Annotated in this window: 54 protein-coding genes, 1 tRNA gene and 2 pseudogenes (1 of these 57 cut by a window edge); 30 read left to right on the top strand and 27 right to left on the bottom strand. The window is 65.1% G+C overall.

Features of this window, described 5'->3' with window-relative positions:
- The 4 genes from yghU to IEX50_RS14220 form a co-directional block, all read right to left on the bottom strand.
- Nucleotides 1-604, bottom strand: partial view of a glutathione-dependent disulfide-bond oxidoreductase gene (gene yghU, locus IEX50_RS14235; protein ID WP_157177082.1) — the 5' portion only. Its footprint begins 263 nt before the window's first position; only the first 604 of its 867 coding nucleotides appear in the window; the start codon lies at nt 602-604; its stop codon lies beyond the left edge, outside the window.
- Between the two features lie 94 nt (nt 605-698).
- The gene (locus tag IEX50_RS14230) at nt 699-1,037 is read right to left on the bottom strand and encodes a hypothetical protein (RefSeq protein ID WP_157177083.1); all 339 of its coding nucleotides are present in this window, start codon (nt 1,035-1,037) and stop codon (nt 699-701) included.
- 95 nt (nt 1,038-1,132) lie between these two features.
- Nucleotides 1,133-1,882: an ethanolamine ammonia-lyase subunit EutC gene (eutC, locus tag IEX50_RS14225; protein ID WP_157177084.1), complete on the bottom strand. Its 750-nt coding sequence runs from the start codon at nt 1,880-1,882 to the stop codon at nt 1,133-1,135.
- Complete coding sequence (locus IEX50_RS14220; protein ID WP_157177085.1) at nt 1,875-3,275, bottom strand: ethanolamine ammonia-lyase subunit EutB; 1,401 nt, start codon at nt 3,273-3,275, stop codon at nt 1,875-1,877. The genes eutC and IEX50_RS14220 overlap by 8 nt, the downstream gene beginning before the upstream one ends.
- Before the next feature lie 139 nt (nt 3,276-3,414).
- On the opposite strand from IEX50_RS14220, the gene IEX50_RS14215 reads away from it, so the two are divergent.
- Entirely contained in the window at nt 3,415-5,952 is a 2,538-nt protein-coding gene (locus tag IEX50_RS14215; protein WP_157177086.1) for a penicillin-binding protein 1A, read from the top strand.
- Nucleotides 5,953-6,285: 333 nt separating this feature from the next.
- On the opposite strand, the gene IEX50_RS14210 is transcribed toward IEX50_RS14215, so the two are convergent.
- Together IEX50_RS14210 and IEX50_RS14205 are read right to left on the bottom strand one after the other, a co-directional pair.
- Entirely contained in the window at nt 6,286-7,086 is an 801-nt protein-coding gene (locus IEX50_RS14210) for a hypothetical protein (protein WP_157177087.1), read from the bottom strand.
- Nucleotides 7,087-7,312: 226 nt separating this feature from the next.
- The gene (locus tag IEX50_RS14205; protein WP_157177088.1) at nt 7,313-8,779 is read right to left on the bottom strand and encodes a S41 family peptidase; all 1,467 of its coding nucleotides are present in this window, start codon (nt 8,777-8,779) and stop codon (nt 7,313-7,315) included.
- 170 nt (nt 8,780-8,949) lie between these two features.
- Between IEX50_RS14205 and prfB the strand changes: the two genes are divergently transcribed.
- Both prfB and IEX50_RS14195 read left to right on the top strand, forming a co-directional pair.
- Nucleotides 8,950-10,077, top strand: coding sequence for a peptide chain release factor 2 (prfB, locus tag IEX50_RS14200; RefSeq protein ID WP_157177089.1), 1,128 nt, complete (start codon nt 8,950-8,952; stop codon nt 10,075-10,077).
- Nucleotides 10,077-10,790 (top strand): class I SAM-dependent methyltransferase, encoded by a 714-nt coding sequence (locus IEX50_RS14195; RefSeq protein ID WP_157177090.1) that lies wholly within the window; start codon nt 10,077-10,079, stop codon nt 10,788-10,790. The genes prfB and IEX50_RS14195 overlap by 1 nt, the downstream gene beginning before the upstream one ends.
- Nucleotides 10,791-10,805: 15 nt before the next feature.
- Here the strand turns inward: IEX50_RS14195 and IEX50_RS17525 are convergent, their stop codons facing one another.
- The 4 genes from IEX50_RS17525 to IEX50_RS14175 form a co-directional block, all read right to left on the bottom strand.
- Nucleotides 10,806-11,135 (bottom strand): excalibur calcium-binding domain-containing protein, encoded by a 330-nt coding sequence (locus IEX50_RS17525; RefSeq protein ID WP_229674062.1) that lies wholly within the window; start codon nt 11,133-11,135, stop codon nt 10,806-10,808.
- 73 nt (nt 11,136-11,208) lie between these two features.
- Nucleotides 11,209-11,577 (bottom strand): hypothetical protein, encoded by a 369-nt coding sequence (locus tag IEX50_RS14185; RefSeq protein WP_229674060.1) that lies wholly within the window; start codon nt 11,575-11,577, stop codon nt 11,209-11,211.
- Nucleotides 11,578-11,864: 287 nt separating this feature from the next.
- A complete protein-coding gene (locus IEX50_RS14180) occupies nt 11,865-13,493 on the bottom strand; it encodes an alpha-D-glucose phosphate-specific phosphoglucomutase (protein ID WP_157177091.1) in 1,629 nt (542 codons plus the stop codon).
- 560 nt (nt 13,494-14,053) lie between these two features.
- Nucleotides 14,054-14,947, bottom strand: a complete 894-nt coding sequence (locus tag IEX50_RS14175) for a LysR family transcriptional regulator (protein ID WP_157177092.1) — start codon at nt 14,945-14,947, stop codon at nt 14,054-14,056.
- Between the two features lie 129 nt (nt 14,948-15,076).
- Here IEX50_RS14175 and IEX50_RS14170 point away from each other — a divergent pair, with 129 nt between their 5' ends.
- Together IEX50_RS14170 and IEX50_RS14165 are read left to right on the top strand one after the other, a co-directional pair.
- Nucleotides 15,077-15,820, top strand: a complete 744-nt coding sequence (locus IEX50_RS14170; RefSeq protein ID WP_157177093.1) for an SDR family oxidoreductase — start codon at nt 15,077-15,079, stop codon at nt 15,818-15,820.
- Between the two features lie 55 nt (nt 15,821-15,875).
- Complete coding sequence (locus tag IEX50_RS14165; RefSeq protein WP_157177094.1) at nt 15,876-16,775, top strand: SDR family oxidoreductase; 900 nt, start codon at nt 15,876-15,878, stop codon at nt 16,773-16,775.
- 77 nt (nt 16,776-16,852) lie between these two features.
- Here IEX50_RS14165 and IEX50_RS14160 read toward each other — a convergent pair whose 3' ends face one another.
- Complete coding sequence (locus IEX50_RS14160; protein ID WP_157177095.1) at nt 16,853-17,323, bottom strand: nuclear transport factor 2 family protein; 471 nt, start codon at nt 17,321-17,323, stop codon at nt 16,853-16,855.
- A gap of 109 nt (nt 17,324-17,432) precedes the next feature.
- Between IEX50_RS14160 and IEX50_RS14155 the strand changes: the two genes are divergently transcribed.
- A complete protein-coding gene (locus IEX50_RS14155; RefSeq protein ID WP_188699496.1) occupies nt 17,433-18,077 on the top strand; it encodes a TetR/AcrR family transcriptional regulator in 645 nt (214 codons plus the stop codon).
- A 16-nt stretch (nt 18,078-18,093) separates the two neighbouring features.
- On the opposite strand, the gene IEX50_RS14150 is transcribed toward IEX50_RS14155, so the two are convergent.
- A complete protein-coding gene (locus IEX50_RS14150) occupies nt 18,094-18,351 on the bottom strand; it encodes a helix-turn-helix domain-containing protein (protein ID WP_229674058.1) in 258 nt (85 codons plus the stop codon).
- Between the two features lie 64 nt (nt 18,352-18,415).
- Here IEX50_RS14150 and IEX50_RS17520 point away from each other — a divergent pair, with 64 nt between their 5' ends.
- From IEX50_RS17520 to IEX50_RS14130, 5 genes are all read left to right on the top strand, one after another.
- Nucleotides 18,416-18,877, top strand: coding sequence for an aldo/keto reductase (locus IEX50_RS17520; protein ID WP_198350687.1), 462 nt, complete (start codon nt 18,416-18,418; stop codon nt 18,875-18,877).
- Between the two features lie 188 nt (nt 18,878-19,065).
- Nucleotides 19,066-19,518, top strand: coding sequence for an aldo/keto reductase (locus IEX50_RS17515; protein WP_198350688.1), 453 nt, complete (start codon nt 19,066-19,068; stop codon nt 19,516-19,518).
- Between the two features lie 151 nt (nt 19,519-19,669).
- Nucleotides 19,670-21,010, top strand: coding sequence for a lactonase family protein (locus IEX50_RS14140; RefSeq protein ID WP_157177097.1), 1,341 nt, complete (start codon nt 19,670-19,672; stop codon nt 21,008-21,010).
- 545 nt (nt 21,011-21,555) lie between these two features.
- Nucleotides 21,556-22,347: a metallophosphoesterase gene (locus tag IEX50_RS14135; protein ID WP_188699493.1), complete on the top strand. Its 792-nt coding sequence runs from the start codon at nt 21,556-21,558 to the stop codon at nt 22,345-22,347.
- Between the two features lie 210 nt (nt 22,348-22,557).
- Complete coding sequence (locus IEX50_RS14130) at nt 22,558-22,893, top strand: hypothetical protein (RefSeq protein WP_188699491.1); 336 nt, start codon at nt 22,558-22,560, stop codon at nt 22,891-22,893.
- Nucleotides 22,894-23,017: 124 nt separating this feature from the next.
- Here the strand turns inward: IEX50_RS14130 and IEX50_RS14125 are convergent, their stop codons facing one another.
- A complete protein-coding gene (locus IEX50_RS14125) occupies nt 23,018-23,230 on the bottom strand; it encodes a helix-turn-helix transcriptional regulator (RefSeq protein ID WP_157177100.1) in 213 nt (70 codons plus the stop codon).
- Entirely contained in the window at nt 23,227-23,646 is a 420-nt protein-coding gene (locus IEX50_RS14120; protein WP_157177101.1) for a hypothetical protein, read from the bottom strand. The genes IEX50_RS14125 and IEX50_RS14120 overlap by 4 nt, the downstream gene beginning before the upstream one ends.
- Before the next feature lie 274 nt (nt 23,647-23,920).
- On the opposite strand from IEX50_RS14120, the gene IEX50_RS14115 reads away from it, so the two are divergent.
- On the top strand, nt 23,921-24,433 hold the full coding sequence (locus tag IEX50_RS14115) for a 2-thiouracil desulfurase family protein (RefSeq protein WP_157177102.1): 513 nt from the start codon (nt 23,921-23,923) through the stop codon (nt 24,431-24,433).
- 140 nt (nt 24,434-24,573) lie between these two features.
- On the opposite strand, the pseudogene IEX50_RS17805 reads toward IEX50_RS14115, so the two are convergent.
- Nucleotides 24,574-25,038 (bottom strand): annotated as a pseudogene (locus tag IEX50_RS17805) (P-loop nucleotide/nucleoside kinase family protein).
- A gap of 163 nt (nt 25,039-25,201) precedes the next feature.
- Between IEX50_RS17805 and IEX50_RS14100 the strand changes: the two are divergent.
- Entirely contained in the window at nt 25,202-26,116 is a 915-nt protein-coding gene (locus tag IEX50_RS14100; protein WP_157177105.1) for a bifunctional helix-turn-helix transcriptional regulator/GNAT family N-acetyltransferase, read from the top strand.
- A gap of 473 nt (nt 26,117-26,589) precedes the next feature.
- Here IEX50_RS14100 and IEX50_RS14095 read toward each other — a convergent pair whose 3' ends face one another.
- The gene (locus IEX50_RS14095) at nt 26,590-28,245 is read right to left on the bottom strand and encodes an OFA family MFS transporter (protein ID WP_229674056.1); all 1,656 of its coding nucleotides are present in this window, start codon (nt 28,243-28,245) and stop codon (nt 26,590-26,592) included.
- Between the two features lie 342 nt (nt 28,246-28,587).
- Nucleotides 28,588-28,923 (bottom strand): TfoX/Sxy family protein, encoded by a 336-nt coding sequence (locus IEX50_RS14090; RefSeq protein ID WP_157177106.1) that lies wholly within the window; start codon nt 28,921-28,923, stop codon nt 28,588-28,590.
- 460 nt (nt 28,924-29,383) lie between these two features.
- On the opposite strand from IEX50_RS14090, the gene IEX50_RS14085 reads away from it, so the two are divergent.
- The 3 genes and pseudogenes from IEX50_RS14085 to IEX50_RS14075 all read left to right on the top strand — a co-directional run bounded on the left by IEX50_RS14085 (nt 29,384) and on the right by IEX50_RS14075 (nt 33,412).
- Nucleotides 29,384-30,433, top strand: coding sequence for a hypothetical protein (locus IEX50_RS14085; protein ID WP_157177107.1), 1,050 nt, complete (start codon nt 29,384-29,386; stop codon nt 30,431-30,433).
- A 402-nt stretch (nt 30,434-30,835) separates the two neighbouring features.
- On the top strand, nt 30,836-32,332 hold the full coding sequence (locus IEX50_RS14080) for a radical SAM protein (RefSeq protein ID WP_184075307.1): 1,497 nt from the start codon (nt 30,836-30,838) through the stop codon (nt 32,330-32,332).
- A gap of 224 nt (nt 32,333-32,556) precedes the next feature.
- Nucleotides 32,557-33,412, top strand: a pseudogene (locus IEX50_RS14075) (IS30 family transposase).
- A gap of 162 nt (nt 33,413-33,574) precedes the next feature.
- On the opposite strand, the gene IEX50_RS14070 reads toward IEX50_RS14075, so the two are convergent.
- Nucleotides 33,575-34,240, bottom strand: a complete 666-nt coding sequence (locus IEX50_RS14070; protein ID WP_157177109.1) for an RlmE family RNA methyltransferase — start codon at nt 34,238-34,240, stop codon at nt 33,575-33,577.
- Nucleotides 34,237-35,436 carry a Ppx/GppA phosphatase family protein gene (locus tag IEX50_RS14065; RefSeq protein ID WP_157177110.1) on the bottom strand — a complete coding sequence of 400 codons (1,200 nt, stop codon included), beginning with the start codon at nt 35,434-35,436 and terminating at the stop codon, nt 34,237-34,239. The genes IEX50_RS14070 and IEX50_RS14065 overlap by 4 nt, the downstream gene beginning before the upstream one ends.
- Before the next feature lie 205 nt (nt 35,437-35,641).
- On the opposite strand from IEX50_RS14065, the gene IEX50_RS14060 reads away from it, so the two are divergent.
- The 3 genes from IEX50_RS14060 (at nt 35,642) to IEX50_RS14050 (ending at nt 38,041) form a co-directional block, all read left to right on the top strand.
- Nucleotides 35,642-35,715, top strand: a tRNA-Gln gene (locus IEX50_RS14060).
- A 337-nt stretch (nt 35,716-36,052) separates the two neighbouring features.
- The gene (locus IEX50_RS14055) at nt 36,053-37,114 is read left to right on the top strand and encodes an SDR family oxidoreductase (RefSeq protein ID WP_157177111.1); all 1,062 of its coding nucleotides are present in this window, start codon (nt 36,053-36,055) and stop codon (nt 37,112-37,114) included.
- Nucleotides 37,115-37,225: 111 nt separating this feature from the next.
- Nucleotides 37,226-38,041 (top strand): NYN domain-containing protein, encoded by an 816-nt coding sequence (locus IEX50_RS14050; RefSeq protein ID WP_229674054.1) that lies wholly within the window; start codon nt 37,226-37,228, stop codon nt 38,039-38,041.
- A gap of 207 nt (nt 38,042-38,248) precedes the next feature.
- On the opposite strand, the gene IEX50_RS14045 is transcribed toward IEX50_RS14050, so the two are convergent.
- The 3 genes from IEX50_RS14045 to IEX50_RS14035 all read right to left on the bottom strand — a co-directional run bounded on the left by IEX50_RS14045 (nt 38,249) and on the right by IEX50_RS14035 (nt 41,358).
- Nucleotides 38,249-39,355 carry a GGDEF domain-containing protein gene (locus IEX50_RS14045; protein ID WP_157177113.1) on the bottom strand — a complete coding sequence of 369 codons (1,107 nt, stop codon included), beginning with the start codon at nt 39,353-39,355 and terminating at the stop codon, nt 38,249-38,251.
- A gap of 82 nt (nt 39,356-39,437) precedes the next feature.
- On the bottom strand, nt 39,438-40,142 hold the full coding sequence (locus IEX50_RS14040) for a hypothetical protein (RefSeq protein WP_157177114.1): 705 nt from the start codon (nt 40,140-40,142) through the stop codon (nt 39,438-39,440).
- Nucleotide 40,143: 1 nt separating this feature from the next.
- Nucleotides 40,144-41,358 carry a toxic anion resistance protein gene (locus IEX50_RS14035; protein WP_157177115.1) on the bottom strand — a complete coding sequence of 405 codons (1,215 nt, stop codon included), beginning with the start codon at nt 41,356-41,358 and terminating at the stop codon, nt 40,144-40,146.
- Nucleotides 41,359-41,656: 298 nt separating this feature from the next.
- On the opposite strand from IEX50_RS14035, the gene typA reads away from it, so the two are divergent.
- Both typA and IEX50_RS14025 read left to right on the top strand, forming a co-directional pair.
- A complete protein-coding gene (typA, locus tag IEX50_RS14030; protein WP_157177116.1) occupies nt 41,657-43,498 on the top strand; it encodes a translational GTPase TypA in 1,842 nt (613 codons plus the stop codon).
- 76 nt (nt 43,499-43,574) lie between these two features.
- Nucleotides 43,575-44,084 (top strand): GNAT family N-acetyltransferase, encoded by a 510-nt coding sequence (locus IEX50_RS14025; protein WP_157177117.1) that lies wholly within the window; start codon nt 43,575-43,577, stop codon nt 44,082-44,084.
- 227 nt (nt 44,085-44,311) lie between these two features.
- On the opposite strand, the gene IEX50_RS14020 is transcribed toward IEX50_RS14025, so the two are convergent.
- Genes IEX50_RS14020 through IEX50_RS14010 form a run of 3 tightly spaced genes read right to left on the bottom strand, consistent with a single transcriptional unit; the run spans nt 44,312 to nt 45,451 of the window.
- A complete protein-coding gene (locus tag IEX50_RS14020) occupies nt 44,312-44,698 on the bottom strand; it encodes a PaaI family thioesterase (RefSeq protein WP_157177118.1) in 387 nt (128 codons plus the stop codon).
- Nucleotides 44,695-45,147 (bottom strand): PaaI family thioesterase, encoded by a 453-nt coding sequence (locus IEX50_RS14015; protein ID WP_229674052.1) that lies wholly within the window; start codon nt 45,145-45,147, stop codon nt 44,695-44,697. The genes IEX50_RS14020 and IEX50_RS14015 overlap by 4 nt, the downstream gene beginning before the upstream one ends.
- Before the next feature lie 4 nt (nt 45,148-45,151).
- Nucleotides 45,152-45,451, bottom strand: a complete 300-nt coding sequence (locus IEX50_RS14010) for an SCP2 sterol-binding domain-containing protein (protein ID WP_157177119.1) — start codon at nt 45,449-45,451, stop codon at nt 45,152-45,154.
- Nucleotides 45,452-45,580: 129 nt separating this feature from the next.
- On the opposite strand from IEX50_RS14010, the gene IEX50_RS14005 reads away from it, so the two are divergent.
- The 3 genes from IEX50_RS14005 (at nt 45,581) to IEX50_RS13995 (ending at nt 47,644) form a co-directional block, all read left to right on the top strand.
- On the top strand, nt 45,581-46,402 hold the full coding sequence (locus IEX50_RS14005; protein WP_157177120.1) for an ATP-binding protein: 822 nt from the start codon (nt 45,581-45,583) through the stop codon (nt 46,400-46,402).
- Between the two features lie 123 nt (nt 46,403-46,525).
- The gene (locus tag IEX50_RS14000; RefSeq protein WP_157177121.1) at nt 46,526-46,867 is read left to right on the top strand and encodes a hypothetical protein; all 342 of its coding nucleotides are present in this window, start codon (nt 46,526-46,528) and stop codon (nt 46,865-46,867) included.
- A 183-nt stretch (nt 46,868-47,050) separates the two neighbouring features.
- On the top strand, nt 47,051-47,644 hold the full coding sequence (locus tag IEX50_RS13995; protein ID WP_184075305.1) for a glutathione binding-like protein: 594 nt from the start codon (nt 47,051-47,053) through the stop codon (nt 47,642-47,644).
- Between the two features lie 182 nt (nt 47,645-47,826).
- On the opposite strand, the gene IEX50_RS13990 is transcribed toward IEX50_RS13995, so the two are convergent.
- The gene (locus IEX50_RS13990; protein WP_157177123.1) at nt 47,827-49,608 is read right to left on the bottom strand and encodes an ABC-F family ATP-binding cassette domain-containing protein; all 1,782 of its coding nucleotides are present in this window, start codon (nt 49,606-49,608) and stop codon (nt 47,827-47,829) included.
- An 85-nt stretch (nt 49,609-49,693) separates the two neighbouring features.
- Between IEX50_RS13990 and IEX50_RS13985 the strand changes: the two genes are divergently transcribed.
- From IEX50_RS13985 to IEX50_RS13965, 5 genes are all read left to right on the top strand, one after another.
- Nucleotides 49,694-49,993, top strand: a complete 300-nt coding sequence (locus tag IEX50_RS13985) for a hypothetical protein (RefSeq protein WP_157177154.1) — start codon at nt 49,694-49,696, stop codon at nt 49,991-49,993.
- A gap of 321 nt (nt 49,994-50,314) precedes the next feature.
- The gene (locus IEX50_RS13980; protein ID WP_157177124.1) at nt 50,315-50,980 is read left to right on the top strand and encodes a response regulator transcription factor; all 666 of its coding nucleotides are present in this window, start codon (nt 50,315-50,317) and stop codon (nt 50,978-50,980) included.
- A gap of 133 nt (nt 50,981-51,113) precedes the next feature.
- Complete coding sequence (locus tag IEX50_RS13975; protein WP_157177155.1) at nt 51,114-52,421, top strand: sensor histidine kinase; 1,308 nt, start codon at nt 51,114-51,116, stop codon at nt 52,419-52,421.
- A gap of 277 nt (nt 52,422-52,698) precedes the next feature.
- A complete protein-coding gene (locus tag IEX50_RS13970) occupies nt 52,699-53,760 on the top strand; it encodes an NAD(P)-dependent alcohol dehydrogenase (protein WP_157177125.1) in 1,062 nt (353 codons plus the stop codon).
- A gap of 281 nt (nt 53,761-54,041) precedes the next feature.
- Nucleotides 54,042-54,263 carry a response regulator transcription factor gene (locus tag IEX50_RS13965; protein ID WP_229674050.1) on the top strand — a complete coding sequence of 74 codons (222 nt, stop codon included), beginning with the start codon at nt 54,042-54,044 and terminating at the stop codon, nt 54,261-54,263.
- Nucleotides 54,264-54,336: 73 nt separating this feature from the next.
- On the opposite strand, the gene IEX50_RS13960 is transcribed toward IEX50_RS13965, so the two are convergent.
- The gene (locus IEX50_RS13960) at nt 54,337-54,864 is read right to left on the bottom strand and encodes an energy transducer TonB family protein (protein ID WP_157177127.1); all 528 of its coding nucleotides are present in this window, start codon (nt 54,862-54,864) and stop codon (nt 54,337-54,339) included.
- Nucleotides 54,865-55,095: 231 nt separating this feature from the next.
- On the opposite strand from IEX50_RS13960, the gene IEX50_RS13955 reads away from it, so the two are divergent.
- Nucleotides 55,096-55,384, top strand: a 289-nt coding sequence (locus IEX50_RS13955; protein ID WP_188699489.1) for a polyprenyl synthetase family protein, incomplete at its 3' end; no start/stop codon positions are given.

Genomic DNA, 55,384 nt, shown 5'->3' with positions numbered 1-55,384 from the left:
GGCCGGCGATGAATTCGGTGTCCGCCAGTCGGCGGTCGAGCACGTCGAGCTGGCGCTTGGTTTCCATGGCGTAGCGGTTGATCGCATATTCGATCTTCTCCGGCGCATAGGCGTAGAAATGGCCGAAGCCGCCGCCGACGAACGGGCCGCTGCCCATCTGCCAGAACAGCCAGGAGAGGCATTCGGCCCGCGCCGGACCCGCCGTGGGGAGAAACGCGCCGAACTTTTCCGCGAGATACAGCAGGATCGCGCCAGATTCGAAGACGCGCACGGGTTCCGCGCCGCTATGGTCGGCAAGCGCGGGGATCTTGGAATTCGGGTTGAGTTCGACGAAGCCGCTGCCGAACTGGTCGCCTTCGCTGATGCGGATCAGCCAGGCGTCATATTCGGCGCCCGCATGGCCGGCGGCGAGCAGCTCCTCGAGCATGATCGTGACCTTGACGCCGTTCGGCGTGCCCATCGAATAGAGCTGGAGCGGATGCTTGCCGATCGGCCGGGGCTGATCACGCGTGGCGCCGGCGATCGGGCGGTTGATGCTGGCGAAGCGGCCACCGCTTTCGGTGTCCCAGGTCCAGACGGCGGGGGGTGTGTAGGCGTTGGTCATGGTCGGTCTCCGGTGAAGGCAGAACGGGGAACGCGGGCGGCGACGTATGGGCACCAACGATGGTCCGATCGCGTCGGTGCGGACCGGGCGGTGGTCAGCGCTGTTTCTTCGATTGCGTCGCGGTGAAATCGGGGTCCTTCTTCGCCACCCAGTCGACGAACTTGCGCACCGCCGGGTCAGCCAGCAGGCCGTCCACATCCATGCCGTGCCGTTGCAGTTCGGTGTTGGTGAAGTTCGCGACGATCGTCTGCTGACAGATCGGGTGCATGGGCACGACGTCGCGCCCGCCCCGGCTTTTCGGGACGGGATGGTGCCAGACGACGATCTTGCCGGTGGGCCGGCCGCAGAGCCAGCAGGGCGGGACCGGTTCGGGCGCCGCGTCGTCCTGCGACAGGTCTTCGTTGGCGGAATGTCTCGTTTGCTTGCGGGCCATGCGTCTACCTGATTCCGTTCTGCATGCCGCCTAGCATGGCCGGGCGGCGGCATCACGCCCGTCGACGCCGCGTCGATAGCGGGCGGGCCTGCGGATCAGCGCGGCGGGGCGGCGTCCGGCAACCTGTCGCCGGCGAAATCCTTGAGCAGCACGCCGGTCCGGCCGGCATCGCGGGCGGCGCGGCAGAGCGTGGCGATCTCGTCCGCGGCATTGGCATAGTCGAGTCCGTTGGGCGGGTGGATGTTCGAGACGCAGTTGCGTTCGTTGTCGCGACGGCCACGCGCGGGGGCCCAGGTGATGTAGGCGCCGACGCTTTCGGCCGAACTGAGCCCCGGACGCTCGCCGATCAGCACGACGACGATCTTCGCGCGCAAGGCGGCGCCGATCTCGTCGCCGATCGCGACGCGCGCCTGACGCGCCACGACGATCGGCGCGACGGTCCAGTGGGGCAGCCGTTTGAGCAGCGCCGCGATCAGGGCGCAGGCGTGTCGTTCGACCGCGACCGCGGACAGGCCGTCCGCGACGACGATGGCGAGGTCGGGCTCGCCCGCGGGCAGCAGTGCTGCGTCGTCGGGGTGGAGCCGGCGGCCAAGGTCTGGGCGGTGGAGGTAGCAGGTGCGATCCACGGCGCGGCTGCGCACGTCGATGACGGCGTGGCCGGCGATGGCGATCGCACCGATCGGCAGCGCGGCGTGGACCGCGTCGCGCGCGCGGGCGTGGGCGAGCTGGAAATCGAGCATCGGCCGGGTCGGCAGCGCGGCGCCGACCCGGCCGAGACCGACGCGCGCGATCGTCAGCGAGCGGAGCCGGGCGGCAAGATCGAGCGGGGCGGGGGGATCAGCCAAGGAGCGCCGTCAGAGCGGGTATGCTTTGGCTTGCAAGCGCAGTGCCGCCTGTGTCGCTCAATCGGCCGGCCGGGTCGGTCAATCCGACCTTTGCCAGCCAGGCCTCGAACTCCGGCGCGGGCCGCAGCCCGAGGACCTGCCGGGCATAGAGTGCGTCGTGGAAGCTGGTCGATTGATAGCCGAGCATGATGTCGTCCGCGCCCGGAACGCCCATGATGAAACTGACGCCCGCGACGCCGAGCATCGTCAGCGCCGTGTCCATGTCGTCCTGATCCGCCTCGGCATGGTTGGTGTGGCAGATGTCGAGCCCCATCGGCAGGCCCATGAGCTTGCCGCAGAAATGATCCTCCAGCGCGGCGCGCAGGATCTGCTTGCCGTCGTAGAGATATTCGGGGCCGATGAAGCCGACCACCGAATTGACGAGCAGCGGCCGGTATGCGCGGGCGACCGCATAGGCGCGGCATTCGAGCGTCTGCTGATCGACCCCGTGATGCGCATCGGCGGACAGGCAGGAACCCTGGCCGGTTTCGAAATACATCACGTCGTGACCGACCGTACCGCGGGCTAACCCAAGCGTCGCGTCCTGCGCCTCGTGCAGCAGCGCAAGGTCGATCCCGAAGCTGCGGTTGGTGGCCTCCGTGCCGGCGATCGACTGGAAACACAGGTCGACGGGCGCGCCGCGGCGGACGAGTTCGATCGTGTTGGTGACATGCGTCAGCACGCAGGACTGCGTCGGGATGGCGAGCCCGTCGCGGATCTCGTCGATCATCGCGAGCAGCGTGGCGACGCGCGCGACGGAGTCGCCGGCCGGGTTGATGCCGATGACCGCATCGCCGGCCCCCATCAGCAACCCGTCGAGGATGGACGCGGCGATCCCGGTCGGGTCGTCGGTCGGGTGATTGGGCTGAAGCCGGACGGAGAGTCGGCCGGTGAGCCCGATCGTGTCGCGGAAGGCGGTGACGACCTGGATCTTGCGCGCGACCGCGACGAGATCCTGGTTGCGCATCAGTTTCGACACCGCCGCCGCCATTTCGGGCGTGATGCCACGCGCGCACGCCGCGATCGCCGCGCCGTCGGTCGTGTCGGCGAGCAGCCATTCGCGCAGCGCGCCGACCGTCATCGAGGCGAGCGGCGCGAAGGCGGCGGTGTCGTGCGTGTCGACGATCAGCCGGGTGACCTCGTCCGTTTCGTAGGGGATGATCGGTTCGGTGAGGAAGGTGGTCAGCGGCAGATCGGCGAGCAGCCAGCGCGCGGCGACGCGTTGTTCCGCGCTGTCGGCCGCGACGCCGGCCAGTGTATCGCCCGACCGCAGCGGGGTCGCGGCGGCGAGGACATGCGCCAGCCCGTCGAAACGGTGCCGCGTGCCGGCGAGATCGATGTGGCGTGCGGACATGGGTGGCCTCGGTTTCAAAGATCCTGACCGATGTCGCGCGGGATAGCCAGTGCGGACGATGCCGGCGCCTGCGGGGGGCGTTCGGGCGAAATCTGCCCCGTCTGGTAAAGTCTGGCAGGGTCCCCTAGACCGGCGCGCGATGGACGAGACAGCGGAATCGATGCACGTGCGGTTGCGGCGTGGGCCCGGCCATATGCGGGCGCTGTTCGCGCGGCGCTGGGTGCGGGTGCTGGCGGTGCTGGCGCTGCTGGCCGGCGTGGCGGCGGGCGGGTTCTGGATGGTGTTCGCGCGCGACCTGCCGTCGGCGGAGAGCCTGCTGGCCTACGAGCCGGCGCTGCCGACCAACGTGCGCGATATCAACGGGCAGCCGGTCTATGCGTTCATGCGCGAGCGGCGGGTCGAGCTGTCGTTCGACGAGTTTCCGAAGGTGCTGGTCGGCGCATTCCTGTCGGCGGAGGACAAGACGTTCTTCGAACATGGCGGGATCGATTACCTGGCGTTCGGCAACGGCGTGTTCGAATATCTGACCAAGATGGGATCGGGCGAGCGGGCGCGGGGCGGATCGACGATCACGCAGCAACTGGCCAAGATCCTGCTGGTCGGGGACGAATATTCGCCGGCCCGCAAGATCCGCGAGGCCATATTGGCGCGGCGGATCGAGGCGGCGCTGACCAAGCAGCAGATCCTGGAACTGTACCTCAACCAGATCTTCCTCGGGCGGAACGCTTATGGCGTGCAGTCCGCGGCGCGCGCCTATTTCGACAAGGATGTCGGGCAGCTGACGTTGCCGGAGGCGGCGTATCTGGCGGTGCTGCCCAAGGCGCCGTCGACGCTGACGCCCGAACGCCATGCGGACCGGGCGCTGGCGCGGCGGGGCTATGTGCTGCGCCAGATGGAGGCGAACGGCTATATCACCGCGGCGCAGCGCGCGGAGGCGGATGCCGCGCCGCTCGGCACGGTGGCCAAGGCGCGCCCGCCGAAGCGGCCGGCGGGCGGATATTTCCTGGAGGATGTGCGCCGCGAGCTGATCGCCAAATATGGCGAGAAGTCCGACAAGGGGCCGTACAGCGTCTATGACGGCGGGCTGTGGGTGCGGACCTCGCTCGACCCGAAGGTGCAGAAGGCGGCGGAGGACGCGCTGCGCGACGGGCTGATGCGGTATGACGCCGGGCGCGGGTGGCGCGGGGCGATCGCGACGATCGACGCGGGCGATCTGGGCGCGGGCGGTGCGTGGCGCACGGGTCTGGTGCGCGCGAATGTCGGCGTCGGGTATGACGACTGGCGCGCGGCGGTGGTGCTGGACAAGGCGGGCAGCGCCGCGACGATCGGGTTCACCGACGGATCGACCGGCACGTTACCCGCCTGGGGCGCCGCCATGCCGCGCCGCGGGATCGGCGGGACTGCGTTCCGATATATGAAGGCGGGCGACATCATCGCGGTGAAGCGCCAGGGCGGCGACTGGGTGTTGCGCAACATCCCCGAAGTGTCGGGCGCGATGGTGGCGGAGGACCCGCACACCGGCCGCGTGCTGGCGATGCAGGGCGGGTTCGACGAACGCGGCAATGATTTCAACCGCGCGACGCAGGCGATGCGGCAGCCGGGATCAAGCTTCAAGCCGTTCGTCTATGCCAGCGCGCTGGACGCGGGGATGACGCCGGCGACGAAGATCATGGATGCGCCGTTCTGCGTGTACCAGTCCGCGCGGCTGGGGCGGAAATGCTTCGTCAATTTCGGCGGTGCGCGCGGGGCGGGGCTGCAGACGATGCGCTGGGGCGTGGAGCAGTCGCGCAACCTGATGACGGTGCGCGCGGCATCGCAGACCGGCATGAACAAGATCGTCGCGACGGCCAAGGCGATGGATATCGGTACCTATCCCGCGGTGCTGGCGATCTCGCTGGGCGCGGGCGATACGACGGTGGCCAAGCTGACCAACGCCTATGCGATGCTGGCGAACCAGGGGCGGTCGCTGAAGCCGACGCTGATCGACCTGATCCAGGACCGGCACGGCAAGACGATCTTCCGCGCTGACATGCGGCCGTGCGAGCGGTGCAACATGAAGGACTGGGACGGCAAGCCGATGCCGCGCCCGCGAGTGCGGACGAAGCAGGCGATGGACGCGATGACCGCGTACCAGACGGTGCATATCCTGGAAGGCGTGGTGCAGCGCGGGACCGCGACGACGCTGCGTGACCTGAACCGTCCGCTGTTCGGCAAGACGGGAACGTCGACCGGGCCGACCAACGTGTGGTTCGTGGGCGGATCGCAGGATCTGGTCGCCGGCGTGTACATGGGCTTCGACAAGCCGCGGCCGATGGGCGGCTACGCGCAGGGCGGAACGCTGGCCGCGCCGATCTTCAAACAGTTCGCGAAGGTGGCGATGGCGGACATGCCGGTCGTGCCGTTCAAGGCGCCGCCGGGGATCCGGATGGTGCGGATCGACCGGCGATCGGGTCGCAAGGTCTACGGCACGTGGCCGACGAACGACCCGCTGGCGCCGGTGATCTGGGAAGCGTTCAAGCCGGAGAGCGAGCCGCGGCGGTCGATCCGGCGGTCTTCGCTCGCGGCGCGCGGGCGGCCGAAGGATCCCGTGGCGGCGGAGGCGGAAGCCGCGACCGCGCGGCGGGCGCAGCGTGCGAAGGATGCGGACTTCATGGAGCGGCAGGGCGGGATTTACTGAGGGTCCGCTCGTTGGGTTGATCGGGAACTGCGCGCGGTTCTCGACAGGCTCGAACTGAACGGGGTTGGGGGTTTTGGCCTAGACTAAAGGCTTGGGGCTCGCACCTAGCCTAAGCGCGTGCTGACTTTCCCCGGAGGTGAGCGGTGAGGCACGGTCGGCTTCTCGGCTTCGCTCGAAGGGGCGCTCGACTTCGCTCGGGTAGGACGGGGTTGGGGGCAGCTTCTTGGATGACGCGGGGCTTTACCTCCCCCCGTTCGGTTCGAGCTTGTCGAGAACTGCGCGAGTTCTCGACAAGCTCGAACCGAACGGATTTGGGGGGCGCCGACCGAGCGGTTACTCGTACTCGACCTTCCAGCGGTCGATCTGGAGGTGGCCGAAGCCGGCCATGGGTTCGGCGCCAATCGCGATGCCGGTGAACCATTCGGTGCCGGTGACGAGCTTTTGCGCCTTCAGCCAGCGGAGCGCGGCGAGGATGTCGAGCGTGCCCTTGGCGACCGGGGCGTTGTCCGTGGGCAGGAACAGGACGTATTTCTCGTTGAGCGATGCTTTCCATTCGCGCCCGGCGGCGTCGCGGTACTGGCCGATGGGCTTGCCGCTGTCGGCGAAGGCGATCGTGCGGGGCGGGGCGGAGAGGAGGAAGCCGATTTCGAGCAGCTTGGATTCGCTGTCGGCCGGATCGGAGCGCAGGTAGAATTCGGTGAGGACGTTGGCGCGGCCGAGGCCGGTGCTGGTCCAGGCGAAATCGTGGCGCAGCGTGCGGATGCGGTCGATCTGGCGCGGGGGCACGGGCGTTTCGGGCGGGCCGCCGTCGTAATTGCCGTAGGCGATGAAGTCATAGGCCCAGACGCCGGCACCGCGCGGCGCGTGCGGCGGCCAGCGCCAGTGCATCGCGGTGTTGTTCGGGAAGCGCGCGGGGTCGATCCGCATCGTGTCCGCATAGGTCGCCCAATAGCGGTAGAGCGGGTCCGCGTCGCCGCCCCAGGGCTGGGCATAGGCGGTGTAGGGCCCCTTGTGGAAATTGGTGCGCGCGGCGACCACGAGGCGGTCGCCGCCCCAGGCCGGGTAGCGCGCGAAGACGAAGAGCAAGGCGAGGACGGCGAGCAGGCCGATGCCGAGACGGCGGATAACGGTCACGCGATGTCCTTGTCGAAGAGGGGCGCGGGGTGCGGTGACGTGTCTAGGGGGATCGGCGCGGGCGGACAATGCGGGTGTGGTGGAGCTTGGGTTGGGGAGTGGCGGCGGGACCGGATCCATCCTCCGTTCGGTTCGAGCTTGTCGAGAACTGCGCCGGGTTCTCGACAGGCTCGAACCGAACGGAGGGTGGCGCTTGAACTGGCCGGGGTTTGGAGGCGGCGGCGTATCAGAACAGGCCGGGGACCTCGCGTTGGGCGGTGTCGGGTTTTGCGGGGATCAGGAGTTCGCGGTCGGTGGCGAGGCTGCGTGAACCGATGCCGCTGGCGGTCGCGGCGGTGATGCGGGTGCAGGGGCGGCCGGCGAGGAAGTCGAGCGCGCGAGCGGTGCTTGATTCGCGGGGGTCGCCCATCGGGAAGGCGATGTCGTCGTTGGCGGCGCAGCTGGCCTCCACCGTCGTGGCGAGGCCGTCATAATAGGCGGCGGAGCGCGCGCTGTTCTGGACCGCGATGGCGACCACGCGGAGCCGATCGTCGCAGGCCGGGCGATCGAGCGCGATCTGGCCGACCGGCTTGCCGTAGGTGTTGCCGCCGATCAGCGCGGCGCGGTTGCGCAAATAGGGCGTGAAGGCGTTGATGACGAGTTCGCTGGCCGACGCGGTGCCGCCCGTGCCGATGAACGCGACGCGCGTCGGGGCGACCGATTCGGCCACCGTGCGGAAATAGCGGACGGTGTCGTTGGTAGCCTTTTCCGGGCGGAAGGCGGTGTAGCCCTGCACATCGCTGACGGTCCGGTCGCGGCCGAGCAGATCGACGAGGTTTTCGGCGACCGAGATGAGCCCGCCGCCATTGTAGCGCATGTCGACGATGATGTCGGTGATGCCCTGTGCCCGGAAATTGGCGAAGGCGGTGCGAAGCGCGGGATCGGCGCTGGAGATGAAGGTGCGCAGGTTGACGTAGCCGACGCGGCGGTCGCCGTCGTTGAGGATTTTTGCGCCGTAGCGGCTGGAGACGGGCGCTATGTCATATTCCGTCTTGGTCAGCGTGACGAGGCGCGTTCCGGCCGGGCCAGTGACCTGGAGCGTGCGGACGAGGCCGGGCGTGTTCGGCCCGAGCGCGACGCCGATCGGATCGGCCCCGCCGAAGTTGTAATATTCGCGGACCGGGCGGAGCGGCGTATCGCCAGACCCGATGGCAAGGATTTCGTCGCCGCGTTCGATGCCGCCGCCGGCCGCCGGCGTGCCTTCGAAGGTTTCGGCGATGAACAGGCGGCGCGCGGCGGTATCGCCCGACAGGCGGAAGCCGAACCCGGCGCTAGACCCGGTGGCGTAGAACGCGTCCTCGCCCTTGATTGAGGTGAGGTAGGTGAAATAGCGGTCGCGGCGCTGGCCGCGCGCGGTGGCGGTGAGCGCGTCGACATAGGTATCGACCGAGCTGTAGGGCGTGGGATCGAGGCTGGCCGGCAGCGTTTCGGGGAACAGATACCATTCGCGCAGCTGTGCCGCGGCCCAGTCCTGCCGTTCGCGCAGCGAGCAGCCGGTGGAGGCGACCGGGGTCGGGGTGGGCGTGGGCGTGGGGGTCGGCGTTGGCGTCGAAGTGGGCGCCGTGCCGCCGGTGACGGGTGCGCCGCCGCCGCCGCCGCACGCGGACAACAAAGCCGCGACAGACAACACGACACCCGAACGCCGATACCGCATGACAAACCCCCCCGGAATATTGCGGTGATCCTAATATGTTCCGGGCGATACGCCAGCCGGAAAGCGGGCGCGCCACGTCGCGGGTTGCGGAACGGCGTGCATGTCCCCTATTTGCTTGGGATTGCGCGGCGGTCCCGATGGGGCGGCCGCGACCGTACCGGAGAATCGTCATGCGCGCCGAAGCGCAAGCCCACGCCGACCAGATCAATGCCGCATTGGCGTTGTTGCGCCGTTTCCTGGACTGGGACCGGGCGCTGCGGCGGCTGGAGGAGCTGAACAACCGCGTCGAGGACCCGACGTTGTGGAACGACCCGAAGGCCGCGCAGGAGGTGATGCGCGAACGCCGCCGGCTGGACGAGGCCGTCAACGCGACGCGCGCGATCGAGGGCGAGCTGGCCGATACCAGCGAGCTGATCGAGATGGCGGAGGCCGAGGGCGACGGCGCGATGGTCGACGACGGCGTCGCGAGCCTGGCCGCCCTGGCCGAGCGCGCCGAGCGCGACAAGGTCACCGCGCTGCTGGCGGGCGAGGCGGATGCCAACAACAGCTATATCGAGGTGAACGCCGGCGCGGGCGGGACCGAGAGCCAGGACTGGGCGGGGATGCTGAGCCGCATGTACACGCGCTGGGCCGAGCGGCGCGGCCTGAAGGTCGAACTGATCGACCATCATGCGGGCGAGCAGGCGGGGATCAAGTCCGCCACGATCCTGGTGAAGGGCGAGAATGCCTATGGCTACGCCAAGACCGAGAGCGGCGTGCATCGGCTGGTGCGGATCAGCCCGTACGACAGCGCGGCGCGGCGCCACACGAGCTTCGCCAGCGTCTGGGTGTATCCGGAGGTCGACGACGACATCGACATCGAGGTGCTGGACAAGGACCTGAAGATCGACACGTACCGCGCGTCCGGGTCGGGCGGGCAGCATGTGAACACGACCGATTCCGCGGTGCGCATCACCCATATCCCGACCGGGATCATCGTGGCGTGCCAGAACCAGCGGTCGCAGCACAAGAACAAGGCCGAGGCGCTGAAGCAGCTGAAGGCCCGGATGTACGAGCGCGAGCTGGCGATCCGCGAGGCGGCGGCCGACGAGGGCTATGCCGCCAAGACGGAGATCGGCTGGGGCCACCAGATCCGGTCCTATGTGCTGCAACCCTATCAGCTGGTGAAGGACCTGCGCACCGGCGTGACGTCGACCGCGCCGGGCGACGTGCTGGACGGCGATCTCGACAAGTTCATGGCGGCGGCCCTGTCGCAGCGCGTGACGGGCGAGGAAGTGGACGTGGAGGACGTGGAGTGATGCGGACGACCGCAAGCCTGGGCCTGTTGCTGATGGTCGCGGCATGCGGTGCGGCGAGCCCGCCGGCCGCGGGCGACACGAAGGTGAAGCCGTCCGAATTCCCGACCGCGCACCGCCCGGTGGCGGCGATCGTGTCCGACCGCTGGTCGAACGAGGAGGAACGCGACCGGCTGCGCGAGGCGGGGACGGTCATGGACTATAGCGGCGTGCGCAAGGGCATGACGGTCGCCGATATCGGCGCGGGCGAGGGATATTACACGATCCGCCTGGCGCAGCGCGTGGGCCCCGACGGGCGCGTGCTGGCCGAGGATATCCTGCCCGCGGTGCGCGACAAGCTGGCCGAACGCGTGACGCGCGAGGCGCTGGACATGGTGAGCGTGAAGCTGGGCACGCCGGCCGATCCCAAGCTGCCCGAGAACAGTTTCGACCGGGTGTTCCTGGTCCACATGTATCACGAGATCGCGTCGCCCTACGAATTCCTGTGGCATTTGCGGCCTTCGCTGCGCGCCGGGGGGCGGGTGGTTGTGGTCGATGCCGACCGTCCGACGCAGAACCACGGGACGCCGCCGGCGCTGCTCGACTGCGAATTCGCTGCGGTGGGCTATGTCCGCGTGGAGCGCCGGCCGATGCCGTCGGCGGGCGGGTATCTGGCGATGTACGAGGCACGCGGGGCCCGGCCGGAGCCGGCGGCGATCAAGGCTTGCGAGGGCTGAGGCCGGGCTGAGGCGTCAGGGGATCGGTTCGCAGGCAATGCCGTCGCCGTCCCCGTCCATCCCCTCGCGGTAACCCGGTTCGCCGCGGTAGAGCGGTGCGGTGCCGGCGGCGCGAGCGCTGTTGCAGCCGCCCCAGCGGTCGCCGGGTTGGGGCGGCCTTTGCCGGACGATGCCGGTCGTGATGGCCAGCCTGCGGATCGGCGTGGACGTGGCAGTGGGCATGGGCGTGTACGTGGGCGCGTCGGCCTCGGCGGGCGAGGCCGGGAGCGACGCGTAGCCGACCGCCCCGCCGACGACGGCCGCCACGGCCAGGACTGCAACGATCGGGAGTTCGGATCTTGCCACGCGTCCGGGTTAGTCGACGGGCGTCAACAACCGGTTAAGCGTGGCCGGGCCCGCCGTGGACCTGGGCGATCGCCTAGTTCGGCGTCGCCATCAGGATGACGTTTTCGCCGTAGGCCGGGTTGTCGGCGTCGAACTGCGGATGGCGGGTGAAGGGGAAGGACGTGAGCGCCAGGTCGGTCAGGCCGGAGAGGCGGAAGGCGCCGAGCTTGATCAGTTTGGGCTTCGCGCCGTCGCGTTCCAGCACGACCGCGTCAAGGATCGGATCGTCGTGGCGGGTGTACAGGACGTGCGGCGCAATGCGGATCGACGTCTTGTTGTAGGTGGCCTGCAGGCACAGCTTGCGCGCGATCGCGGTGGTGACGACCGGCGGGACCGGGGTGACCACGTCGGCGGGAACGACGGCAGCGGCAGGCGCGCGGAGAACGAGGCGGGGCTTTTCCATATCCGTTTCCTTTACGGCAGGCGGGGCGGCGTTGCACGCGGAAAGGGTGGGGTGGACTGGCGCGAGCGTTGGGGCGCTTCGGTTTTGCTTGGTGGGGCAGGCTCCCTCCACCCACCGGGGGGAGGGGTGGGGAGGAGGGTGTGGCTTGGTGGGACCTTGCCGTGGGCGTTGTTCCCCTCTCCCAACCCTCTCCCCGGAGGGGAGAGGGCTTTTCCGTGGCGTTTGGGTTGGGGGGCTGTCTGGCCTAAGCCCCCCACCCCGGCCCTCCCCCCGGTGGGGGGAGGGAGTTAGGTGATGACGTCGGGTTCGGTGCGGCCGGTGTGGGTCTTGATGCTCGCCAGTTTCTCGGCGGCGGTGATGAGGGGGGCTAGGGCTTCGGCCACGCTGTGGTCGAGTTTGCCGTCATTGGGTTCGTAGCGTTCGAGGTAGAGGCGGAGCGTGGCGCCTTCGGTGCCGGTGCCGGAGAGGCGGAACACGATGCGGGAGCCGCCGTCGAACAGGATGCGGACGCCCTGTTTCAGGCTGACCGAGCCGTCGGTCGGGTCGGTGTAGGCGAAGTCGTCCGCCGCGGTGACGGTGAGGCCCTCGACGGTCGTGCCCGGCAGCGTGTCGAGTTGCGCGCGCAACGCCGCCATCAGCGCGTCGGCGCCGGCGGTGGGGACGCCCTCGTAATCGTGGCGGGCATAATAGTTGCGGCCGAACAGCGACCAGTGGTCGTGGACGATCTCGACCATGCTTTGCCGGCGGACGGCGAGGATGTTGAGCCAGAGGAGGACCGCCCAGAGGCCGTCTTTCTCGCGGACATGGTCGGAGCCGGTGCCGGCGCTTTCCTCGCCGCAGATCGTGGCGAGGCCGGCGTCGAGCAGCGTGCCGAAGAATTTCCAGCCGGTGGGCGTTTCGTACGCGGGGATGCCGAGGGCGGCGGCAACGCGGTCGGCGGCCTGGCTGGTCGGCATCGAGCGCGCGATGCCGGCGAGGCCCTTCGCGTAAGCCGGCGCGAGGTGGGCGTTGGCGGCGAGCAGTGCCAGCGAGTCGGAGGGGGTGACGAAGATGTTGCGGCCGATGATGAGGTTGCGGTCGCCGTCGCCGTCCGACGCGGCGCCGAAATCGGGCGCGTCGGGGGCCATCATGCGGGCGTGGAGTTCGTGCGCGTGGACGAGGTTGGGGTCCGGATGGTGGCCGCCGAAATCGGGGAGTGGCGTGCCGTTGACGACCGTGCCGGGGGCCGCGCCGAGCCGGCGTTCGAGGATTTCGGTGGCGTAGGGGCCGGTGACCGCGTGCATCGCATCGAATGACAGCCGGGTGCCGGACGCCATCATCGCGCGGATCGCGGGGAAATCGAACAGCGTTTCCATCAGGTCGGCATAGGCGGCGACCGGATCGACGACCCGGACGCGCGTGGTGCCGACCAGCGTTTCGCCGTCGCGGTCGAGATCGACGTCGGGCGTGTCGAGCGTCAGGTACCGGTCGATCGTCTTGGTCCGCGCGTAGATGGCGTCGGTGATCGCCTCGGGCGCGGGGCCGCCGTTGCCGATATTGTACTTGATGCCGAAATCCTCGTCCGGGCCGCCGGGGTTGTGGCTGGCCGACAGGATGAGGCCGCCATACGCCTTGTGCAGGCGGATCATGTGCGAGGCGGCGGGGGTGGACAGGATGCCGCCGCGGCCGACGAGCACCGTGCCGAACCCGTTGGCGGCGGCCATGCGGATCGCGGTCTGGATCACTTCGCGGTTCAGGTAGCGGCCGTCTCCACCGATGACGAGCGTTTCGCCCGCGAAGTCGGCGAGGCTGTCGAACACGGACTGGATGAAGTTCTCGGCATAATGCGGTTGCGCGAAGATGCGGACCTTCTTGCGCAGGCCGGACGTTCCGGGTTTCTGGTCGGTGAAGGCGGTCGTCTGGACGGTCTGGATCACGCGTGTTTCCCCCGGGGCGATGTCGCGGGGCGGGGGTATGCGGATATCGTTACGGTCGCAAGGTTCGGGGGGTGGAGTGCTTTGGTGAAGGCGGGGCGGGGGATGCTAGTGCTGCATACGCGCCCGCATGTCGGTCACGACCGCAGTGCCGGTTTGCCGCCAGTGACCGCACACAGGACCGGGGCGACGGGGGAGGGGCAACGAGGTTCGTCGCCTTGGTCGCATCGCCCGACGTCCGCTATTGGTGGAAGCAGCCCGGCCGCCTTGGGGGGAGCGGAAGCGACAAGCGGACATTCGTTATGTGGCGGAATAGGGGTTTCGGAGGCCTGCCAATGGTGGGTCACGGCCTGGCTGCTTTCGCGTGTTCAGATGGCAGAAGCGGACGCTTCTTCATCGCGAACGGGGAGCGGTACAGCAGCGGCAATGTGGGCTTCGGTGCGTCTAAATCATCGATCCCGTAGCAGACATTTCGAAACAGGCTTCTGACACCTCGGAACTTGGAGAAAACCATGCATCAGGCTGCAGCGTTGAAATCGACCGGTTATGACAGCACCACCTTTCTAGCTTCCCTCGTTACCAAGCCGCCGGGTCGCCCAATCCATGAACACACGGACCCGGGGGGAGAGCTGCCGGCTGGGCGGATAGAGCAGGGAAACAGGCACCGATGGCGGCAGGTTGTCCGGCAGTATCGGCAGGAGAGCGCCTGTAGCGAGGTGCTTCTTCGCATGGAAGTGCGGCACCTGAAATATGCCGAAGCCGAGCAGCGCCGTCGCGAGATAGCTTTCGGTGCCGGTAACTGAAACGGGTGCTGGCAAAGTGATCGTGCGGTAGTCGTCGCGAATGGCGAACTGGAGCGGAGCAAGCTGCCCGGTCGTGAGCGAGCGCAGGCCGATCATGCGGTGGCCCTCAAGATCATCGATTCCCTCGGGCTTGCCGAACCGTTCAAGATAGGCTGGTGTGGCACAGGTCATCCGGTGCATCACCATTACCCGGCGCGCGATCATGTCGCTGTCAGCCAGCTGCCCGTAACGCAACACAACGTCGATGCCTTCCCGCACCACATCAACCCAACGCTCGCCCTCGCTCATAATGATTTCAAGATCGGGGTACATGGCGAGGAAATCCGGTAGTCCGGGCAACAGAAAATGCCGGGCGATAGCGCCCTGCACCTCGATGCGTAAAACGCCTTTCGGCTTCGCCCCGCCGAACGCGCCCTCCGCATTCTCAATCTCTGCCAGAATAGCGATACACCGGCGCGCATAAGCCTCCCCGTCCAAAGTCGGGCTGACGACCCGGGTCGTGCGCTGAAGCAGTCGCACGCCAAGCCGCTCCTCCAGTTGTTTGATCACCTGCGTTACGGTCGAGCGGGGGACGCCGATATCCTGCGCTGCGACTGTGAAGCTGCGGCGCTCAACGATCCGCACGAACAGCCGCATGACATCGATCCGGTCCAAACCTGCTCCCTCATTGTTTGTGTTGCACGAACAGTGATGCTCGTTCTTGGGTGATTATCTGCGCCCTGTCATCAGCCAAATAGTCTCCATGCCCAACCGCAGCGGTCGGGATCGAACAGGAGACAGACCATGAGCATCGAACAGAACGGCAAGGTCGCAATCGTCACCGGCGCATCGCGCGGCATCGGGGCCAGTATCGCGCAGCGCCTCGGTCAGGACGGCTTCACCGTCATCGTCAACTATGCAGGCAGCCTGAAATCGGCCGAAGACGTGGTCGCCAGGATCGAAGCCGCTGGTGGCCGCGCCATCACTGCACAAGCGGACGTGAGCGATGCCGCGGCAGTCGCCCGCATGTTCGAGAGTGCCGAGGCGGCCTTCGGCGGTGTCGATGTGCTGGTCAACAATGCCGGCATCATGAAGCTGGCAAGCATCGCCGACAGCGACGACGCGCTCTTCGATAGCCAGATCGCGATCAACCTCAAAGGCACGTTCAACACGCTGCGCGAAGCCGGCAAGCGCCTGCGTGACGGCGGCCGGATCGTCAACTTCTCCACCACCGTCGTCGGCCTCCGCCTGGAAACCTACGGTGTCTATGTCGCCACCAAGGCAGCGGTCGAAGCCATGACGGCGGTGATGTCCAAGGAACTGCGCGGCCGGTCGATCACCGTCAACGCGGTCGCTCCCGGACCTACGACGACCGCGCTGTTCCTCGATGGCAAGTCGCCCGAGCTGATCGAGCGCATGTCCAAGATGAACCCGCTCGAACGTCTCGGCACACCGGAAGACATCGCCTGCGCCGTCGCCTTTCTCACCGGCCCTGATGGCGGCTGGATCAACGGTCAGGTGCTGCGCGCCAATGGCGGCATGATCTGAACCAGCCTCCTCCCCGGACATCTCTTCAACCATCCTGACACGGGAAGAAACCATTATGACCAAGCAGATCATCATCGTCACCGGCGCTTCCAGCGGCTTCGGCGCGCTCACCGCTCGCCAGCTCGCCCTGGCCGGTCACACCGTCTTTGCTGGAATGCGGGCCACCACAGGGCGCAATGCACCGCAGGTCGAAGCGGTCGCCACTTATGCCGCCGAACACGGTGTCGATCTGCGCGCGGTCGAGCTGGACGTTCAGTCCGATGCCTCGGTCGAAGCCGGAATTGCCCAGATCATCGCCGATTGCGGCCGCCTCGATGTCGTCATCCAAAATGCGGGGCATATGAGTTTCGGCCCGGCCGAGGCCTTCACGCCGGAACAGTTCGCCGACCTCTACGACATCAACGTGCTGTCGACGCAGCGGGTTAACCGCGCCGCGCTCCCGCAGCTGCGCAAGCAGGGCAAGGGCCTGGTGCTCTGGGTGTCGTCTAGCAGCGCCCGTGGCGGTACGCCGCCCTATCTCTCTCCCTATTTCGCAGCGAAGGCCGCGATGGATAGCCTGGCGGTCAGTTATGCCGGCGAGCTGGCCCGGTGGGGCGTGGAAACCTCGATTATCGTGCCTGGTGCCTTCACCAGCGGCACCAATCACTTCACCCACAGCGGCAAGCCCGCCGATGAGGTGCGCGCGGCAGAGTATGCCGAGGGTCCGGGTGCCGATATCCCGGACACGGCGATGAAGGGTCTGGCTGGTCTGGAGCCTGCGGATGCCGATGCCGCCGATGTCGCTCGCGCCATCGTCACGGTCGTCGATACCGCCCACGGCAAGCGCCCGTTCCGTGTCCACATCGATCCGTCGCAGGACGGCGCGGAGATCGTCAACGCCATGTCCGATCGGGTCCGCGCCGAGATGTTCCGCCGCATCGGTCTGGAAGACCTGCTTAACGCCCGCGTCAACTAATCGGCATCGAACCGGGCTGGCCAAGCCGGCCCGGTTCACATCGAAAGGGCCGCTGTGTCGACAGCGGCCGCCCTGGCCTAGCGCCGTGCCTGGACGCGCTCCACAGCCTTAATCTCGGTCGGCGTGGGTTCGATACCGAGCGACACATACAGGTTGGCGTTGGCGTACTCCGCTATTCGCGTGATGAGGCCGTTCTCCACATCGAAGCGGGTGATGTAGACGTTGCTGTATGGAACGCCCGAGTGTGCAACCGTCGCGCTCCCGCGTGCTTCGAAGAACGCGCGCTTACGATCGACCGATTCGCTCCATTCCGGACTGGGCCACCAAAGTCCACTGAACTTGCGGAACAACCCGTAGGTATAATCGACGACTTCCTCCTTGCCGGAGAAGATGCCCATTGGATCTCCGCTCGCTTCGACCGAGATTGGAAATATCTGCTCGACATTATCGGCCAGAGACCGGGCAATACCGTCACGATCTCCGGTCTCGATGAAACGGACATAATCCTGCGCTATTGCAAGCGCGCCGCGAACGTTGGTGTCAGTCATATTCATCCTTTGTTGCAAACGTATCCCCTCTCAAGACATATGAGCAAATGCTCACACATTGTACTCGCATATGACGGCACGATCACCGGCCAAGCTGAAGCCGCGGAAAATGCCGATACAGGCGCGCTCACAGGCGACAATCGAGGCCATTTTCGAGGCGACCATTCAGGTTTTGCTGCAGGGCGGCGCTAGGGCGTTGACGACGAACCGCATCGCCGAGAAGGCGGGGGTATCGATCGGAACGCTGTACCAGTATTTCCCGGGGAAAGAGGCGCTGCTCTATGCCCTGGTTGGTCGGCACCTCGACAAGGCCGGCGAAGCCGTTGAACGAGCCTGCCGCGTGCATGGTGGAATGTCGCTGGCCGATTGCGCTGATCTGTTCGTCGATGCGTATATCGACGCGAAGGCCGGCGATGTCGCGGTATCGCGAGCTTTGTATCACGCCTCGACCGAGCTCGACATGCAGGACTTGGGCGCTGCCATGCTTGCCCGGCTGCATCAGGCGGTGCGCGGCCTCCTGGAACATGCGCATGGCGGCCAACCCGAAACGCTCGACACCATCGTGTTCAGCTGGGTCGCGGTCGTGACCGGAGGTACCCGCGTCCTGTTCGAACAGGACGGGACGATCGAGCGCCTGCCTGCCTTTCGTGCGCAACTAAAGCTCATGTCACGTGCCTATCTCGACATCCTAGGCACCAGCGACATGAGGACTGACCACACTCGAAACGGCGAGTGCTATCTTGCGAAGACTTGAAGTCGATTATCCGTGCTTACCAAGGTCGAGCATCGTGAGTCTGCCGACTGGCGCAGGTCGGCGACAGCGACCGCGTGGTTCGACCTAGCAGACGAACGCCGAGCTTCGTCTCGACCGATCGCATCGCGTGGCTGAGGGCGGAGGCCGGTAAGCCAAGCCGGGTAGCGGCCTGCGCGAAGCTGCCGGCCTCGACGATCGAAGCAAATACCGCGAGGCCTGACCATAGATCGCTATCGATTGCTGAATATACTTCAGCGACCCATGCGCCTGCCACCGCCTAATCGTACGCGGCTATCGTGTCCATCTTGGCGTCAAGCGGTTTTCTAAGGACGCTCTCTATGAACCTCGAAACTTATCGCCCGCTCGGCCGCTCCGGTCTGCTCGTCAGTCCCCTGGCGCTCGGCACCATGACGTTCGGCACCCTGCGTTTGGGTCTCGACGAAGCCGGCAACCGTGCCGTGCTTGATCGCTATACCGAGCTGGGCGGGAACTTCATCGACACTGCTGATGTCTATGCCGGCGGGCGGTCGGAGGAGATGGTTGGCACGTTCGTCGCCGAGCGGCGCCTGCGTGACAGGACGGTGATCGCGAGCAAGTCGGGGTTCGCTGACGGGTGTGGGTTCCATGCCGGCGGCAACGGCGCGCGTCAGGTCATGGCTTCGGTTGACGGCTCGCTTGGTCGTTTGCGGACGGACTTCATCGACCTTTACTGGGTGTACATCTGGGATGGCTTGACCCCGGCCGAGGAGCTTCTGCGAACGATGACCAACCTCGTCACGGCGGGGAACATCCGGTACTAGGGCATGTCCAATACTCCTGCTTGGTACGTCGCCGAGGTCGCGACGCTCGTGCAAACCCAAGGTCAGCCCGGCCCCGTCGGGTTGCAGTATTTCTATTCAATGGTCGAACGGGCGGTGGAGACCGAGCATGTACCGCTGGCGCGCTCGGCCGGCCTCGGGCTGTGCCGTGGAGCCCGCTCCCTTATGGCTTGCTCACCGGCAAGTGCGACCGTGCCACGGTCGAGGCAGGACCGAAGGCGACGGGCGGCGTGCCGAATCAGGGCGCGGTCGAAGAAGAAGCCCGGCCGGCCGATGACAAGCGGCTTGATGGCGACAATCCGTTCGGGGGCACGTTGTTCACCGAGCGCAACTGGCAGACTGTCGACGTGTTGACGCGCGTCGCCGGAGAGATGGGCGAAACGCCGGCGCGGGTCGCCTTAGCCTGGGTCGTCGGCCGGCCGGCCGTTGCCTCCACGCTGATGGGCGTCAGCCGGGCCGAACAGGTCACCGACAATGCCGCATCGCTCGACCTGGTCCTGCCACTCAATCACCGCACTGCGCTCGACGACGTCAGCGGTGGTCAACAGCCGTTCCTGTACGGCCTGTTCGATTCAGCCGCGCGCAACCAGATCGCGTTCGGGAGCGCGGACGTCCGAGGGTAAACCCAAGGTGATCGGTGACGTCTCGCTCGTGGGGCGCCGCCCATCGACAGCTCACAGCTCGCCTAGCGGCAGCTCCGTAAAATCCGCCGGTGCGGCGGTATCTTAGAGTGACCCACACGCACCGCAGTCCTAGATGCCGAGGAGCCAAAATATGAAGATCGTCGCTTTACTGTCATCGGTCACGCTGTGCCTCGCTGTGCCGGTTGTCGCACAAACCGCTGAACCCTCTGCTTCGAGGGCCCCGCCACGCTTCGAGGGACGGCTACTTGTGTCCGTGTCGGATGCTGACATGCTGCCTTCTGCCTATAAGGACGATCTGCTTGGACCCGCGGTCGGCCCGGACGCACTCTCCGTCGTCCGGCTCGACGGCCGGAATGCTGATTACCGCGCCGTCGAGGTAGCCGTCAGCAACTCCGTCGCGGGGCCACCGTCTTCCGTCGCGGTTACCCCCGATGGACGTTACGCGGTAGTGATCGAAACCGTAGGCGCGAGGCGAAGCGCGGCGACGACGCGCCTGTCGCAATTAGGGGCGGGACGTCTTATTTCGCTTGTCGATCTGAGGCAGCCGGAAAAGCCGCTCATAGTTCAACGGGTCGAGGGCTTTGAGGCGCCATTGGCTGTCGCGATTGACCCGACCGGGACCCTGGTTGCGATCACGCACCGTGCGAAATCAGGTACGCCGCCGATCGCCTTGTACAAGCTGGCGGCGGGGCGTCTCTCGGCCGCCATGACGCCGACGTTGCCGGATTGGAAACCGGGCGCGACGATCATCGCAGCGGCCTTCCACCCGCGCGAGCCAGTGTTGGCTCTCGTTGACGTGTCGAACGCGCAGCTTTCGTTCGTACGCTTTGCGACAACCGCGAACGGCGATATTTCCCTTTCCCGCTGGGGCAATACGCTCACCGTCGAGAAGGACTCCTATCTGGTTCGCTTCACCCCCGACGCTCGTCACGTCTTGGTCAACGGCAGCTACGCTTCGGCGGACTTCAATCTCGAGTTCAGCGGGGCCCCGCGTGGCTCGGTCGACAGTTACCGCGTTGCGGCGTCGATCGACGCTGACAACCAGCCTCGGCATCGCTTCGTCGATCGGGTCGAGACGGGCGTGATCCCCGAGGGCATGGACGTAAGCCCGGACGGCCGCTTCGTGATTACGGCGAACTTGGAGCGCAGCACGCCGCGACCCGGCGACGCCGACATGACCCGCTACGCCTCGATGTCGCTCATTCGATTGGATCCGCAGACGGGCCGTCTGAAGCGGGTTGGAGATTACGCCTTTGACGGCGCCCTCCCCGAAATGGCCGTCTTCGACAACAGCAGCCGCTTTGTTGCCGTGACGGTCTTTAGTCAGTTCGACGATCCGCGCGCTAGGGGCTCCATCGACTTCTGGCGCATTGAAGGCGACCCGCTCGATCCGGAGCGGGTCGAAATGGTCAAGACGCGCCACTCGATCCCGGTGACGCGAGGCCCGCACACGCTCGCGATCGTGCGATAGATGGGGTTCGATGTCGGATTTGATTTGAGCCTCGTCCGGATAATGCGGCACCCCGCGATCAACCCAGCCGAGCAGTTTCTTAACAGGCCCGAACGGTTGTGACGCCATCGGCGGTAGCCGCTTTTGATCATTTCGATCCTTGAAGCTGCGAGGCAGAAATGCCGAAATTCTCGCCGTTCCAGCGGCGCCGCAGTTCGATGATGCACAGGTAAATGAACGGCAGAAGTTGGGGATGCGAATATTCGCCAGGAATGACCGCTACTGGGTCTACTACTGCAAAGCTCGGATGGTTTACACCGAATGCGGGGCGCTCCGCGTGGCGATCCGAGAGGATGACAGCAGCATCGTTAGGGAAGCTAGCCCGTGGTGGGTTCGTTTTTGGGAAAGCCGGATCTCGCTTTCAAGGCGAATGCGTATTGCCCTATGAGCCGAAACTCACAATGGAGTCGAACGAGATGCGACGACGGACGTACAGGTTGATATCTTGTGCGCTGGCGTTGACCGTGGGGCTTCTTGTCACTGGCTGCGTTGGCCTTCACAATGCGATGTCTTTCCCGGTCACGCGTACTGCCACCATTCGGTTGTACGCCTTGCCTAAGGGCACCGAACCGGTGCGGATCGCGCTGCTGTCAGATATTCATGTCGGCAATCTTGTTATGCGTCCGAAGCGGTTACGTAGTATCGTCGATGCTGTGAACGAAGCCCATCCGGATATCGTACTCCTTGCTGGAGACTTCGTTATTGGCGAGAGTTACAAAGGCACTGCCCGTCGTGCACTGGATCTCGCACCGCTTGCTTCGTTGCGCGCGCCAGGTGGTGTATTCGCCGTTCTGGGCAATCACGATCACTGGACTGATCCTGAAGCCGTTCGGTCAAGTCTTCGGAGCGCAGGCGTTTTCGTCTTGGAGAATGATGCGATCAGACGCGGAGCGATCACGATCGTCGGAATAGACGATCGATTTTCGGGTCACGACAACATCGCTCGTTCCGCTCAGCGGGCCGCTAAGCTGGGCGGCATACCGATTGCTTTCACACACTCTCCGGACTTGGCACCTGATATGCCAAAGAACATGACCGTTCTTTTTGCAGGGCATACTCATTGCGGACAGTTGGTCGCTCCTGTGGTAGGCCCAATAGTGCAATACTCGCGTGGGCGACGACTCTACGATCAGAAATATAGCTGTGGCCGTATCGTTGAGCCTCGTCGCGTTACGATCGTCACGGGAGGCATCGGCTCCGGAGAGCTTCCGCTCCGATTTAACGCTAGACCCGATTGGTGGCTGGTCGAACTGGCGCCTTGGAAATCGGACGCCACCTACAAGCGGAAGGTCGCTTAATACCCGCTTGTCATCGATCGACACGGACGCCGATTGTTTCCCGTTTCGGCGGTCGAGACGGGTCTCGGGAATGCACTCACTTTCCCGCTCAACCATCCCTGGGTAGCCGCCCGCACCAGTCACCATTCGTTTTTTGGGAAAGCCGGATCGATTGGTCGCAACCCTGTCGGAGCTTATAGATATCGCGGTTTGACGGGGGAGGTAATGAGCATGGTCGGGTCGTATCAGTGCCACCGTGTCGATCACCCCGTTATAATCTGCCATCCGATCTGCATCGAAAAGTCCAACGGTGGTTACGCCGGCCGCGAGCAAAGCCGCAGTTGCTTCCAGTTCGGCGACACGGGTAGCGATGAGCCGCCGTCCATCTGTCGTGCTTTGGTCGGCTACAATGGCCTCACAGGACACATCGAATTTGGTCCGAATTTCGTGTCGCAAAGCTTCGAGGTTGTTCGCTCGTCGCCCAACTATGCGCGGTTTGGCCCGGTACGTTTCCGCCAAATGCAGAGCCGCAGCACGGCCCAAGCCGGACGAAGCTCCAGTGACTAGGACTTAAGTGTCACGAATGGGTAACGGGGACATACGCCGTCATAAGCCATGATCGGCACTAAAGGGAGGCGTTCTCCGCTCGCTGCTACGATTCCCAATTCACCATCCTTTTGCGAAAGCTCCTTTACTCCTCGCCGCTAATCCAGAACAGGTCTTCCACCCGCTTGTCGAGATTGCGAGCGATCTTCAGCGCCAGCAACGCGGAGGGCGAAAAGACCAAGTTCTCAATGGTATTGATCGTCTTACGAGATACACCGACGCGCTCTGCGAGATCCGCTTGGGTCAAGCTTAGGCGCTCCCGTTCTGCGCGAAGCGCGTTCAGTAAACGCTCGGTCATTGACGCGCCGAAACACGTTCCGCGACCCCAAAGCTTATCAGAGCAGAACAGATGCCCACGGACATAATTATCTGGATGGCGTCTCGCGGCCCATAATCTTTTACGTATGTCAGAATGTAGCAAACCACGGCTGTGGCGAGCATATTCCAGAAGCCGATCATCAATGAGCGCCGTCTGCTAACGTCGCTTCCCTCATCGTTGAGAATGCCGCGCAACGCGGTGTTGCGGAATAGACCGCTTGCCCACAGCAGGAAGATCGCAACGACAACGCCGGTAATGATCCAAGTGATCGGACCGGCCCCACTCGCGTCCATGCGCTGCGTCTGCGTTGCTGCTAGAATTGTGCCCATAATGATGGCGGCTATCGCTCTGTGCTTCGACAAACGCTCCGCACGTTCGGCGACGATCGATTGCATATGCGCGCTCCCTTGGTAACCCTAGGGTTACATGGGTAACTCTAGGGTTACACGGAGTCAACAGTCTTGGAATGGATTAGAGTCGCCGGTGGGGGGGGGGGGCGTTTCACCATCGTTGATCGGGAACGGAAACGCCTTCCCGAAACTCACCGTTTCTTGGGATGTTTTGAAGACGACGTAGCGTCTGGTAAGCGGCTACGAATGTCGCCGAGCGCCGGCACCGCTTGCCGCCGCACAGCGATGACATGCGGCTCGATCCTGATATGATGTTGCCATGGTCGAACCTCCCAAGCTCCTCGTCAGCGCCTGCCTCCTTGGCAGACCGGTGCGGTACGACGGAACGGCCAAGACGCTTTATGATGATGCGTTTAGTCGCTGGCGTCGTGAAGGCCGCGTGGTGGCGGTCTGTCCCGAGGCGTTGGGCGGCCTGCCGACACCGCGCCTGCCAGCGGAGATCGCCGATACCCTTGACGGACGGGACGTGCTGGAAGGTCGTGGTCGGGTAGTTGACATAGGTGGGGCGGATATCACCTCGGCCTTCGTTCAGGGGGCTGGCGCGGCGCTGAAACTAGCAGTCGATCAGGGTTGCCGCTTCGCGCTGCTGATCGACGGCAGTCCGTCTTGTGGTAGTGCTTTCATATATGATGGAAGTTTTACCGGGCGCCGTCATACGGGTGAGGGGATCGCCGCGGCATTACTTCGCCGCCACGGTATTACGGTGTTCGCTCCGAACCAAATTCATAATCTTGCGGCCATAATGGACGAACATGGTCGAGCGCAACCGTGACGTGAAGCGGTGTTAAACCGAACGGGTTTGACACCGCGCACAACGTCAGTCCTTTCCCGGTTTAGGGAGCGATACGGGTTTCGGGAAAGCCGAAGCTTTCCCATCGAACGATCCTTTTGGAATAAGCTGCGCCGGTGTGTTCACGCTACCGAATGCGGCTCGTCCATCCCCAAAGGCTCAACCCGCGCCTTGAGAATGTCGAAGGTGGCAGGGGCGATATATAAGCTACGGCGAGCGGCCTCATTTCTGAGGGCGATGCGCTTTCGGGCGTCGTCATCGGAACAGCTTACAGCCCACAACATAGGGATGCCCCCAATTTCCTCGACGGCAGCCCGCACGCGATCCCGTTCCGCCCGAGACCAGAAGCCGTAATCGAGAACAACGTCGAGACCCAACGATAGGCAGCGTATCCAAATAGGCTGCATGATATCAAGGAGGGCGGTCGCCCTGTCCTAAAACGTGTCGGCGGGCGGGTCTTCGCCAAATAGGCGTGCCATCCATTCGTCAGGCGTGAAGCGGACGGCGCTATGTTGAAGCTCAAGCCTCTTGGCTAACGTCGTCTTTCCCGACCCTAAGAAGCCGAAAACAAGATGAGCCGTCGGCATTCCGTCCCCCGCCGTCGCTGTTCCGCTTCGATAGCAGATCAGGTCCACTGACGCCGCTTCTCAAAACTCGATCGTCTTGGCAAAGCCCTCACCTTCCTGATGAGCGTTCGTAATCTGAAACAAGGATAGTTGACTTGGTCAACATTCTGGTTTGTTATGCGGTATGGACCCCGCAATCGAAGCCATCCGAACCTTCAACCGCTTCTTCACCCGACATGTGGGAGCTATTGACGCCCGGTTTCTAGATACCGAGGCAAACCTGCCTGAAGCGCGCCTACTGTTTGAAATTGCCCGGCAGGAACCGGTTCAGGCGAACTTGTTGCAGGCCGCATTGGGCCTTGATCGGGGTTACCTCAGCCGCATGATCGCGAGGTTTGAGGACCGCGGGTGGATCATGCGGGACCGTTTTGAAGCGGATGCACGCACCCGTCCCATCCGAATGACCGAAGCGGGACGTGAGGCTTTCGATAAGATCGACCAGCGGCAGCGCGCCGCGGTCGCTCATGATCTTAACCGGCTTGATGCCGTAGCGCAGGATGACCTAGTTCAGGCGCTGACCAAAGCGCGGCTGTTGCTCGATCCCGACGCCCCAGCTGAGTTCATCATTCGATCGGCCCGTATCGGCGAGGTCAGTCAGGTGGCTGCCCGACAATCGATCCTTTATGCCGCGAGCCATGGCTGGGGGCGTGAACTGGAAACGCTAGAGGCCGAGACGACCGCTGCGTTCTTGCGACGCTTCAAACCAGGCCGTGAAGAATGCTGGGTCGCGGACCTCAGTGGCACCATGGCTGGGGCGGTCTTCCTCACGGATGAGGGTGACAGTTTGGCCCGTCTTCGCCTGTTGCATGTCGAACCATTTGCCCGCCGGCGAGGCATTGGCGGCGCGCTGGTGGATGAATGCGTCCGGTTCGCCCGCGATAGGCAATATGATCGGATCATCCTCTGGACGCATACTGTGCTGGACGCCGCTCGCCGTATCTACGCGCACCACGGGTTCGAATGCATTGCGACCGAAGTCCACCACGAGTTTGGGGAGCCGGTTCAGGGAGAGACGTGGCAGTTGCGGTTGACGGCGTAGATTTGCCTTGGTCTGGCTCACTTCCATTCCCGAAACTCCATCCTTTTTGGGAGAGCCAGCGGCATGTTGGCCGTGATCAATTGGCCGACACCACCCTGCAACATGAATGAACGGCCCAAAGTGGACAGCCTCGAACGGCCCGCGAATGACCGACTTTGGGTCAGAAGCGCGTCAATCGAAGCCGCGGAACGCCTTTAACCGGACGAACACCCTCACGGTCGCCTGTTCGTCGAACAAGGCAGAAAAGCCCGCGGGATTTTTCTTCAAGCGCCTTGAAGCCCGGTGACGGTTAGCGGCATTCCACCCTTGGGGCGGAGCGTTACGCGCCCGACGGGCACTGGCCGCTGGCCCGGCGTAATCGCGACCCTACCGACCGTCAAAGCACACGGGTCTCCTGGGAGTGGATCAAAGTGCTCGCGCGAAAACCGCTGCAGGTTGCGGTCAATCTTCTCAAGCCTAACGGAAACAACCTTCTACCAAGTGGCAAACAGGGCGGAGGCCTTTGTCGCAGTTGTCCACAGGCCCCAGAGCAGAGGCAGTCCGACCGCGGCCCAGGCGAGCAGTACGGCCAGGCCGCTTCGCCTTGGTGTTATCGCGACGCCCTGCGCGCTCACATCTGCGCTGACGGAATCACTCGAAGCCAAGTCCGGGGTATCGACCCGCAACCGAGCGGCGACGGGCCTTACGAAGATATTTGCAACGAACCCCAAAACGAGAAGACCGGCCAGGACAAGGAATATCGGGGGGTAAATCGACGCGCGCGGGGCGCCCTCCGCGACACGTGCGTCTCGCATCGTGGTCACGATCAACGGGCCGAGCACGCCCGCCACCGACCATGCCGTCAACAACCGACCGTGGATCGCACCGACGAACCGCGTGCCGAAGGTATCGGCGAGATAGGCCGGAACAGTCGCAAATCCCCCGCCGTACATCGAGGCGATGAAGGCAAAGCTGAGCACGAAGACGGGCAGGACAGCGTTGCCGGCCGACCAGGGTGCGATCGTGCCATACAGCGCCGCCCCCAGCGCGAGCATTATACCATAAGTGGATTTCCGCCCGAGCCGATCGGAGATCGACGCCCAGAAGAAGCGTCCTCCGATATTGAACAGACTGATCAGCCCGACAAAGCCGGCACCGACCGCCGCGGCAGCCGCCTTCTGGACGTCGTCGAATTGAAGAAACGTCAAGTCCGGCTGGCTTATCAACCGGCCGGCGAAAATCTCCTGAACCATGGGTGAGGCGATGCCGATGATACCGATCGACGCCGAGACGTTCAGCAGCAATATGGTCCAGATCAGCCAGAATTGCGGTGTTCGGTGGGCGTCCTTGAGATCGACGTAGGTCCCGGTGCTCATCGCCGCTCGCGGCGGAGCGGTCCAACCGCTTGGCGTCCAGTTCGCAGGCGGGACGCGATAGCCGAACGCACCCGCGAGCATCGCCACGAGGTAGATGGCCGCGAGAACGAGCATGGTTTGCCAGACGCCGACTCCCGCCGCGCCTGCAAAATGCTTCATGAGCAGATCGGCAAGGGGCGAGCCGACCAGGGCACCACCGCCGAAGCCCATGATCGCCATGCCTGTGGCCATGCCGCGTTTGTCCGGGAACCACTTGATGAGCGTCGAGACCGGCGAGATATAGCCGATGCCCAATCCGATTCCGCCGATGAGCCCGGCGCCCAGCCACAGCAGCCACAATTGGTGGATCGACACCCCGACCGCGCCGATCGCCATTCCGCCCGCCCAACAACACGCAGCGACCACGCCAGCCTTGCGCGGGCCGACACGTTCGAGCCAGCCGCCCCAGACTGCGGCGGACACGCCGAGGACGACGAAGAAGAGGCTGTACGTCCATGTCAGGTCGCTGACGCGCCAGTCGCAGGTTGTCGTCGTCATCGCCTGAAGCAGCGTCAGGTTCTGGCAGACGATCGGGTTCGTGACGCCGATTGCGCGAGACAGCGGCAGCCAGAACACGCTGAACCCATATGCCATCCCGATGCACAGATGGATCGCAAGCGCGCACGGCGGAATCAGCCAGCGTTGATAATCGACAGGCGCTATCGTTCTGTTCCGCGCCAACAAGCCACCGCGTTCACTGCGCATAAATTCCCAAACCCAGACTTTCAGCGACATGCGATGTTTTCGCCTCCGCAAAGAGGAGACTGGCACATACGACGTCTTCGGCAAAGCGATGCGATCACCGGCGCGGCGAAAGTTTCGAGACGTTGTCGCGCCTTCGGGCATGAAGGCGGCGATATGGTCGCTCGACAATTTGACGTCTGCCGGGTCGCTGACACCGCCCTCCGTGTATTTACAGGGACGCGATCAGGATCGTCGGATGCAGGATGAACGGGTTACCGCTTCGGAACGAACCAGAGCGTGCTCGAACGTCTGAAATCGGGTTTTCCAGTAAGCGATCCTCGTCGCCAATGATGTGCTGCCGGACCGCATAGGACAATTAGATCAATCGGGCACTTACGCGCCTGGCTTCCGTGTCCGGGGTTTGGGCATCGGAAGCTCTGCCGCAGTGACGCGCAGCAGGTCACTAAGCCATTCGGCATCGTCCCAGCGATCGGCCTCGATCAGCAGGTGCAGCTTGGCCCCTGAATAGGGAGACGCTTCCGATACCGGCTCGGCATGGAGCCGACCGGATGCCGTCGACTTCACATAAAGCTGATCGTCGCAGATCGACCCGATCATCTTGCCATCGACGTAGACTCCGTACTCTCCGAACATCGGCTTCGTCGACACCGCGCCGGCGCCGGTCGTCTGTTCCAGCAGGTAATCGACTGTGCGTCGCTGCGGTGCCATATTTTGAACCTATTAGACGTGTGTCGCCGCGTGCAATGAACCAACCATCGCCCGTGTCGCCAACTGAAATGAACGAGTATCCGCTTTCGGAAACATCAAGCTGCCGTTGAATAACCGTTTATGGGTCTTATTGCTGCAAAGCTGCCGGACGGCTTGAAGCGAATGCGGGACGCCCCGCGTGGCGATCCGCGAGGCTGACAGCAGCAATCCGCTGAGCACCATCATTCCCGCTTTTCTATCTTTGACTGGCAATTTTGGGAAAGAGCAATCGGGAACAGATTTCGGGAAAAGGGGATGCCGCGAAGGCTACTGGCCCCATCGTTCGGTTGACTATCCCGCTATGGGTTCGTTTTCGGGAACGCGGTAGACCCGGACGGCCGGCCCGTTATTGCTTAGCCGTTCCGACTGCTGGATAAAGAGCCAGATGCCGAAACCACGCTTGATCGCACCTCTAGGCGGATTGCTGCTGCTCTGGGCCGCCGCTGCCAACGCGCAAGATCGACCCGCCTCGCCTGTGGCCTTTGATGCCGCCAAAGCATGGTCGTCATTCGAAAAGCTGTTCCACGAAGAATATGGGTATTTCGATCGAGCGGGTGTCGACGGCGATGCGGTCCTCGCGGCGTTTGCGGATCGCGCGACGGCCGCGAAGGCCCCGCGATCCAAAAAGGATCAGATCGATACGCTCCAACTTGTATCTCATAATTTTGGACCCCCGCATTTCATTGTAGGCCCGTTCGATGCCGACGATTGGGCGATCGTACCCACCTCGTCGGACCTGTTCGGCACCTATGACGGAATTGAGTTCCGGATCCGCGAAGTAAGGCGGAGCGGCGATGCGCTCGTCAAGGGCGTTCGACCGGGTAGGACTGTGCTCCGGATCGAGGGCCAGACGCCGCGTGCCGCGACCGAGGCAATTACGGGGCGTCCCTTCGGCGCTTTAAGTCCCATCCAGATCGGCTTTGCGTTCAACGTCGCGCTGGCCGGGCATCGCAAGCGCATTCGTTCGCTGGACCTCACAGATGGTCAGCGCCGACGTACCTTCATGCTAGCGGCCACGTCGGACCAGGCAAATCGCGTTCGGACCGGACCGCTTCTCGACGTCGAGCGGCAAGGCACGTTCGGCGTCATCCCTTACGAGGCGCGGGTGCTTGGGCCGACGCGGAAGTTCACGGAGTACGTCGCTCCATACGGCACCCGTTATACCGGGAAAGTCTATGTCGCCGGCGGTCACTGGACCGGCAGCATGGGCGAGGGATTGATGATCGGCTTCGACGCGATCGGGGACACTACGAGCGGCACTGACCATGCCCACCTGCTCGGTGCGTTAAGCAACGAGACGATCGAGGGATCGGCGGCGAAGGTGGACATCGGCAACGAGCAGCTTTTTACGGTAACCGGTTTGCCGCGCGAGGATTATCGACCGCAACTCTATCTCGTCCAAGCCGAGCGCGACGAGGATCACGACCCGGTTCTGACGGGCATTGATAGATCGGTGGATTCCCGAAATTGAATCGTTGAGCGGGAAAGCCGAATTGGCCGGTTTCGGACGAACCGGGCCATTGAGTGGCGAACGTCTGCTAACGCCCAATTGCGGCCATTCCCACCTGCGTCAGGCTTGTCTGACTCCAGACGTTCGCAAACAATGTCGCAGCCTTCACAATCTAAATTCGCATGAGGGAGCTAACGCTGGGTTGATCATCTGCATCCAGCTCGTCATCATCGCATAGCATGGCTATTCGGCCCTCGACATTGCGGCATGGAACGATAACCTAAATCCAGAGGCAGCTCGGCTGAGACGGTAACAGAGCGACGGCAGTGATCTCGGCCCATCCCGTCCAGTCTATTTTTCGCGCGGGTGCCCCAACTGAGCTTCTGCGAAAATAAGGGACAGCTGGAAATGACATGCTCTGACTTGGAAGGCTTCATCGATATATTCGACGGCGGAAGAATATACGGATGGGCAAAGCGGGGCGATGATGGTCCAGTTACCGTTGAGATACTCGTAGATGAGAACGTTATTGAGACACTAGTCGCTTCCAACTATCGGGAAGACCTCGAACTATCTGGACGCGGGTCTGGTAAGCACGCGTTCGCATCTAACGACCTGAGCTTCTTGTTTCAGGATGATAAAACGCATGCCGTGGATGTGCGTTTAAGAGGGTCTGAGCGTCGACTCGTTAATGGTCCAGTCTTTGTGAGGGATCATAAATCGATCAGTCTCAAGTGTTTTGCGCCATGGACCAATTTAAGCGTCAACTACAAGGGCGGAGCACATGTCTGTCCATGCCTGAGTCTTCTCAAACAGCCCAATCTTTATCTTGGTGACACTAACGACTCCACGATCTTGGAAATTTGGAACGCCCCGGCTGTGCTTCGGTACAGGGAAGCATTCACCAAGGCTGATTATAGCGCAACTTGCCGCGAAGATGTTTGCCCTTACCTGCTGGGATCGCAGCTGCCGGAGCGACCGCCGACAAACGTCGTTCGCTCTATCATCGGAGAAGGCCAGCTTTTGGATTACAGTCCAGAGATCTTGACGCACGATATCGATCTGGGCTGCAATCTTGAATGCGTCATGTGTCGCAATAAGAAGGTTACAATAAACAAATTGAACGTTAAAAACTCAACTAAGCAAATCGACACGCTGGCCAAGGCTGGTGGCTTGCGTAAGATTATTACCTCCGGTGCCGGAGAGGCCCTACTATTTACTGATTTTGTCGCGCTTCTGGCCACGCGCACCCTCTCCGATCGGGACATAGAAGTTCACATAAATTCTAATCTGACGACTTTTAATGATAAGATTTGGGATATTATCAAACACAATAAACTATCGTTTATCGCGTCAGTTGATGGAGCAACTAAGGAAACCTATGAGAAAATTAGAAAGGGAGCTCGATGGAATGACGTATATAGGGGATTAGAGTTAATAGCAGAAAAATATAATGGCGGTGAACTCAAAAAACTCATCGTTTCCTTTGTTATAATGGGCGCTAATAAAAGCGATATTGGTGGAATTATAGATATATGTCATGACCTATCAGTGCCACTAACGTTTACGGCGCAGTATGGCATATCGTCGCTGGAAGACAATATATTTGATTGCTGCGATCTTGAAGAATTAGATTTAGTTTATGAGCAGTTCGTTGAAGCCGGAGGTTTTGATCTACCAAGAGTGCACTTGGGATCAGCTGAGATATTAAAGAACCGCGCTTACCGGGGCATAGATTTCCGCTTGGGGAAGGCTAGATACCAAACGATGAATTGGAGTCGGTACGACTTGGCTGAACGTATCTTGCGTCAAGCCGTTGAGGATGTGTGGCGCGGACGGGTCGAATGTGAAGCGGGCAAGGAGGCCGAGCTACTCACAGCCTTGTCTGACGCAGTCGCGAGGCGACCTGCGCGGGCCTGATTGCACCTGGCTTAACGGACAGCCGCTAACTTTCGCCGTAAGTTCTGCTTCCGACCAATCGCTTTCGCTTGACATCGAAGTCGGCGACGTTCCTGCATAGAACGACAGGGCCACCCGTGGCCATCAAGCTACCGCCTTAGTGAACTAGCGCCAACGACCGCGTTCCACGGTGGGTTCAACGAGTGAGCGCAACGCATCATTCTCGAGGTGAGAGGGTGCAAGCGATGAAGCAGCGGAAGCGGATTTATTACTCGGCGGCGCAGCGAGCGGAGATCTGGGATCGGTGGCGACGCGGCGAGTCGATGAGCTCGATCGGACGACGGTTCGATCGGGAGTCGTCGTCGGTGTTCTCCGTGCTGTCGCCATCGGGCGGCATCCGTCCAGCCGAGCGCAGGCAAGCGGCGCGGGCCCTGAGCCTGACGGAGCGCGAGGAGGTCTCCAGAGGCCTGGTCGCGGGGCGCTCGCTACGGGCGATTGCGGCGCAGCTTGGCCGGTCGCCATCGACGATCAGCCGGGAGGTGGGGCGTAACGGAGGGCGGGACCGCTACCGCGCGACGGTGTCTGATCAGGTGGCCTGGGCGCGTGCGCTGCGCCCCAGAACTGCAAGCTAGCTTACCATCCGGGCTTGCGCCGAACAGTGTCGTCGAAGCTGCGCCGCAACTGGTCACCCGAGCAGATCGCGGGCTGGCTGGGGCGCTGCTTCGCCGACCAAGAGCAGCACCGCGTGTCACACGAGACGATCTACAAGAGCCTCTATATCCAGGCGCGCAAGCTGCCCGGAGACTTCTGCCGATCGCTGACCTGGGACCGCGGCAAGGAGCTTGCCGGTCACCGGCGCTTCTCCCTCGCGACCGATATGGCGGTCTACTTCTGCGATCCGCCTAGCCCGTGGCAGCGCGGTGCCAACGAGAACACCAGCCGTCTGCTGCGCCAGTACCTGCCCCACGGCATCGACCTGTCGACGTCCAGCCAAGTCCAGCTCGGCAACATCGCCCGTCAACTCAACAAACGACCCAGAAAAGCTTGAACTATGAAACACCCGCTGAGATGTTCGCCAAAGCCGTTGCGCTCACCGGTTGAACCAACCGGCGTTAGCGGACATTCTTTTGGTCCCTGCGTCGAGCCTTCGTGCGGGCGTGTCCGGGCGGTCAGACTGTTCGATTATGGCGTCAGCCGCCAAGGGTGTCGCTTAATTCGAAACGCTCGCGTCCGCCCCGGCCGGGGCGGACCATGTTGTGGTGATCAGCCGGGGCCCTTGAAGCCTTGTGCGATCACGTACCATTCGGAGCTGTCCTTGCGGCTGGCGGGCGGCTTGGCGTGTTTCACGGTGGTGAACATTCGCTTGAGAAGGGCGACGAGGTCGCTGTCCGCGCCGCCGGCGAGCACCTTTGCCACGAAGGAGCCGCCGGGGCGGAGGATTTCGCCGGCGAAGACCGCGGCGGCCTCGACCAGGCCCATGGTGCGGAGATGGTCGGTCTGGGCGTGGCCGACGGTGTTGGCGGCCATGTCGGACAGCACGACGTCCGCCGGGCCGCCGAGTGCTTCGGTCAGCAGGCCGGGCGCGGTGTCGTCCATGAAATCGAGCAGCAGGATGTCGACGCCGTCGATCGGATCGACGGGCAGCAGGTCGATGCCGACGACGGTGGCCTTGGGGCGGACCTTGCGCACGACCTGCGCCCAGCCGCCGGGCGCGATGCCGAGATCGATCACGCGTTCCGCCCCGCGCAGCAATGCGAAGCGTTCGTCGAGTTCGATCAGCTTGTAGGCGGCGCGGCTGCGATAGCCCTCCGCCTTGGCGCGGCGCACATACGGGTCGTTGAGCTGGCGTTCGAGCCAGCGGGTGGACGCGGCGGTGCGGCCGCGCCCGGTCTTCACGCGGACGCGGCCGCCGGAACCCCCGCGGCTCATGCGCGTGCCCTTTCGCGACCCATCAGGGTCCGCAATATGCCTTCGCGGATGCCGCGGTCGGCGACGCCGAGCCGTTCGGCCGGCCAGATGTCGAGGATCGCGTCGAGGATCGCGCAGCCGGCGACGACGAGGTCGGCGCGCTCATGCCCGATGCAGGCGAGCGTGGCGCGTTCGGTCACCGACATGCGCGCGAGCCGGGCGCTGATCGCGCGCATCGATTCGGACGGCACGATTAGCCCGTCGATCGCGCGGCGATCATAGGACGGCAGTTTCAGGTGGACACTGGCGAGCGTGGTGACGGTGCCGCTGGTGCCGAGCAGCCGCATGGGGCCGGGCATCCGCGCGCCGATCGCGCCGTGGAAGCCGGAGAACGCGTGCGCAACACGGGCCTTCATGCGGTGGTAGGCGGCCTCGAGCGCGTCGGCATCGTCGCCGACATGCGGGTCGTTTTCGCTGAGCGACACGACGCCCCACGGTGCGGAGAACCAGTCAACGATGCGCGGTTCGCCGGCCGCGGTGTCGATCAGCACGAGTTCGGTCGATCCGCCGCCGATGTCGAACACCAGCGCGGGGCCGTCGCCGGGTTCGAGCAGCGCGTGGCAGCCGAGCACGGCGAGCTTGGCCTCGGTCTCGGCGGTGATGACCTCCAGCGCGATGCCGGTTTCGCGGTGGACGCGCGCGACGAAGTCGGCGCCGTTGGTGGCTCTACGGCAGGCCTCCGTCGCGACCGAGCGGACGAGCGTCACGTGGCGGCGCATGAGCTTGTCCGCGCAGATCGACAGCGCGGAGACGGCGCGGTCCATCGCGGCATCGGACAGCCGGCCGGTGGCGGCGAGCCCTTCGCCGAGCCGCACGACGCGGCTGAACGCATCGACGACGACGAAGCCGTCCTCCTGCGGCCGGGCGATGAGCAGGCGGCAATTGTTGGTGCCGAGATCGAGCGCGGCATAGGTGCCGCGGTCGGCGCGCGGCGGGCCGGTGCGCGGGCCCTGGCGCGGGGTGTTCTCGGCCGCGCGACCGGGCAAGCGAGCGGTGTCGGGGGCGTCGGCGGGCTGACCGTCGGCAGGCTGGCCGTTGGCAGGCTGGCCATTGGCGCGCGTGGACGATGGGTTGGGGGACCTGCCGGATGGTCCGGATGCCGCGCGTCCCGGCGGGTGGCCGGGGGACGGCGCGGCCTCGAAAGGGCGGTGCGCCATGGATCGAAAACTCTGTTCTGGGGCCGGCGGAGCATGACGCTGCCGGTGCTTGGGAGTGAGCGTAGCGGTGTGCCGTGCCGGGCACAAGCCGTCGTGCGTGTGTGGGGCTTGGCCGGCACGGGCGGTTGCGGTCGGGTTGTGCCGGGCGGCGGGCGATGCGCCGTTGACAGCCGCCGGGCGAGCCATTAGGCGGCGGACACGCTGCTGCCCCGTCGTCTAAAGGTAAGACAACGGTTTCTGATACCGTTTATCGTGGTTCGAATCCACGCGGGGCATCCAGTGGCGTTTGGTGCGAGTTGGATCGCGCTTATCAGATCAGGTTCGCGGGTGCGGTTGGTGTTGGGCTTGGGTGCCCACGCGACGCTTTGCTTTGCGGTTTCGAGACCGGCATTCTTGCGATTGACGATGCTTGAGGGGCGCCGCTCGGTTGCTCGACAGCTTCGCTGTTCCGTTGGTGGACAGGTAGCACCCACCCCCAACCCCCTCCCTTGAAAGGGAAGGGGCTTCGCTTGTGCTGTGCATCGCCGTCTCGATCAGCCGGGTTTCCGTTACGTCCGGGCGAGGGAACAGGCGGGGGGCTGCCCTGTTCAGGGAGGCAAGTAGTAGATCGGAGCATGTGATGAAGACGGCATTGGTTGTGGGCGCGAGTGGGATCGTGGGGAGTGCGACGGCGGCGTTGCTGGTGCAGGAGGGCTGGACGGTCCACGGGCTGTCGCGGCGGCCGGGGGTGCAGGAGGGCGTTCAGCCGGTGGCGGCGGACCTGCAGGATGCGGCCGGCACGCGGGCGGCGCTGGCGGGGCTGCACCCGGACGCGGTGTTCATTACGACGTGGCTGCGGCAGGACAGCGAGGCGGAGAATATCCGTGTCAATTCTGCGATGGTGCGCAACTTGCTCGACGGGCTGGATGACGACGGGGCGACGCGTCATGTCGCGCTGGTCACGGGGTTGAAGCATTATCTCGGGCCGTTCGAGGCTTATGGAAAAGGCGCGTTGCCGCAGACGCCGTTCCGCGAGGAGCAGGGCCGGCTGGACGTCGAGAATTTCTATTATGCGCAGGAGGATGCGGTGTTCGCCGCCGCCGCGCGCGACGGCTTTTCGTGGAGCGTCCACCGGCCGCATACCGTGATCGGCAAGGCGGTCGGCAATGCCATGAACATGGGCACCACGCTGGCGGTCTATGCCACGCTGTGCCGCGAGACGGGGCGGCCGTTCCGTTTCCCGGGGTCGGTGGCGCAGTGGGAGGGGCTGACCGACATGACCGACGCGGGTCAGCTGGCGCGGCATCTGTTGTGGGCGGCGACGACGCCCGAGGCGGCGAACCAGGATTTCAACATCGTCAACGGCGACATCTTCCGCTGGCAGTGGATGTGGGGACGGATCGCCGAGTGGTTCGGCGTGGAGCCGGCGCCGTTCGACGGGACGGTGATGCCGCTCGAGACGCAGATGGCGGACGACGCCGCGCTGTGGGCGGAGATCGCGGCGCGCGAGGGGCTGGTCGAGGCGGACTTGTCGCGGCTGGCGTCGCCGTGGCACACCGATGCGGATCTCGGGCGGCCGATCGAGGTGGTGACCGACATGTCGAAGAGCCGGCGGATGGGGTTCACGGGGTATCGGCCGACGGATGATGCGTTCTACGACCTGTTCGCGCAGTTGCGGGCGGACCGGATCATTCCCTGAACTGAGGTGGGGGACCGGCGGAGTTGGGCGTGCCCTGTCCCGCTGGTCCTCGACCGCGTCGTTCGGGCGGCGTAGGAGGCTGGAATGCCTGTTCGTGTCCGGAGACCTGTTGTGCGCCTTGCCGTTCTGATCGATGCCGACAACGCATCCCCTAACGTCATCGGGCCGTTGCTGTCCGAGGTCGCGGCGCTGGGGACCGCGGTGGTCAAGCGGATTTACGGCGATTTCACGATGCAGAACCTGGCGGGGTGGCGGAACCCGTTGATGGAACATGCGATCCAGCCGATCCAGCAGTTCCGCAACACGATCGGCAAGAACGCCAGCGACAGCGCGCTGATCATCGATGCGATGGACCTGTTGCATCAGGGTAGCCTGGACGGGTTCTGCCTGGTGACGAGCGACAGCGACTTCACGCGGCTGGCGACCCGGATCCGCGAGAACGGGCTGACCGTGTTCGGGTTCGGCGAGAAGAAGACGCCCAAGCCGTTCATCACGGCGTGCGACCGGTTCATCTATACCGAATTGTTCCGGCAGAAGGGGGCGGCGGCCGCCGCGATTGCGGCGGCGCCGGTGTCCGTGCCGGCGACGCGGGCGCCTTCGCGGACCGAGGCTCCGCGGGCGGCCCCTGCGCCGGTGGTGGCAGCGGCTCCTGCGGCGACGCTGGCGTCTCCGGCGGACTTCCGGCCGGCGCTGGACGAGGCGTTCGATGCGGTGATCGGGGACGACAAGCGCGTCCACCTGGCCGTGGTGGGGGCGCAGATCCAGAAGCTGATGCCCGACTTCGATCCGCGGAACTACGGGATGCGGAAGCTGTCGGATCTGGTGGAGAATGAGGACGGGTACGACATCCTGCGCGAGAAGGTCGCGACGGGTGGGGACCGGTTGTATGTGGAGCGCGTGAGTAGTGCGCCGGTGCGGCGGCGGTAGGGTTGGTTTCTCGCTTGGCCTGAAACCGTTCGGTTCGAGCCTGTCGAGAACTCCGGGTTCTCGACAGGCTCGAACCGAACGGGATTTGGGGGGGGTACTTGTAGCGGGCTGGTTCCGCTGTTCTGCTTGCGATTGGTGTGGGCTTCTCGGCTTCGCTCGAAGGGTTCCTCGACTTCGCTCGGGATAAAGCGGGTGCTGGAACTCCGCCTACTCCACCGTCTCGCGCCCGGCTTCTTTCGCGACGTAGAGTGCGCGGTCGGCTTCGGCGAGGAGGCGGTCGAGGTCGGGGCGGGGGGCGGTGGCGAGGGTGGAGCCGATCGAGGTGCCGACCCGGACTTCGCCTGCACGGATGACATAGGGTTCGACGAAGCAGGCGCGGATTGTTTCGGCGAAGGCGGCGACCTCGATCCCGTGGCGGACGGGGGACTGGATCACGACGAATTCGTCGCCGCCCACGCGTGCGGCCAAATCGGTCGGGCGCAGGATGGTACGGAGCCGGGCCGCGACCTGGGTCAGCACGACGTCACCCGCGGGGTGGCCGTGGCGGTCGTTGACCGGCTTGAACCCGTCGAGGTCGCAATAATGGACGGCGAGCATCGGCGCGGCGCTGGTGGGCACGATCCGCGCGAATGCCTGGCGCAGGCCGAAGCGGTTGAGCAGGCCGGTGAGCGGGTCGTTGCGCGCGACGGTCGACATCTCCTGCGCCGTGGTGATGTGGCGGCGGGCGGCGTCATAGCCCTGCCGGACGGTGCCGAGTGCGGCGACCAGGAACAGCAGGAAGCCGACCGCGAGAATGTCGTGATGCGGTTCGGGCGTGACCCAGGCGGCCGCGGCGATGGGCACGACGGTGACCATCAGCGCGAGCCCGCAGACCAGCGGGCGGACCGACAGCCGCGCGATGACGCCCGAGCAGAAGCCGAACATCATGCCGACGACGAGCATCTGGAACACCGGGTCCCCGATGGCGAACATCCGCAGGCAGAGCCCGCTGAGCAGCGCGGAGAACAGGATGAGGCCGAGGCTGTAGCGCAGTTCCCAGGTGGCGGCGGTGCGCGCGTCGGGCAGCGTGCCGCCGGCCGCGCGACGGAAACGGCGGAATCGGCGGAGGAGGAAGATGCGCGGGATCTGCACCACCGCCCCGGCCAGCGTGATGGCGGCGGTGATCGGATCGTTCAGCGCGATCGCGAGGTACAGGCCGAGGCCGGTGAAAATGAGCCCGGCGATCCAGGTCGACCCTTCGATATCGAACATCGCAGAGACGAGCTCGACATAGACCGGATCGGGTTCGGGATCAGTGCGGAAACGGGCAGACATAGTTTCGAATAACATAGATCAGTTAACGGGAGTTCGGATTAATTAGTTTCCACCAGGTTCGGGATTTACCGGGAGCGCCGTTTCAGCCCCCTTCACCGCGATATTTGAGTTCGAGGAAGCGGCCTTGCGTGGCGAGGCGGTGGAGGTCGCCGTCGGCGATGCGTTCGGCCATGCGGGCGAGTTCCTCGTCCACCACGGCGAGGCCGTCGAGCAGCTGGCGGTCCGGGTTGAGGCCGGAGCGGGCGGCGCCGGTGCGGAGTGCGGTGGGCACACGGCGGTAGCCGGCGATGAGTTCGGGCAGTTCCTCGCCGATCAGTTTGCGCAGGTCGGCCGCAGCGGGCGTGGCGGGATCGAGCGTGGCGAGCTGGGGCGCGAGCGTGTCGAGTTTCAAGCCGATCGCGTCGACCAAAGTGATGGCGGGCGCGGGGAGTGCGGGGCGTTGCTGTTCGAGCCAGCTCTCGGTGCGGGCGGGGAGCCGCGCGATGTCGGGGGCGGCGAGGTCGGCGACGCGCGCCTCGGGTTCGACCGAGCCGAAGATCACGAGTGCCCAAGCGATCGCGGCGGCCAGCGCGAAAAGCATCGCGCCGCCGATGCCGATCGGCGTGACCATGCCCGCCCCGATCATGAGGAGCAGCAGTGCGACGGTGACGAGAGCGAGCCGTTTCGACGTGGCACCCAACCGGCTGCGGCGGCGGGCGCGGCGGCGGGCGATGCGCGCGCGGTTGCCCTCGCTCACCCGCCGCAGGACGGCGTCGGCATTCTCCATCACGCGGTCGCTGTCGTGCATGTCAGCGATCCAGGCGGAACGGGTCGGGGGTGGTGGTTGAGCCCGCGAACGCCGTCTGAGCGCCTTCCGCTCGCGCGATGTACCCACGGGATTTATCGACCTCGTCGGTCAGGACGTCGACTGTCTGTTTCATCGAGGACAGCGCCTGCACCTTGAACGCGTCGATCGTGTCCATCGTGGTGTAGATGTTCTGGAACGCGCGTTTCAGTGTTTCGAGCGGGATGGTGGAGGCGGCGGCCTGTTGATGGATCGTCGCCGTCTGGGTGCGGAGCAGTTCGCCCGTGCTGTCGATGATGTTGGCGGTGGTGGTGTTGAGCGCGGTGATCTGCCCCAGTACCAGCTTCTGCGCGGTCATCGCCTGCGCCACCGTCACCGCGGTGCGCAGCGCGGCGACCGTGGTGGTCGACGCGCGGTCGACGCCCTTCACCAGCTCGACATTGTTCTTCTTCACCAGATCAAGCGCGAGATAGCCCTGCACCGTGACCGCCATCTGGGTCAGCAGGTCGGTGCTGCGCTGCCGGACGTAGAACAGCGCGGTTTCCTTGATCGCTTTCGCCTTTGCGGGGTCGCTGATCTCCAGCTCCGCGGCGGTGTCCTCCAGCCGGGCGTCGAGCGCGCGGGAGATGTGGATCATCTGTTCCAGCCGGCCCATCGCGGCCCAGAGCGTCTGGCGTTCGACGTCGATCGCGGCATTGTCCTTGAGCAGTTCGTCCTTGCCGGAGGCGAGGCGGGCCAGGATCGCGGCGATGTGGGTCTGGGCGCTTTTGTAGCCGTCGAAATAGTTCTTCATGCTGTTGCCGAACGGGATCAGCCCGAACAGCTTGCGCGGGGCCATGGCGTGGCGGCCGGGATCGAGATCCTCGATCGTGCGGCGCAGTTCGGCCAGGTCGGTGCCGACCGATCCGTCCTTGTCCATCGCGCGGACCGGGCGGTCGAGGAAGCGGTTGGACTGGCCCGCGGCCTCGGCGATCTCGCGCCGGCCCATGTTGGTGATGGCGTCGACCTGTGCGCCGAACTCCGGGCTGTTGGCGTCGGCGGCGACGAGCTTGGCGACGAAGCCGTCGACCTTTTCGTTCAGCTGGCCGCGTTGCGTGTCGTCGAGGGGGACCAGACCCGCGGCGCGTTCGGCGGTGACCGCGCGGACGGGGGGCGGGGGTTGCAGCACCAGATCGGGTTCCGCGCCGCGGGTCGCATCGGGGGGGGCTGCCGTCGCCATTTCGTGCCTGTCCTTATCGATGGGCCTGGGGGCAGGATGGACGTGTTGGTGGGGCGGATCAAGTGTGATGCTTGGGTAATACGGTGTTCGTGGTTCTGGGCGTTTGTTTTGGCTGCGTGGGCATCTCGTGGGGAGAGGTTGAACCCACCCCCGGCCCCTCCCTTGAAAGGGAGGGGGGAAGAAGGGTCGTTCCGTTGGTGTGGAAGGCTTTATATCTTGTCCGAAACAACACACCTTTGCGCTGCGGCGCTTTTCGGCTATGCGCCGCCCCGATCATTTCTCGTTTTCAGGATAATCCATGAGCCTCCGCAACGTGGCCATCATCGCGCACGTCGATCATGGCAAGACCACGCTGGTCGACCAGCTGTTCCGCCAGTCCGGCACCTTCCGCGACAACCAGCGCATCGAAGAGCGCGCGATGGACAGCAACGACCTGGAAAAGGAGCGTGGCATCACGATCCTGGCCAAGCCGACCTCGGTCGACTGGACCCCGCCGGGTGCCAGCGAGAGCATCCGCATCAACATCGTCGACACGCCCGGCCACGCCGATTTCGGCGGCGAGGTGGAGCGCATCCTGAGCATGGTCGACGGCGTCGTCCTGCTGGTCGATTCCTCCGAAGGCGCGATGCCGCAGACCAAGTTCGTGACGGGCAAGGCGCTGGCGCTCGGCCTGAAGCCGATCGTGGTCGTGAACAAGGTCGACCGCGCCGACGCGCGCATCCAGGAAGTGCTGGACGAGGTGTTCGACCTGTTCGTCTCGCTCGACGCCAATGACGAGCAGCTCGATTTCCCGGTGCTCTACGCGTCGGGCCGCAACGGCTACGCATCGACGGACATGGACGCGCGCGAAGGCACGCTGATCCCGATGTTCGAGACGATCGTGAAGCATGTGCCCGCGCCGAAGGTGGAAGTGGAGGACGTGCCGTTCACGTTCCTGGTCACTCTGCTCGACCGCGACAACTTCCTCGGCCGCGTGCTGACGGGTCGCGTCAACAGCGGCACGATCAAGATCAACCAGCCGATCCACGCGCTGAACAACGACGGCAAGATCATCGAAACGGGCCGCGCGTCCAAGATCATGTCGTATCGCGGGCTTGAGCGCGTGCCGGTCGAAGAGGCCAAGGCAGGCGACATCATCTCGCTGGCCGGCCTGTCGATCGCGACCGTGGCCGACACGATCGCCGACATCACGGTGTCCGAGCCGCTGCACGCGCAGCCGATCGATCCGCCCACGCTGTCGATGCGTTTTGCCGTGAACGATTCGCCGATGGCGGGGCGTGAGGGCACCAAGGTGACGTCGCGGATGATCCGTGACCGCCTGATGCGCGAAGCCGAGAGCAATGTGGCCGTCAAGGTCGTCGAGGCATCCGACAAGGACAGCTTCGAAGTCGCGGGCCGCGGCGAGTTGCAGCTGGGCGTGCTGATCGAGACGATGCGCCGCGAAGGGTTCGAGCTGGGCATTTCGCGCCCGCGCGTGCTGTTCGCCGAGGACGAGAACGGCAACAAGACCGAGCCGTACGAGACCGTCATCATCGACGTGGACGACGAGCATTCGGGTACGGTCGTCGAGAAGATGAACCTGCGCAAGGCGGAGATGACCGACATGCGGCCATCGACCGGCGGCAAGACGCGCATCACCTTCTCCGCACCGTCGCGCGGGATGATCGGCTATCACGGTGAATTCCTGTCCGACACGCGCGGTACGGGCATCATGAACCGGCTGTTCGAGAAGTACGGGCCGCACAAGGGCACGATCGAAGGCCGCAAGAACGGCGTGCTGATCTCCAACGGCACGGGCGAAGCGAACAACTATGCGCTGGGTCCGCTCGAGGAGCGCGGCATCCTGTTCATCGGTCACGGCGAGCAGCTGTACGAGGGCATGATCGTCGGCGAGAACGCCAAGACGGACGACCTCGAGGTCAACCCGATGAAGACCAAGGCGCTGACCAACTTCCGCGCGAGCGGCGGCAAGGACGACCAGGTCCGGCTGAGCCCGCCCAAGCGCGCGACGCTGGAGCAGGCCATCGCCTACATCGACGACGACGAGATGGTCGAAGTGACGCCGAAGTCGATCCGGCTGCGCAAGCGCCACCTGGACCCGAACGAGCGCAAGCGCGCTTCGCGGTCCAAGGCCGCCTGATCTTCAGGCTCTTGTTCTGACAAGGGGTCGTCGTTCCATGCGGGACGGCGGCCCCTTTTGCTTTGGGGTGACGGCGATGGACTATCGATTAGGTGGGCCGGCCGATGCGGCGGCGGTCGCGGCGCTGTTCGAGACGAGCTTCGTCGCGACGTTCGGGCATCTGTATGCGGCGGAGGACCTGGCGCTGTTCCTGGGCGGGTTCGGGGCGGAGCGCTGGGCGACGGAGCTGGCAGATCCTGCGTTGGTGTTTCACGTCGCCGAGCACGACGAGCGGATCCTGGGCTATGCGAAGGCCGGGCCTTTGACGTTGCCTGTCGAGGTCGAGGGGACGGCGCTGGAGTTGCGGCAGCTGTACCTGCTGGCGGATGCGCAGGGGAGCGGGGCGGGGCAGGCCTTGCTCGACCGCGCGATGGCGACCGCGGCGGCGCGGGGGGCGGCGGCGGTGGTGCTGTCGGTCTATGTCGACAACCACCGCGCGCGGCGGTTTTATGAGCGCAACGGGTTTAAGCGGGTGGGGCGGTACACGTTCATGGTGGGCAACCATGAAGATGAGGATGATCTGATGGTTTGTTCTTTGGTGAGGTGAGGGTGCGTCTGGGGCGGGGTCGGCTTCTCGACTGCGCTCGAAGAGGTCCCTCGACTTCGCTCGGGATGGACGGGTGTGGGGGGTGTGGAGCCCCATGAACCACGCAACCACCCCGTTTGGTTCGAGCCTGTCGAGAACCCAGCGCTGAGTTCTCGACAAGCTCGAACCAAACGGGGTGGGGGTGGGGGATAGGGGGTAAGTTGCCCGGCCCGCGACGACGGCCCGCCTCAGCGCGTCAGCGACAGGTTCATGCGGGCGGTGGCGACGGGTTTGGTTTCGTCGTCTTGCCAGGCTTCGACGGTGACGGCGGCGATGCGGGCGCCGTTTCGGACGAGGTGGCCGCGGGCGTAGGTGGGGGCGAAGCGGGCGCCGCGGAGGAAGTCGACCGTCATGCCGATGGGTTTGATGGCGACCGGTTCGTCGCCGAAAGTGTGGCGGGCGGCGAGGATGGCGGCCATTTCGAGGAGGCCGGAGAGGGCGCCGCCGTGCAGAAAGCCGGGGCGGCCGGCGAGGTGGTCGGCCGGGGGCATGACGAGCCGCGGGGGGCGGTCGCTGGTCACGTCCTGATCGATCGTGAGGCCGAGCAGCTGCGCGTAGGGTGGGAGTGCTGTCATGCGGCGTCGGTGAACATGAAGGTGCCGGCGACGTGGGCGATGGGGTCGGCGGGGTCGCCGTCGTGGGCCTGGCCGCGGACGAAGGCGATGCGGCGGGTGAGGCGGTAGCATTCGCCGTGGCCGGTGACGGTGCGGCCGGGCACCGCGGGGCGGAGATAGTCGACGCGCAGGTCGAGCGTGGCGAGCGGCACGAAGTTCGCGACGCGCGTCCACACCGCCATGCTGGTCGCCATGTCCATCAGCGACACGATCGGCCCGGAGGCGATGACGCCGGTGTCGGGATCGCCGACCAGCCTGTCGGCATAAGGCAGCTGCAGCTCCATCCAGTCCGGGCCGTGCGCCGCGTAGCCGAGGCCGAGCAGCGCGTTGTGGCCGAGACCGGACAGGAGCCGTGCGAACCGCGCCGGATCGAACGCCGTACCGGCGACCAGATCGGCGCGGTCCGCCACGGGATCAGCCGCCGATCTTGCCGAGCACGCTCTGCAGCTGCATCGCGACGGACATGTCGCCTTCGACCTTGAGCTTGCCCGACATGAACGCGGTCATCGGGTTGAGCGTGCCGCCGGCGAGCGCCTGCCAATCTTCCCACGACACCTTCACGGTGGAGTCGGCGTCGCCGTCGGATTCGGTCACCTGACGGTCGACGCCGTCGAGCATGATGACGCCTTCGGGGCCGAAATCGATCTTCACCTTCTTGCCGGCGACGAACGCGTCGGCGGATGCGAACTTGGCGGCCATGTCGGACTTGGTCATGATGGGCTCCCTTGAGATAGCGGCACCGCGATAGCCGGCTTGACGCGCACGTCAAGCGGTGTGGTTAGGGATGGTGCGATCTGTCGCGTGGTGTAGGCGCCGTTCGGGAACGGCGGACGGGAGCGACGGATGGAGATCGAGACGAGCACGGTGGAGCGGATCGCGGCGGCGCTGGAACGGCTGGCCCCGGCCCCGCCCGTGTCGGCGGATGCGGCGGCGCACCCGGCCTATGTCTGGCGGGCGGGCGCACTGGTCGCGGCGCGGGCGTTCGCGCCGTTGCCGCTGGCGGCGCTGGTCGGGATCGACGCGCAGAAAGCGGCGCTGGTCGAGAATGGCCGGCGGCTGGCGGAGGGCCATGCGGCGCACGACGTGCTGCTGTGGGGCGCGCGTGGATCGGGCAAGTCGGCGGTGGTGAAGGCGAGCGTGGGGGCCTTGCAGGGCGAGGGGCTGGACATCGCGCTGGTCGAGGTGGCGGGGGACCGGATCGCGACGTTGCCGGCGTTGTTCGACCGGCTGGCGGGGGTGGGCCGCGCGTTCGTGCTGTTCGTGGACGATCTGGGGTTCGATGCCGATCTGGGGGCGCCGCGGCTGCTGCGGTCGTTGCTGGAGGGCGGGGCGGAGGCGCGGCCGGACAATGTGCGCGTGTATGTGACCGCGAACCGCCGGCATATCGTGCCGCGCGACATGGCCGAGCAGGACGCCGCGGTGAACGCGCGCGACGTGGTGGACGACCGGCTGGCGCTGGCCGACCGGTTCGGGCTGAGCCTGGGGTTCCATGTGGCGGACCAGGCCATGTATCTGGCAATGGTGGCGGGCTATGCCGAGCGGCTGGGGCTGGCGTTCGATCCGGGCGAGGCGGTGGCCTGGGCGACGATGCGCGGGGGGCGGTCCGGGCGGGTGGCCTGGCAGTATGTGGTGGAGTTGGCGGGGCGGGCTGGAAGGGCGGTTTGAGAGCGCGCCGGCTTACGGGGGTCTCTGTTCAGGTAAGGCGGGTCGCTGGATGTGGAAGGTCCGGTATCGCCCAATTGCAGACCTCAGGGATTGCGTTATTTTGGGATCATCGGGAGGTGGTCTATGACGATAGTGCTGATCGGCATCTTTTTCGGCTTGGTGCTTTGCGGCGTCGCGCTTCGTGCCGAGGCGCGTTTTCGAAGTGAAGATCGATTGCCGATGCAGTGGTGGCTAGACGGCGAAGTAACTTGGTCCGCCCCACGCTGGATGGCGCTTGCATTCATTCCCGCACTGTCAATTCTCATGCTCGTTGGCGTCGGTGTCCTGCTTTCCAACACGCGGCCCCGGCTCGGTCAGGAGGGCATGGTGATCCCGTCGTTCATCGCGCTCGGAACGACGTTGCTTGCAGCACAGTTTTTCCACCTTTGGATGGTTGCAAAGACAGTTCGTTGGAACGGCAGCTAAGCAGCAAGAGCAGACATGGGGCGGCACCCGAGCATGAGCGGGGTCGTTTGTGGTGGTGTCCACGTTGCGATCGGTAGTGGGCATTCGGCGCGGGCGGGCCGGCGAGGCATGTGCACGGATCGCAGCGGGTTCGGCAGCGTTACGATGGCGAGGGGCGATCGCCGCCCACCACAGGAGATTGCGATGAAGCTTTTCTACACGCCGGCGACCTGCGCCATGGCCGATCATATCGCGTTGATCGAGGCGGGGATGGCCTATGAGCTGGTCAGGGTCGACCTGAAGGCGAAGACGACCGAGGACGGGGCGGATTATCTGGCGGTCAATCCGAAGGGATATGTGCCGGCGATCGCGCTGGACGACGGGACCGTGCTGACCGAGAATATGGCGATCCTGAACTGGATCGCGGATACTTCCGGAACGCTGATGCCGGCGGACGGGATCGGGCGGTACCGCGTGATCGAGGCGACGTCCTATATCGCGGGCGAGCTGCACAAGAACTTCAAGCCGTTCTTTAACCCGAACGCCAGCGAGCTGGAGCGGGATGAGGCGCGCAAGATGCTGACCAAGCGGTACGCGCTGATCGAGACGATGCTGACCGAGAATGCTTACGTTGCCGGGGACATGTTCACGGTGGCGGATTGCTACCTGTTCGTGACGATGAACTGGGCGGTGAACAAGTTCGATATCGAACTGCCGCCGCAGGTGATGGCGCATTTCAACCGGCTTGGCGCGCGGGATTCGGTGCAGCAGGCGATGCGTGAGGAGGGGTTGGTTTGACTTTAGGGAGTGCGGTGGCGCCTTCGATGTTTCGTTGGTGACGAGGTAGCACCCACCCCCAACCCAGTTTCATCGTTCAGCAGGTAAAACATGCCCCCGGCATGTTTTAGGGAGTGCCAGTGGCACTCCCGACCTGCTTAACGATGAAACTCTTAAAAGGGAGGGGGCTTAGTAAGAACCGGTTAGCTCAGGTTTTCGGACTGTTCGGCGAGTTCGAGCCAGCGTTGTTCGGCGGCTTCCTTCTTCGTGCGGGTGGCGGCGATGGAGGCCATCAGGGTGTCGAATTTCTTGGGGTCGCGGACGTAGAGGGCGGGGTCGGCGAGGAGGGCTTCGTCGCGCTTGATGGTCGCTTCGAGCTTTTCGATCTCCTTCGGGAGCAGGTCGAGGTCGCGCTGATCCTTGTAGGTGAGTTTCTTGGCGACCTTCGGGGCTTCGGCGACCGGCTTGCTGCTCGCCTTTTTCGGTTCGCGTTTCGGGGCGCGCTGGCGTTCCCAGTCTTCGTAGCCGCCCGCGACGATGTCGACATGGCCGCTGCCGTCGAGGCCGAGCGTGACGGTGACGGTGCGGTCGAGGAAGTCGCGGTCGTGGCTGACGATCAGGACGGTGCCGTCATAGTCGGCGATCACCTCCTGCAACAGATCGAGCGTTTCGAGGTCGAGGTCGTTGGTCGGCTCGTCGAGCACCAGCAGGTTGGAGCGCCTGGCGAATTCGCGGGCGAGCAGGAGGCGCGAGCGTTCGCCGCCGGAGAGCGTGGCGACGCGCGCCTCGGTCATCGACGGGTCGAACAGGAATTCCTTGAGGTAGCCGTGGATGTGCTTGCGGACGCCCTGCACGTCGATCCAGTCGCCGCCGTCGGCCAGCACGTCGCGGACGCGCTTGTCGGGGGCCATCAGGCTGCGCTGCTGATCGATCACGACGGCGTCGAGCGTTTTGGCGAGCTTCACGCGGCCCTCGTCGGGTTCGACCTCGCCGGTGAGGAGCTTGAGCAGGGTGGACTTGCCCGCGCCGTTCGCGCCGACCAGGCCGATGCGGTCGCCGCGCGTGACGCGGAAGCTGAAGTCCTTGATGATCGTGCGGCCGTTATAGGCCTTCGTCACATGCTCGGCGTCGATCACCGTCTTGGTGCGGACGTCGTCGGTGCCGATGCTAAGCCGGGCGGTGCCCTGCGGCCCGAGCATCGCCTTGCGGGTGGCGCGCATCTCGACCAGCTTGGTCAGGCGGCCCTGGTTGCGGCGGCGGCGGGCGGTGACGCCGCGCAGCATCCAATGCTCTTCGATCTTGAGCTTGGCATCGAGCCGTTCGGCGTTGCGCTGTTCCTCGTCATGGACGCGTTCGGTCCACGCCTCGAACCCGCCAAAGCCGATTTCCGCACGGCGAATGCCACCACGATCCAGCCAGAGCGTCTGCTTGGTCAGGCGGGTGAGGAAGGTGCGGTCGTGGCTGATCGCGACGAACGCGCCGTTGAAGCGGTTCAACCATTGTTCGAGCCAGTCGATCGCGGCGATATCGAGATGGTTGGTAGGCTCGTCGAGGAGCAGGACGTCGGGGTCCATGGCGAGCGCGCGGGCGATGGCGGCGCGGCGGCGCTCGCCCCCCGACGCGGTGGCGGCTTCGCGATCGAGGTCGATGCCGATCTGGTCAGCGATCGATTCGACTTCGTGGACGGCGGGTTCCGCCTCGCCGGGCGCGGCGGACATGGCGTAGTCGCGCAGCGTGGCGAACCCGGTCATGGCGGGCTCCTGTTCGAGCAGGACGACGCGGCTGCCGGGGACGATGGTGCGGCGGCCCTCGTCGCAGTCGATGCGGTTGCCGAGCAGTTTTAGCAGCGTGGTCTTGCCCGCGCCGTTGCGGCCGATGAGCGCGAGCCGGTCGCGCGGGCCGACATAGATGTCGAGGTTGCGGAACAGCCAGCCATGGCCCTGGACAAGGCCGAGATCTTCATAAGCGAGAATGGGTGCGGACATCGTGCAACAATCACCGGAAATAGGAAGGACGCGGAATATTCACGGCCTGTTCAATGCGGCCGCCCTATGCCACGTCGTCATGAATATGAAGAGCGCAATCCTGTCCGCCGTTTTGGTGGTTCATCTCGTCGCGCCGGCTGCGGGGCAGACGCAGCGTTATCGCGACCAGGATGCGGCGGCGGAAGCGCGGCGTTCGGGGCAGATCAAGTCCCTGCGCGAGATCGAGGAACGGGTGATCCCGCGGATGGTGGGCGCGCGATACCTTGGGCCGGAATTCGATGCGCGGACCGCGACGTACCGGCTGAAGTTCATGCGCGGCGGGTCCGTGGTATGGGTGGATGTGGATGGGCGCACGGGAGCGGTAATCGGGCGGAGTGGGGAGTGAGCTGTTCCTAGCCCCTCTCCTTCAGGAGTTTCGATCTCCGACAGGTGAAACATGCCCCCGGCATGTTTCAGGGATTGCCGGGGGCAATCCCGACCTGCCGGAAATCGAAACTGGGTTGGGGTGGGGCTGAGCTCTTCAAGCCAACAACGTTGTAGGGGTGGTGCTGTTGCCCCCACCCCAACCCCTCCCCTGAAGGAGAGGGGCTTAAGTAGGGTCCGAGCCCCGAACGGGGTGTCTGGAACGCGGCGTAGACCCACCCCGACTTGATCTTCCCCCCGCTTTGGTGTGGAGCGGTTCCCTGAAGCGATGGAGGCCCTGAGCATGCGTGTATTGATCGTCGAGGACGAACCCAATCTGGGTCGGCAGTTGCGGGCGACGCTGGAGGGGGCCGGCTATGCGATCGACCTGGCGACGGACGGCGAGGACGGGCATTTCCTGGGGGCGAGCGAGGCGTATGACGCGGTCGTGCTCGACCTGGGCCTGCCGGGTGTCGACGGGCTGACGGTGCTCGACCGGTGGCGCAAGGAGGGGAAGGATTTCCCCGTGCTGGTGCTGACCGCGCGCGACAGCTGGTCCGACAAGGTGGCCGGGCTGGACGCGGGGGCCGACGATTATCTGGCCAAGCCGTTCCAGACCGAGGAGCTGATCGCCCGGTTGCGCGCGCTGATCCGCCGGGCATCGGGCAACGCATCGTCCGAGCTGACCGCGGGCGACGTGCGGCTCGACACGCGCAGCGGCAAGGTGACGCTGGCCGGCGAACCGGTGAAGATGACCGCGCAGGAATATAAGCTGCTGAGCTACCTGCTGCACCACAAGGGCAAGGTGGTGAGCCGGACCGAGTTGATCGAGCATATCTACGACCAGGATTTCGACCGCGATTCGAACACGATCGAAGTGTTCGTGACGCGGATCCGCAAGAAGCTGGGCCCCGACGTGATCACCACGATCCGCGGCCTGGGTTACAGCCTGGAAGATACGGATGGCTGACGGCGGCCCGGCGGTGCGCGATCCGTGGTGGCGGACGGCCACGCACGGAATCGGCGCGCTGTTCGGGCGACGGTTGCGGGTGGACGACCATGTCGTCGACACGCGCCGCGCGACGGGATCGTTGACGCGGCGGATGATCGGCATCGCGGCGATCTGGATCGCGGTGCTGCTGCTCGGCGGTGGGCTCGCGCTCGACCGGTTGCTGGGGTCGGCAATCACCCGGACGTTCGACGCGCAGCTGGAATATGTGATGCAGGCGATGATCGCATCGTCGGAGATCGACCCGACGGGCGAAGTGCATTTCAACCGGCCGCTGGGCGACCAGCGGTTCCTGGAACCCAATAGCGGGCTGTACTGGCAGGTGTCGGCGCCGGGGGTGAAGCCGTTCCCGTCGCGGTCGCTGTGGGACCGGCAGCTGACCATTCCGGATCATGTCGATGCGGAGGGGCTGCACGCGTATGACAGCCGCGAGTTTCCGGACGATACGCTGCGCATCCTGGAACGCAACGTGACGTTGCCGGGATCGAAGGCGCTGTGGCGGTTTCAGGTGGCGCAGTCGCGGTCCGGGCTGGACGAGCAGATCGCGGTGCTGCGCAAGACGATCCTGCGGTCGTTCCTGCTGCTGGGGCTCGGGCTGGTCGTGATGGCGGCGTTGCAGGCGACGTTCGGGCTGTGGCCGCTGCGCCGCGTGCGGCGGTCTATCGCGATGGTGCGGACCGGGGCGATCGCGCGGGTGGACGACCGCCTGCCGATCGAGATCGCGCCGATGGTGGAGGAGCTGAACGACCTGCTGGCGCATAACGAGCGGCAGGCGGAGGAAGCGCGGCGCCATGCCGGGAATCTGGCGCATGCGCTGAAGACGCCGCTGACCGTCATCATGAACGAAGCGACGGCCCAGTCGCCCGATCTGGTCGCGACCGTGATCCGCGAGGCGACGACGATGCGGCGGCAGGTGGACCATCATCTGGCGCGTGCGCGCGCGGTCGGCCGGCGCGGATCGGCGCAGAGCCGGGCGGAGGTCTGGACCGCGCTGAAGGCGGTCGAGCGCGCGGTAAGCCGGCTGTACCGCCACGTCACGATCGACCTGGACGGCGACAAGACTGCGGTCGCGCATGTCGAGCATCAGGACCTGGAAGAGATGCTGGGCAACCTGATCGAGAATGCCGCGAAATACGGGCAGGGTCGCGTGTTCGTGACCGTGGTGCGCGAGGCGGGGTTCGTCGAGATCATGGTCGAGGACGACGGCACCGGCATCCCGGAGGCGGAGCGCAACCTGCTGTTCGAACGCGGTGCGCGGCTCGATACGGGAAAGCCGGGGACGGGGCTGGGCCTGGCGATCGTGCGCGACGTGGTGGAGATCTACGAGGGAACGATCGCGCTTGAGGAGAGCGAGGATCTGGGCGGGTTGCTGGCGCGGTTGCGGTTGCCGGCGGTGGCCTGAGGGGTTTTGGGGGTTTGGGTTCGGTCTACACCCCGCTCCGTTCGGTTCGTCGGCGGTGCGAGTTCTCGACAGGCTCGAACCGAACGGGGTGGAGGTTTGGGTTGGGGCAACCGGGCTGATTTCGAGGTTGGCTTGGAGGCACTGTCGGCGTCTCGGCTGCGCTCGACGGGTCCCTCGACTTCGCTCGGGATGGGCGGAACATGGCTACCGTATGGTTGCGCATCGTGCTGCGGCGCACAATGTACCGGTCGGTATTCATCTCGCCCGAGGAATTTGCATGACGACCCATACGCACGGCTATGCCGCACACGCCGCCGGTTCGGCGCTGGCCCCGTTCAGCTTCGAACGGCGCGATCCGGGCGCCAAGGACGTGGCGATCGACATCCTGTTCTGCGGCGTGTGCCATTCGGATCTGCACACCGCGCGCGGCGAATGGCCGGGCACGATGTATCCGTGCGTGCCGGGGCATGAGATCGTCGGCAAGGTGACGGCGGTCGGGTCGGACGTGACGAAGTTCGCGGTCGGCGACATCGCCGGCGTCGGCTGCATGGTCGGCAGCTGCGGCCACTGCGCTTCGTGCGACGGCGGCGAGGAGCAATATTGCGAGACGACCGGGTTCGTCGGCACCTATAACGGGCCGGACCCGGTGATGGGCGGCCATACGCTCGGCGGCTACAGCGACCATATCGTCGTCGACGAAGGCTTCGTGCTGAAGGTCACGCATGACGAGGGCGACCTGGCCGCGGTCGCGCCGCTGCTTTGCGCGGGCATCACGACCTATTCGCCGCTGCGTCACTGGAATGTCGGGCCGGGGCAGAAGGTCGCGATCGTCGGGCTTGGCGGGCTGGGCCATATGGGCGTGAAGATCGCCGCGGCGATGGGTGCCGAAGTGCATGTCATCAGCACGTCGGCGGGCAAGCGCGACGACGCGATCCAGCTGGGTGCGGCCGGGCTGATCGTATCGCGCGATGCGGACCAGATGGCGGAGCATGCCGGCACGTTCGACTTCATCCTGAACACGGTGGCGGCGCCGCACGACCTGGACGCGCTGCTCACGCTGCTGAAGCGCGACGGGACGATGACTTTGGTCGGCGTGCCGGCCGAACCGCATCCGTCGCCTTCGGTCGGCCTGCTGGTGTTCGGGCGCAAGGCGATCGCGGGGTCGCTGATCGGCGGGATCTCCGAGACGCAGGAGATGCTCGATTTCTGCAAGCAGCACGGCCTGACCGCGGATATCGAGATGATCCGGATGGACGAGATCGAGACGGCGTACGAGCGGATGGTGAAGAGCGACGTGCGCTACCGCTTCGTCATCGACATGGCGACGATGACCGCCTGATCCGGCGATGATGGCGCGGCATCGGGAAACGGTGTCGCGTCGCGAGTTCGGGCGCGGTGCCGAATGGGTGCCGCGTCACGCGGGTAGGACCCGCAACGGGGTTTTACCTGCACGCCGTGGAAAATCGCGTTGGATTGCGAGCGGTTAGCTTGCACGATCGGCGGTGCGCTGGGGGTGCGGCCGGGGCGATGCGGTTTACGGGACGCCGCGGCGGGACTAGGAAATTGTCTCGGCAACGCGGCCCGACGTGAGGGGGCGGGCGTTGGACGGGAGGGGTCGCGGTGCAGCGCGATGGGGCCATGTCCGTGCATCTGACCGACCGTGAGCGGGAGGTCCTCGGCCTGGTCGTCGACGGCCTGTCGTCGAAACAGGTGGCGATGGCGTTGTCGATCTCGCCCCGGACGGTGGAGGGGCATATCGAGCATCTGCGGCTGAAACTGGGTGCTGCGAACCGGTGCCACATGGTGTTCATCGCGACGTCGCTCGGCCTGCTGAAGCGCTGACCCGGGGGATGATGCGGGGCCCAAGGCGCGCGCCGGTGTTCGGGCTGGCGCGCTGCCGGTTTCGTGCCCGGTGTCAGTGGGATGTGCCGGCACCCGTTACGGGCGCCGCGGCCTCGGACATCTTCACCGTGGGCCGGCGATCATACCATCCGTTGGCCTTTGCCGCGTCGTCGCGCAATCGCGCGAGCCGGCGGTCGAAGCCGCTGGCGTTGATGTCGAACAGCAGCACCGCTTCATATTTCTGTTCGTGGGTCAGGCCGGGGGGCAGCGGATGCAGCGTCGCGATCCGCTTCATCGCTGCGACCGCCGCACGGTCGACATCGCGCTGGCCGGAGCTTTTCAGGATGGCGACTTTGGCCGGGGCGCCACTTTCGCTGCAGTTGAATTTCACGCGGACGGTACCCGCCCGGGCCTGGTCCCGGATACGGTAGCCTTCATGATCGATCGCCTTGCTGAGTTCGGCGTCCATGCGCGCGGTCCATGCCGCCATCGTGATGTCGCCGGTCGGCGGGCCGCTTTGCTGGCTACCATGTTGCGCCATGCCGGGTGCAGCCGTGCAGGTCAGCAGGACGACGATCGCCGCCTTTGTTCTGATGCTCATTTCAGTCCCTCCTGGTTCGGCATCTGCGCGACGCGGTGCCTGGCGTAATTCTAGGCGTGCGCTGCTGGGCGGTGCAGCCGGGGGATTACGCGCGTGCGAATGACGGGGCAGGATCGATCAGGTGGAACCATCCGGGTAGCGGCGGGCGTTCGCCGCGGGGGTCGCGCATGTCGTGGCCCGGGCTGCCAAGCGGCCTTGCACTTGTAAGGAACGCAGGCCACTTGGGATCGCATGACAGCGACCTTGATCCCGATCCGGCAAGGCCGGCCGCCGAGCCTCGATGCGCTGATGGCGCTGGTAGCGAGCGACATGCATGCGGTGAACCGGGTGATCCTGGACCGGATGCAGTCGCAGGTGCCGCTGATCCCGGAACTGGCCGGGCATCTGATCGCGGGCGGGGGCAAGCGGATGCGGCCGATGCTGACCCTGGCGTGTGCGCGGCTGCTCGAATATCCCGGCACGCGGCATCACATGCTGGCGGCGGCGGTGGAGTTCATCCACACCGCGACGCTGCTGCACG

Source organism: Sphingomonas prati, from assembly GCF_014643515.1.
Lineage (GTDB): Bacteria > Pseudomonadota > Alphaproteobacteria > Sphingomonadales > Sphingomonadaceae > Sphingomonas_R > Sphingomonas_R prati.
The sequence above is the reverse complement of the archived record's forward strand: the minus strand, read 5'-3'. Positions and strand labels throughout refer to the sequence as shown.

What these genes read in the sequence shown, in the direction of transcription:
- IEX50_RS14230 (WP_157177083.1), bottom strand. Translation starts at nt 1,037, where the DNA reads ATGGCCCGCAAGCAAACGAGACATTCCGCCAACGAAGACCTGTCGCAG.
- IEX50_RS14220 (WP_157177085.1), bottom strand. Translation starts at nt 3,275, where the DNA reads ATGTCCGCACGCCACATCGATCTCGCCGGCACGCGGCACCGTTTCGAC.
- IEX50_RS14215 (WP_157177086.1), top strand. Translation starts at nt 3,415, where the DNA reads ATGGACGAGACAGCGGAATCGATGCACGTGCGGTTGCGGCGTGGGCCC.
- IEX50_RS14205 (WP_157177088.1), bottom strand. Translation starts at nt 8,779, where the DNA reads ATGCGGTATCGGCGTTCGGGTGTCGTGTTGTCTGTCGCGGCTTTGTTG.
- prfB (WP_157177089.1), top strand. Translation starts at nt 8,950, where the DNA reads ATGCGCGCCGAAGCGCAAGCCCACGCCGACCAGATCAATGCCGCATTG.
- IEX50_RS14195 (WP_157177090.1), top strand. Translation starts at nt 10,077, where the DNA reads ATGCGGACGACCGCAAGCCTGGGCCTGTTGCTGATGGTCGCGGCATGC.
- IEX50_RS14185 (WP_229674060.1), bottom strand. Translation starts at nt 11,577, where the DNA reads ATGGAAAAGCCCCGCCTCGTTCTCCGCGCGCCTGCCGCTGCCGTCGTT.
- IEX50_RS14170 (WP_157177093.1), top strand. Translation starts at nt 15,077, where the DNA reads ATGAGCATCGAACAGAACGGCAAGGTCGCAATCGTCACCGGCGCATCG.
- IEX50_RS14165 (WP_157177094.1), top strand. Translation starts at nt 15,876, where the DNA reads ATGACCAAGCAGATCATCATCGTCACCGGCGCTTCCAGCGGCTTCGGC.
- IEX50_RS14160 (WP_157177095.1), bottom strand. Translation starts at nt 17,323, where the DNA reads ATGACTGACACCAACGTTCGCGGCGCGCTTGCAATAGCGCAGGATTAT.
- IEX50_RS14155 (WP_188699496.1), top strand. Translation starts at nt 17,433, where the DNA reads ATGCCGATACAGGCGCGCTCACAGGCGACAATCGAGGCCATTTTCGAG.
- IEX50_RS17520 (WP_198350687.1), top strand. Translation starts at nt 18,416, where the DNA reads ATGAACCTCGAAACTTATCGCCCGCTCGGCCGCTCCGGTCTGCTCGTC.
- IEX50_RS14140 (WP_157177097.1), top strand. Translation starts at nt 19,670, where the DNA reads ATGAAGATCGTCGCTTTACTGTCATCGGTCACGCTGTGCCTCGCTGTG.
- IEX50_RS14135 (WP_188699493.1), top strand. Translation starts at nt 21,556, where the DNA reads ATGTCTTTCCCGGTCACGCGTACTGCCACCATTCGGTTGTACGCCTTG.
- IEX50_RS14130 (WP_188699491.1), top strand. Translation starts at nt 22,558, where the DNA reads ATGGTCGGGTCGTATCAGTGCCACCGTGTCGATCACCCCGTTATAATC.
- IEX50_RS14125 (WP_157177100.1), bottom strand. Translation starts at nt 23,230, where the DNA reads ATGACCGAGCGTTTACTGAACGCGCTTCGCGCAGAACGGGAGCGCCTA.
- IEX50_RS14120 (WP_157177101.1), bottom strand. Translation starts at nt 23,646, where the DNA reads ATGCAATCGATCGTCGCCGAACGTGCGGAGCGTTTGTCGAAGCACAGA.
- IEX50_RS14115 (WP_157177102.1), top strand. Translation starts at nt 23,921, where the DNA reads ATGGTCGAACCTCCCAAGCTCCTCGTCAGCGCCTGCCTCCTTGGCAGA.
- IEX50_RS14100 (WP_157177105.1), top strand. Translation starts at nt 25,202, where the DNA reads ATGGACCCCGCAATCGAAGCCATCCGAACCTTCAACCGCTTCTTCACC.
- IEX50_RS14095 (WP_229674056.1), bottom strand. Translation starts at nt 28,245, where the DNA reads ATGTCGCTGAAAGTCTGGGTTTGGGAATTTATGCGCAGTGAACGCGGT.
- IEX50_RS14090 (WP_157177106.1), bottom strand. Translation starts at nt 28,923, where the DNA reads ATGGCACCGCAGCGACGCACAGTCGATTACCTGCTGGAACAGACGACC.
- IEX50_RS14070 (WP_157177109.1), bottom strand. Translation starts at nt 34,240, where the DNA reads ATGAGCCGCGGGGGTTCCGGCGGCCGCGTCCGCGTGAAGACCGGGCGC.
- IEX50_RS14065 (WP_157177110.1), bottom strand. Translation starts at nt 35,436, where the DNA reads ATGGCGCACCGCCCTTTCGAGGCCGCGCCGTCCCCCGGCCACCCGCCG.
- IEX50_RS14045 (WP_157177113.1), bottom strand. Translation starts at nt 39,355, where the DNA reads ATGTCTGCCCGTTTCCGCACTGATCCCGAACCCGATCCGGTCTATGTC.
- IEX50_RS14040 (WP_157177114.1), bottom strand. Translation starts at nt 40,142, where the DNA reads ATGCACGACAGCGACCGCGTGATGGAGAATGCCGACGCCGTCCTGCGG.
- IEX50_RS14035 (WP_157177115.1), bottom strand. Translation starts at nt 41,358, where the DNA reads ATGGCGACGGCAGCCCCCCCCGATGCGACCCGCGGCGCGGAACCCGAT.
- typA (WP_157177116.1), top strand. Translation starts at nt 41,657, where the DNA reads ATGAGCCTCCGCAACGTGGCCATCATCGCGCACGTCGATCATGGCAAG.
- IEX50_RS14025 (WP_157177117.1), top strand. Translation starts at nt 43,575, where the DNA reads ATGGACTATCGATTAGGTGGGCCGGCCGATGCGGCGGCGGTCGCGGCG.
- IEX50_RS14020 (WP_157177118.1), bottom strand. Translation starts at nt 44,698, where the DNA reads ATGACAGCACTCCCACCCTACGCGCAGCTGCTCGGCCTCACGATCGAT.
- IEX50_RS14010 (WP_157177119.1), bottom strand. Translation starts at nt 45,451, where the DNA reads ATGACCAAGTCCGACATGGCCGCCAAGTTCGCATCCGCCGACGCGTTC.
- IEX50_RS14005 (WP_157177120.1), top strand. Translation starts at nt 45,581, where the DNA reads ATGGAGATCGAGACGAGCACGGTGGAGCGGATCGCGGCGGCGCTGGAA.
- IEX50_RS14000 (WP_157177121.1), top strand. Translation starts at nt 46,526, where the DNA reads ATGACGATAGTGCTGATCGGCATCTTTTTCGGCTTGGTGCTTTGCGGC.
- IEX50_RS13995 (WP_184075305.1), top strand. Translation starts at nt 47,051, where the DNA reads ATGAAGCTTTTCTACACGCCGGCGACCTGCGCCATGGCCGATCATATC.
- IEX50_RS13990 (WP_157177123.1), bottom strand. Translation starts at nt 49,608, where the DNA reads ATGTCCGCACCCATTCTCGCTTATGAAGATCTCGGCCTTGTCCAGGGC.
- IEX50_RS13985 (WP_157177154.1), top strand. Translation starts at nt 49,694, where the DNA reads ATGAAGAGCGCAATCCTGTCCGCCGTTTTGGTGGTTCATCTCGTCGCG.
- IEX50_RS13980 (WP_157177124.1), top strand. Translation starts at nt 50,315, where the DNA reads ATGCGTGTATTGATCGTCGAGGACGAACCCAATCTGGGTCGGCAGTTG.
- IEX50_RS13975 (WP_157177155.1), top strand. Translation starts at nt 51,114, where the DNA reads ATGATCGGCATCGCGGCGATCTGGATCGCGGTGCTGCTGCTCGGCGGT.
- IEX50_RS13970 (WP_157177125.1), top strand. Translation starts at nt 52,699, where the DNA reads ATGACGACCCATACGCACGGCTATGCCGCACACGCCGCCGGTTCGGCG.
- IEX50_RS13960 (WP_157177127.1), bottom strand. Translation starts at nt 54,864, where the DNA reads ATGAGCATCAGAACAAAGGCGGCGATCGTCGTCCTGCTGACCTGCACG.